Genomic DNA, 56,402 nt, shown 5'->3' with positions numbered 1-56,402 from the left:
GGTCGATCCGCTCGGCATGGGCTGGTATCGCGCTCCGGGCATTTGGTCGGATGAGATGACGACAGGCTGGAAAGCCGTCACGCAGCGTGTCCATGCGGCGGGCGGGCGCATCTATTGCCAGCTGTGGCACATGGGCCGGTTGGTGCTGCCGGATTATATCGGCGGGCAGCAGCCGATTGCTCCGTCGCCCATTGCCGGGGAAGGCGAAACAATGGCGCCGCCTCCTGAAGACTATCAGGGCGGTTTCCTGCCGATGAAAGCTTATGTCGTCCCGCGCGAAATGACGGAGGCCGATATCGGCCAGCTTGTCGCCGCCTATGGCCGGGGAGCAAGAAACGCAAAGCGCGCGGGCTTCGATGGCGTCGAAATCCACGGCGCCAATGGCTATATCATCGACCAGTTCCTGCAATCGAAAAGCAACCATCGGCAGGATGGCTATGGCGGCAGTGTGGAAAACCGCGTCAGGCTGTTGCGTGAGGTCATCGATGCGGTGACGGCCGAGGTCGATCCCGCCCGAGTGGGCATTCGCGTCAGCCCTACCAGCGAGCGCAAGGGAATGGGCGATGCGGACCCGGGCGCTTTGACCGAGGCGATCGGCCGCCTCGCGCAGCAGAGCGGGCTTGCCTATATTCACCTGATCGAGCCCATCGCCTCGGGCTTCATGGAAAAGCCCGATTACCCGGTCATCGAACGGTTGCGCGCCGTCTTTTCAGGAACGATCATTCAGAATGGCAGCTTCGACGGCCCCGCTGCGGGCGACGCCATTGCCAAGGGCAAGGCGGACGCCATTTCCTTTGGCCGTCCCTACATCGCCAATCCTGACCTTGTGGCCCGGATAAGGCGCGGCCTTCCGCTCGCGGAGGCGAATTTCGACTATGCTTATGTCGGAGAGGAAAGGGGTTACACGGATTATCCTGCTTTCAGCGCATCGGGCTGTTCCGTCTGAGAAACGAATATCACAGCGATGGACGCGAACGTCGTTCATTCGCCACCATGCTAAATCGATCATCTTCGGCGTCACGGTAGCGCCGCCCAAGGAGAAAATATCATGTCGACTGAAATCCTGCTGCCCAAGCTGGGCTTTTCGATGAATGAAGGGCTGCTGTCCGAATGGCTCGTGGCCGATGGTGGGGTAGTAACGGCCGGAGAGCCGCTATTTGCCCTGGAAAGCGACAAGTCCACGCAGGAAGTGGAAGCACCTGCATCGGGCACGCTGAAGATTTTCAAGGAAGTCGGGGAAACCTATCCCGTGGGAACTGTGCTGGGCGAGATTATCTGACGAATTATTGATAGGAACTGTTTTCTCTGGAGAGGCGGCACAAAGCCGAAAATCATATGAAACGCACCGATAAGGTCATCATCACCTGCGCCGTCACGGGGTCGATCCATACGCCGAGCATGAGCCCCCATCTGCCGATCACTGCTGACCAGATCGCCGCTGAGGCGATCGCGGCGGCAGAGGCAGGAGCCGCGATGGTTCATCTGCACGCCCGCAATCCCGAAACCGGGCAGCCATCACAAGATCCCGAACTCTTCCGGCAGTTCCTCCCCCGGATCAAGCAGTCCACAGATGCCATCGTCAACATCACCACCGGCGGAGGTCTGGGCATGAGTTCTGGCTGACCGGCTGGCGCCCGCAAAGATATTCCGGCCCGAGGTCTGTTCGATGAACATGGGATCGGTGAACTTCAACATTTCCGGGGCAGGAGCCAAGATTTCGGATTGGCAATATGATTGGGAACTGCCCTATCTGGAAATGACCAAAGACTTTATCCTGTCGAACACCTTCGCCCAGATCGAACAGGCGATGACGCAATTGTCGGACCAGGGCACCCGGTTCGAGTTCGAATGCTATGACGTCGCGCATCTTTATAATCTTGCCCATTTCGTCGACCGTAAGATGGTGGAGCCGCCCTTCTTCATTCAGGGCGTGTTCGGCATATTGGGCGGCATTGGCCCCGATCCTGAAAATGTCATGCACATGAAGACGACGGCGGACAGGCTGTTCGGCGAGGACTTCATCTTTTCCGCGCTTGCCGCAGGAAAGCACCAGATGCGGCTCGTCACCTTGTCCGCGCTGCTGGGTGGATCGGTGCGCGTGGGTCTGGAAGACAGCCTTTATGCGGGCAGGGGCAAGCTGGCGACGTCCAACGCCGAACAGGTGGCGAAGATCCGCCGCGTGCTGGAAGAACTCAGCCTGACCGTGGCCACGCCGGACGAAGCCCGCGCCCTGATGCAGACAAAGGGTGGAGACGATGTCGCATTCTGACGGTGAAGCGATTGGCGGGCTGCTGGAGGAGGGTCTGGCGCTCGCGGAAGGGCCGCCGCTCGATGACAGCGGCCTCATCCTGCCGTCCGATTATCCTAACGTCGCCGCTGCCGTTTCGCCGGACAAATTGGCCATCCTATTCGGCGATCATAGCTGGACTTATGCCCAGCTGGATCGGGGCTGCGATGCGGTGGTCACGTTGCTTGGCGAGTATGGCGTCAAGCAGGGCGGCCGACTGGCCTATCTTGGCAAGAATAACGACCTCTTCTTCCTGATATTGATTGGCGCCATTCGCGCTGGCGCGGTCCTCGTCCCGATCAACTGGCGCAATACGGCTCCGGAAACGGCCTATGTGCTGGAGGATAGCGAGGTCAGCCTCGTCATTGCGGATAGCGAGTTCCTTCCGCTGCTCAAGGAAGCAGACACGCGAGGCCTTCCGACGCTAGTCGTGGATGAGGAGGGGCCGCGAGGTCTGCGAAGCCAGATCGCGGCGGCACAGCCAGCGCCTCGCTCGCCGTTGGACCCGCACGCTCCGTGTTTGCAACTCTATACCAGCGGCACCACGGGGCGGCCGAAAGGCGTGGTCACATCCCAATATGCGTTCGGCATCCACCGCCATGTCGAGAACGTGTCCGGCTATTTCGCCGACTGGGGCGATGACGAGGTTTTGCTGTCCCCCCTCCCCACCTTTCATATCGGCGGGATGTCCTGGGTATGCACAGCCTTGGTGCGCGGTGCGACTGTCCACATCATCGCCGACACAGCGCCTGCGACCATCCTGGACGCTTGCCTGGAATTTGGCGTTACCCGCACTTTCATCGTGCCGACGCTGGTGCGCGGGCTGATAGCAGAGATGGACGCGCGCAATGTGCGCGTGCCGACGCTGCGCGGCATCCACTATGGCGCCGCGTCGATGGACCCCGGTCTGCTCGAACGATCGGTCGATCGCTTCTCCTGCCACTTCCTGCAATATTACGGCATGACCGAAAACACCGGGACGATGTCGATCCTTGGGCCGCAAGAGCATGACATCCGTCGCCCTCATCTGCTCCGGTCGGTGGGGCGGCCTTTGCCCGGTTTCAGCGTTGCGATCCGCGATCCGCAGGGCCAACTTCTGCCCGTGGACCAGCCAGGCGAAATCTGGGTCAAATCGCCCAGCCTGCTGATCGAATATTGGAACAATCCGAAAGCAACGTCAGAAGCCTTGATCGACGGCTGGTATCGATCGGGTGACGGAGGAAGGCTGGACAAGGACGGTTATCTGTTCCTGACCGACCGGATCAAGGACATGATCGTTTCGGGCGGGGAGAATGTGTATCCGGCCGAGGTCGAGGCCGTGTTGCGCGATCATCCGGCCGTGATGGACTGCGCCGTGTTCGGATTGCCCCATCCCAAATGGGGCGAAGGCGTGACCGCGGCGGTAGAAGTTCGTCCGGGTCATGAACTCGATACGGAAGAGCTCATCGCCTTCGCGCGGCAGTCGCTGGCCGCCTACAAAATTCCGCGCCGGATCGAACTAGGCGTTGCGCTTCCCCGCACAGCGTCGGGGAAGGTCCAGCGCGGGCTGATCCGCAAGCAATTCCTGAGCGGGGAATAAGCCGGGCGTCGGCGCGCACGGAGCTAATCCGTGCGCGCCGCTCCTGCCCCTAAGCCTCGCTCACCTGCGCCGAGCAGCGATCGAGTACCACCACATCCCGTTCCGCCGCCACCGCGCGGAAACGCAGCTGGCCACCGCCCTGCTCGTAAAATTCAAAGCGGATCGTCTCGCCCGGCATGACCGGCTTGCTGAAGCGGACGAACATGCCCTTGAAGCGCGCCACGTCATTGCCGCAATAATGCGCCAGCACCGCGCGATTGGCCAAGCCCTTGGTGCACAGGCCATGCAGGATCGGCCGGTCGAACCCCGCCTTTCGTGCAATCGCTGGCTCTGCATGCAACGGATTCCAGTCCCCGCTCAAACGATAGATCAGGGCCTGTCCCGGACGGGTCGCAATTTCCACCACCGCATCGGGCTTTCCTTCCGGCACCGGGTCCGCCGCCGGGATGGCATTGCCGAAACCGCCCTCCCCACCATTGCCGCGCATGAACAGCGTCGATCGCACGGTCGCCAGATGATCCCCCGTGGCCGTATCATACAGCGCCTTCTCCTGATGGAGCAGCGCCCCGCGCCCCTCGCCTTTATCCTCGATCCCCGCCACGCGATATTCGCCCCTTATGGTGCCCGTCGGGGGCAGTGGCTTGTGCATCGTCAGATGCTGCTCAGCGTGCAGAATTTTCACCCAGTCGATGCCGAATTCCGGCCGTTGCGCCCAGAAGCCGGGATGGCAGAGGATGTTCGCAAAGCAGGGCAAGGAACGCAGGTCTTTTTCATAGACGAAGGGCAACTCTGCCTCATCAAGCGGGTCCAGACCATAGCCCAGCCCCAGCGCATGAAGGATCGTGTCGCGTTTGTCATAGGATTGGACGATGGGCTCAATCGTCAGGTTCCTGATTTTCTCAATGTCCAAGCGTCATCCCTCCAATGGCGTTTCAAGACCACTCAACAGCCCACTGGCGTTATATGGTGCGTTATAGTACCATACGCATTATATCTGATTTGACAACCTTTGGCACGGGGATATAGATTGCAGGGATACGAGTTATTGACGCCTGATATGGAGCTTGCGTGCCGGACTTTATTCCTCCGTTCAGCACCCGCCTGACGAACCGGCAGGTCATCCTTGCACGCCGTCCGGCGGCCAGCCCCGTCGCTGCCGATTTCGCCCGCAAAGACGTCAGCATTGCATCGCCCGAAGAGGGCCAATTTCTGGTGCGCAACCTCTATCTTGCGGCGGACCCGGTCCAGCGCGGTTGGGCGGCCAACGAGGCCCTCACGCCACTGGGTCAGCCGATGCGCGCGCTGGCGGTCGGCGTGGTCGTGGAAAGCCGCGATGATGGCATCCGATCAGGAGATGTGGTCTACGGCTTTTTCGGTTGGCAGGATTACAAGGTCGCGACACGCGGCGACCTGTTGTCGCACATCCCCCATCCGCGCGCGCCGCTTTCCGCCTATGCCGGGGTACTTGGCATGCCAGGCGTGACAGCGTGGCTCGCCTTGCAAGACATCGCGCCACCCTATGAGGGCGCGGCCATGCTTGTCTCAACGGCAGCGGGCACAGTGGGCAGTGTCGTGGGCCAGATCGGACAGCGCGCGGGCGCGTTCGTCGTCGGGCTCACCGGCAGCGATGAGAAGGTGGAAAGTTGCGTTCGCGACTATGGCTATGACGTCGCCTATAATTATAAGTCCGTCGATCTGGCGGCCACCCTTGCCGAGGCTCGCCCCGGCGGCTTCAATATATATTTCGACAATATTGGAGGCCCTATCCTGGACACCTCAATCCGCGCCATGGCCCGGCACGGACGGATCGTCCATTGCGGCACCGCCGCCACGCCCACCTGGAACCCTCCGCCCACCGGCCTTCGCAACGAGCGCGAGATATTGATGCGCGCTCTTGTCTGCGGTGGGTTCGTTATCTTCGATCATGTCGCCCGTTTTCCCGAAGCCGTGGAAAAGCTGAGCGACATGGTGCTGAACGGCGAACTCAAATTTCACGACCATGTCGAACCCGGCATCGACCGGGTCAGCGGCGCCCTTGAAGCGCTTTTTGCTGATAGCAACGCGCCCAAGACACTGGTCTATATTGGCGAGGATTAGCGGCTTCTGGAACTGCGCTCGCGTTCAGTCGGGCCGCCACTCGCCTATGGCAGGCCGCACCGGCTGAACGACGAAATCGCCCGTGAACACGCCTTCCTTGGTAAAGGGGTCGCCCGCGAGCAGCGCGCGGACTGCGGCCTCATCTTCAGCCTCCAAAAGGAAGGAACTGCCTTGAGGGCTTGAGTCCGGCTTGTCTCCATCCAGCATCGCGCCGGCGACTTTCACCGCAGCACCCTGTTCCAGCCAATAATCCAGATGGCGCTGCCGATGCTCCAGCCGAAGGGGTAGAGCGCCCGGCTTGTCGGCGGCCAGAACGATGAAAAACATGATCTTCCCGCCTTCCCGTCGCTGATTTTTAGTCTTCGCCCTCGATCAGGCTCGAACCACCCTGCTCTCGCAGGACATCCTTCAAATTCTGCTTCACCTGCAACAGCACTTCCTCGCACACTCCCCTGTCGGCGTCCGACACGCCTTCCAGGATACGGCGGTTCATCGTCGCGGCCAGTTCGATCATGAGGCCGATCACATCGAACCCCTTTTCCGTGATGAACACGCGCTTGGCCCGGCGATCATTGGCATCTGCCCGGCGTTCGACATGGCCCGACGCTTCAAGCCGATCTATCAACCCGCCGACGGTCACCTTGCCCACTTCCATCAGCCGGGCGAGATCGACCTGCATCATCCCGTCATTGCCTGCCCGCGACAAGGTGCTCAGCACCGACCATTGCGACCGGGTGATCCCGTAAGGCCGCATCAGCAAGTCCATCACGGTGCGCCGGATACGCGATACGTCATGAACCAGATAGCCGAACGTGAACTGTTTCGCTGAAGGCCGTTTCGGCGTCTTCTTTTTCGGTGCGGCAGCTTTCAGCGTGTTCGTCATTCTCACCATCCAGTTAAAGGCAATTCAGTGCATCAGCTTCACCTGATGCTCTATAATTCGCCCCACTATTGCAATAGCGTATGATAGCGAACCCGATGATCAGCAGGCGTATGATGTCTCATAGCCTCTCTATGCTGACCAACCATGATCTGGCAACCGCCTTCATTTGCCGAACAGGTCGCGGCCGATGATCTGCTTCATGACCTCCGCCGCGCCGCCCGCGATGCGGACGATGCGGGCGTCGATATAGGCTCGCGCGATCGGATATTCGGTCATATAGCCATAGCCGCCGAAAAATTGCAGGCATTGGTCCACGACCTTCACATGCAGGTTGGTGACCACCAGCTTCACCTTCGCCGCTTCGACGCCGGTCAACTCTCCTGCGAGGAAACGCTTGATGCACCAATCCGTGAAGGTCCGGGCTGACAAGATTTCGGCCGACAATTCTGCGAGCACGAACTGCGTGTTCTGGAAATCAGCCAGGGTCTGACCGAACATCTTGCGTTCGGCGGTATAGGCGACCGTCCATTCCAGCGCAGCTTCCGCCACGCAGATGCTACGCACCGCCTGCGTCAGCCTTTCCTGCGCCAGCTTGCCCATCATGATCCCGAAGCCGCCGCCCTCGCGGCCCAGAAGCCGCCAGGATTCCGCGCGCGCGTCCTCCAGGAAAATCTCCGACGTATCCTGTGCTTTCAGGCCAATCTTCTCAAGATTGCGGCCGCGTTTAAAGCCCGCTTGATGCGTGTCGATCGCGATCAGGCTGACGCCCTTGGCGCCCGCCGCCGGATCGGTCTTGCACGCGCAGACCATGATGTCGGCCAGCTGCCCGTTGGAAATATAGACCTTCTGCCCGTTCAGCACATAATCATCGCCCTCGCGAATGGCGCGGGTCCGGACTTCCTTTACGTCTGAACCAGCGCCCGGCTCGGTCAATCCAAGCGCGCCGATATACTCGCCCGCGACCATGCGGGGCAGGACCTCGCGCTTCAGCTCCTCGGTGCCTGCCGTCAGGATATAGGGCGCGACCATTTCCGAATGCACCATGAAACCGGGGCCGGTGATCCCCTTCTTCGCCAGTTCCTCGATAACGACGACATTGTAGAGCCAATCCGCGCCGAACCCGCCATATTCCTCAGGAATGTTGGGGCAAAGGATGCCTACCTCGCCCGCCCGCTTCCAAACCTCGCGGGGAACGACTTCGTCCTTTTCCCATTGATGATGGTTGGGAACCAGTTCCTCATCCACGAACCGGGCGACCGTTTCGCGAAATTGTTCATGCTCGGCGGAAAAGATGCCGCGTCCGCCTTCGCTGCTGTGCTGCACGTCAACCACGGCGCGCCTCATGCATTGCCAATGTTCTTTCCGCCTGTTTCAGGTGAGGGATGTCCAACATCTTGCCGTCGAGCCCCAATGTTCCGGCGTCAGGGTTGGCGGCGAAAAGGTCGACCACCCGCCGGGCGAAATCCACCTCATCAGACGATGGCGAGAAGCTTTCGTTGATGATGTCCACCTGCGCGGGATGTATCGCCACGCGGCCGGAAAAACCCTCGGCCCGCGACGCCTTGCATGAGGCGCGCAGACCGTCCGGATCACGAAAATCGACATAGAGCGTGTCCACCGCTTCGCCGCCCGCAGCGTGCGCGCCGAGCAGACAGAGCGAACGCACCATCTTGTAGGTGTGCGTCCATTCGCCATTCGCGTCGGTGTTGCCGCTCGCGCCGATAGCAGAACTCAGATCCTCCGCGCCCCATGTCAGCCCATATAACCGGTCCAGACCCGCCGCCGCATAATCGCCCAGCCGGAAGGGGGAGACTGCGGTTTCGGTCGCCACCGGCAGGATGCGGATCGAACCCTGTTTGACACCGGATGCGGCTTCCAGCGCGCTCAGATAATGGCTGACCTGCGCCACATCCTCCGGCCCGTTGACCTTGGGCAGCATGATGCCATCGGGCGCGACAGGCACGATCGCGGCCAAGTCTTCCAGAGTCCAGGGCGTGTCCAGCGGATTGACGCGCACCCACAGTTGAGACTTTCGTTCAGCGCGTGGACGTTCCTTGATGAAAGCGGGCACCATCTCCCGCGCCACTGGCTTGCGCGCGACGGCGACGGCGTCTTCCAGGTCGAGGATGAAGGCATCGGCAGCGACGCCATCGACCTTGCCCAGCTTCTTCTCGCTGTCGCCGGGGATGAACAGAAAAGATCGGATCGGCAGAGTCATGATGCAGGCCTTTTGAGCTGGAGGCCGGATCGCTTGCACGACGCCACCAGTTCATCCTTCTGATTATAGGCCTTGTGAAGGAATGTGACGATCCCGGCTTCGGGTCGCGACTTTGACTCGCGCAGATCGATGACCTCGCTCGTGACGTGAATGGTGTCCCCATGAAACAGAGGGTTCGGAAAGCGCACCTCGTCCCAGCCAAGGTTCGCGACCGCAGTACCCAGCGTCGTGTCCCCGACCGAAATGCCGACCATCAGGCCCAGCGTGAAGGCCGAATTGACCAGCCGCTGCCCGAAGGGCGTGCCCTTCATATATTCCTCATCCAGGTGCAGCAGCGCCGGATTATGGGTCATGCAGGAAAACAGAACATTGTCTGTTTCGGTGATGGTGCGCCGAATGGGATGGTTAAAGACCATGCCGACTTCAAGCTCGTCAAACCAGACTCCAGGCATCACGCAAGTCCCAGGATAGAGATGGCGGCGATGCCCTGATAGGGAACACCGCCCAGATTGTGCGTCAGTCCGATGGACGGGTTCGACAGCTGCCGCTCCCCTGCCCGGCCCAGCAACTGGCTGTAGACCTCATAGGCCATGCGCAGGCCCGAAGCGCCGATCGGGTGCCCGAAACATTTAAGGCCGCCGTCGATCTGGCATGGTATCGCGCCGTCCCTGTCATATCGGCCGTCCAATATGTCGAACACGGCGCGGCCATCCTCGGAAAAGCCAAGATCCTCCATCGTCACAAGTTCGGTGATGGAGAAACAGTCATGCACTTCGCTGAGGTTCACTTGGCGCTTGGGATCGGTGATCCCTGCTTCCTTATACGCCCGCGCCGCCGCGTTGCGGGTGGTGGCGACATAGCTGCCGTCCCACTCATTGGTCTGGGTCTCGCGGCCGGAACTGGTCGACAATTGCAATGCCTTGATCGTCACCAGGTCCGTCTTGCCCAGAGCCCGCGCGATTTCCGGCGTGGTGACGATCGCACAGGCCGCGCCATCCGACACGCCCGAACAGTCGAACAGGCCCAGCGGATCGGAGATCATCGGCGCGTTCATGATGGTTTCCATCGGCACCGCCTTCTGGAAATGCGCCTTGGGACTGTGCACGCCATTCTGGTGGCTTTTCCATGACACATGGCTGATGGCGCGCTTCAAGTCCTCCTTAGTCGTGCCATATTTCGCCCGGTAATAGGGCGCGAGCTGAGCAAAGCCGGCTGGTGCGGAACCCATCGGCATCCAAAGGTCGTTGAAGGTCCCTTTGAAGGCAGGAGGCAGGCCGCCAAAGCCCGTGTCCTTCAGCTTTTCCGACCCGATCGCCAGCGCGATATCCACCGCGCCCGACGCCACAGCATAAGCGGCTCCGCGCAGCGCTTCGGTTCCGGTCGCGCACATATTTTCGACGCGGCTCACGGGAATGCCTTCCAGACGCAGCGCCATCGCGGCGGGAATGGAGCTGTTGCCGACATTTACGCTATCGCCCCAGCAACCGAACCATGCCGCCTCGATCTGGTTGCGCGCGATCCCCGCATCGGCGAGCGCTTCCTCGAACGCTTCCTTCATCAGGTCAGCCGACCCCATGTCCCATCGTTCGCCGAATTTGGAGCAGCCCATCCCCAGAAGGGCCACCTTGTCCTTGATACCCGTCGCCATGTCGCGAACTCCTCAGGCCGCGCTCAGCGGCGTCGATTTCCAGAAGTAGCGGTTATATCCCCGCTGGCGGTCCTTCTCCTTGATGCGGAAGACCATGCGAACCTGATCGCCCGTGTCGATCCCGTCAGGGCCGATATCCACCATCTCCATCAGGACGCGCGCGCCATTGTCGAACTTGACGAAGCCGACCCACAACGGTGGTGAAGGATGATAGGACAGCCAGTCGGCGGTCGATGTCAGGACTTCCGCAGTCTTGTTCCTCAAGGGAACATCAGTGAACTGTTCCCCTGGGGCGTGACATTGCACGCAATATTGCATCTGGGGGAATTGAACCGCGCCACAACTTCCACACTTGCCAGCGTTGAAACCTTCGAGCTGAGCGGCGGAGCGATACTGCTCGGTCAGAGCCGTCTTAGCGCTCTTCTCCGAACGCATGCCCCATTCATTTTCGATCCCGCCGTAGAATGACAGCATCCGCAGATAGCTGTCCGTCCGCAAGCCATCCGCGATGGAGCCCGCGACGCCTCGCGCGGGGCGGACTGATGCGATTGCCTCTGTCGCCTGGAATATCAACACATCGGCACCCTGGCCGAAGCCGATCAGTAAGATCCGATCGCCCGGCTGCGCCTTTTCCAGCGTCGCTGAGAACATCAGCAGCGCATGGGCCGCGCCAGCATAACCTACACCGTCGTCCAAGGCTCCGGCTACAGCGCCTCCAAACTTCAGCGTTTTCGCCACCATGTCCGCCGCACCCTTCAGATAGGAGGGCATAACGAAATGCTGAATGTCGCCGATGGAGAGTTGCGCCTGATCCAGCGCCGCCCTGACAGCTTGGGGCACAATCTTCGCGTAACCTTCGTCGCGGACCCACCGTTCTTCCCAGCCATAATCGCTCTGGGCGTTCGCCGACCGGAAATGATCGACGAAAACTTCGGTGAGAGACGCTGATCCGATTAACCGCGCCACCACGTCACGGTCTGAAATCACAAAGGCAGCCGCCCCTGCGCCAAAGCTCATTTCCTGCGCACTGGCAGGCTTTGCAAAGGGATTGTCGGATGCGACCACAAGCGTCGCTTCCGCGCCCTTGAGCGCCTGTAGCAAGGCAGATGTTCCTGCCCGCTGTGAGCCAGCCGCATCCGACGTAGCGACACTCGCCGGGGCGCCGATCGCCCGCGCCATGATTGCCGCATTCTGAAGGTCGGCATAAGGCAGGCTGGTCGATGCCAGCCGTACGGCCTTTACGTTATCAAGGCTGGTATCAGCCAGGGCATCGCGGGCAGCTTCTACGCCCATGGTGATGGCGTCCTCATCCCAACTGGTGAACGCCCTGCTGCCTTTCGCCTGCCCACGCAGGCCAGGCGCCATCCAACCATGCGCTTCCGCTATCAAGGAACGATCCAGCCGAAGCCGGGGAACATAGGCGCCGTAGCGCGAAATGCCGAGTTGAGTCATTCACCTCACCTGCTCAAGGACGCGGCACCCTGCCGCCTGCCGTCGCTCACCGTGACGGCCATATTCAGCCGAAGACTCATTTAGTTCGCTAGATTACGTTACGCAAGGGTCTTATTCGATACAGTCGGCTTTACGACCGGATATTCGTGATATATATGACCGTATGCTTGCATACTTATGGAGGGATGCATGAAGATCCTTGTGCCCGTAAAGCGGGTCATTGACTATAATGTGAAGCCGCGCGTGAAGGCGGATGGGTCGGGCGTTGATCTGGCGAACGTCAAGATGAGCATGAACCCGTTCGACGAGATCGCGGTCGAGGAAGCCATTCGCCTAAAGGAAAAGGGCGTGGCGACTGAGGTCGTCGCCGTGTCGATCGGCGTTGCCAAGGCGCAGGAAACGCTGCGCACTGCCTTGGCGATGGGCGCGGATCGCGCGATCCTGATCCAGACCGATGACGAAGTCGAACCGCTGGGCGTCGCCAAGCTGCTCGCCAAGGTTCAGGAAGAGGAAGGCGCTGGCCTGATCATCCTGGGCAAGCAGGCGATCGACGATGACAGCAACCAGACCGGCCAGATGCTGGCCGCGCTGCTCAATCTGCCGCAGGGCACCTTTGCGTCGAAGGTCGAGGTTGAGGGCGACAAGGTCAGCGTGACCCGCGAAGTCGATGGCGGCCTGGAGACGGTGAAGCTCAACGTCCCCGCGATCGTCACCACCGACCTGCGTCTCAATGAGCCGCGCTATGCTTCGTTGCCCAACATCATGAAGGCGAAGAGCAAGCCGCTCGCGGCCAAGACGCCTGCTGACTATGGCGTGGACATCAGCGCCCGTCTGGAGACGCTGAAGGTCACCGAGCCCGCCAAGCGTTCGGCTGGCGTCAAGGTGGCCGATGTCGATGAACTGGTCGCGAAGCTGAAAGCTTTGGGCGTCGCCGCCTGACCATCATTCCAAGCCCGTTCGGGCTGAGCCTGTCGAAGCCTGCTTCCTTCTTTGAAGAGAAGAAAGACCCTTCGACAGGCTCAGGGCGAACGGGGATAGAGGATCGAGATTATGAAGACTCTGGTATGGGTTGAACATGAGGGCGGCGCCGTGAAGGACGCGACCCTTTCCGCCGTCACCGCTGCTGCGAAGCTGGGTGAAGTGCATCTGCTGGTCGCTGGCGCTGGCGTTGGCGGCGTGGGTGAAGCTGCCGCGAAGATCGCGGGCGTGGGCAAGGTCCATGTCGCCGATGACGCGGCTTTCGGTCACGCGCTGGCAGAGAATGTCGCGCCGCTGGTCGTTGAACTGATGGGCAGCCATGACGCCTTCGTCGCGCCTGCCACCAGCAACGGCAAGAATATCGCACCGCGCGTCGCGGCTCTGCTGGACGTGATGCAGATCAGCGACATTCTTTCGGTGGAGAGCGAAGATACCTTCACGCGCCCGATCTATGCGGGCAACGCGATCGCGACCGTCAAGTCGAAGGATGCGAAGAAGGTCATCACCGTGCGTGGCACCGCTTTCGAAAAGGCGGCTCGTGAGGGCGGTTCGGGCGCGGTGGAAGCCGTGGCTTCGACTGGCGACAAGGGCCTCAGCAGCTTCGTTGGTGCCGAGATCGCCAAGCAGGAGCGCCCGGAACTGACCAGTGCGAAAGTGATCGTTTCGGGTGGCCGTGCGCTGAAGGATGGCGAGACGTTCGAGCAGGTGATCTTCCCGCTGGCGGACAAGCTGGGCGCGGCGGTTGGCGCTTCGCGTGCGGCTGTCGATGCGGGTTATGTGCCGAACGATTATCAGGTTGGGCAGACTGGCAAGATCGTGGCGCCGGAAGTCTATATCGCTGTCGGTATTTCTGGCGCGATCCAGCATCTGGCGGGCATGAAGGACAGCAAGACCATCATCGCCATCAACAAGGATGAGGATGCGCCGATCTTCCAGGTCGCGGACATCGGCCTGGTGGGTGATCTGTTCAAGGTTGTGCCGGAGTTAAACCAGAAGCTTTGAAGCTTCCTTTTTTCAACACGCCAATGAGCCCTCGATCCTGTGACGAGGGCTCATTGCAACGCTGCCGCCGATTTCAGCGCAGGACAAGGATCAAAGCGGCTTCGCGCCTTTAGCTTTGCCCCTCAAATTCCTCCACCATCGCCTGACGGATCAGATACTTCTGCACCTTTCCTGTCACCGTTGTCGGAAACGCGTCAACGATCCGTATGAACCGGGGTATTTTATAGTGGGATATCTGGTTCACACAAAATGCCCTGACCTCATCTTCGGCCAGTTTTTCGTCGGCGCGCAATGTTATCCACGCACAGACTTCCTCCCCCATATGATCGTCCGGCACGCCCACGACGGAGACATCCTCGACGGCGGGGTGCATCCGCAGAAAATCCTCGATCTCGCGGGGATATATATTCTCCCCCCCACGAATGATCATGTCCTTTATCCGGCCGACGATGCTCCCATAGCCAGCGTCGTCCAGGACGGCCAGATCGCCGCTGTGCATCCATCCGTCTGAATCAACGGCTGCCGCCGTTTGTACGGGATCGTTCCAATATCCCATCATGACGGAATAGCCTCTCGTACATAATTCTCCCGGCGTCCCGCGCGGGACGATCGCGCCGTCGGCATCGACGATCTTGCATTCGAGGTGCGGTTGGACCGGGCCGATGGTGGTGGTTCGACGCTCAATCGAATCTCCGGGCACGGTCTGGAAACTGACGGGGCTGGTCTCCGTCATCCCATAGGCGATCGTCACATTTCGCATATTGAGGCGATCCACAACGTCCCGCATCAATGGCTCCGGACAAAGCGCCCCGGCCATGCACCCAGTGCGCAATGAGGACGTATCGGTCGCATCCGTCTCGAGCCGCGCCAGGACCGCAATGAACATCGTCGGAACGCCATATAGGGCGGTACAGCGTTCCTCCGCGACCGTACGCAGCACCGCCGCAGGATCGAACGCGCTCGACGGATAGATCATGGCCGATCCATGCGTGATGGCGGCAAGGTTGCCCATGACCATCCCGAAACAATGGTACAGCGGCACAGGTATGCAAATGCGGTCGCCGGGGGTCAGGCCCATGGCGCTGCCGACAAAATAGCCATTGTTAAGGATGCCACGATGGCTGAGCGTAGCGCCCTTCGGCAAACCTGTAGTGCCGCTGGTGAACTGAATGTTCACCGCGTCCTCCGCCCGAATTTGCGGCTCGATTGAACGCAGATGATCCAGAGACGGAGCCGACGATAGTAGGTCGTCAAACCGCAGCCAGCCCGGACGCGGCTGTTCACTGATAAGGATGGCCGCTTTGAGCGTCGGCAGCCGCTTTGCTTCCAATTGCCCCGGTACGCAGCCGGGCAGCTCCGGAGCCAGCGTCTCGATCATATCGGCATAGGCACTGGTCTTGAACCGTTCGGCTGCAATCAGCGCACGCAGGCCGACATTGTTGATTGTATATTCGACTTCCGACAATCGATAGGCGGGATTTATCGTTACCAGGATCAGACCGGCACGGGCTGCTGCGAACTGCGTCAAGGTCCACTCCGCGCAGTTAGGCGACCAGATGCCGATACGATCCCCAGGCTGCAAGCCGAGTTCCAAGAGACCGGCAGCCAGCTTATCGGCAAGGGTAAGTAGATCATCATAGGTCCAGCGGATATTCTGTTCCGCCGAAACCAAAGCATCGCGATCACCCCACCGAGCGGCAGCGTCCGCCAGAGCCTGTCCTATCGTCAAATCCAGAAGCGGGGGATCCGTTCTACCCCGGACGTAGCTGAGAGCGCTCACTTTCCACATCCCCTCAGGGCCACTGGCATACTCCTCTCGAATAGGCTGCGGTTCCGCAGCGACAAATTGCATAAGCACCTGATTGTCGCGGACAGCGTCGCCTCTGCAAGTATGCTACTGTTAGGCACTTGCCTGTGAACCGCCTCACCTTTCCGTTGCTTTGCGACTAAAGTCAGGCAATGTTCCTGAGCCGGGCAAGGATCGATAACCCGACAAATGACGGAGAGGCAACGGTGACGATGAGGCGATCATCCATTGACGCGCGCAGCGTTCCCCCTCTTGGCGCACAGGAGATGCAGGCGCATTTAAACAAAGTGCTGATGAGCCCCGTCTTTGAACGCAGTCCCCGTATGCAGCGATTTTTACGCTATCTCTGCGAGGAGATGTTCGCGGGGCGAGGATCGCTCCTGAAAGAATATAGTATTGCGCTTGGCGTTTTCGACAAGCCTCAGGATTTCGATCCCGGCACCAGCGCGACTGTCCGGGTGGAGGCAGGACGCCTCCGCCGCCTGCTGACAAGCTATCAGATCAACCATGGCCAATCCGACACCATTCAGATTGTCATTCCTAAAGGAGGATATGTCCCGAGCTTCCAACGCAAGACGGAACAATCGGAAATTGTTGAGCGAGACGATGACGCTCCTGGAAAGGCTGCGACCCCGGATTTACCTTCGCATATGGAACTGCGCAGGATAACGGTCTTATCCTGCTCTTTCCGGTTAAGAGGCATTTCCCAACTGACGGCCGAGTTCCTTGAAGAATTCGACCGCTTCCACGCATATTTTTCCTCGACCATGACGCAATTGGGCGGCGTCATGGAGAAGGGCGCAACGGTTCGGCTGACCGTTTATTTCGGCTGGCCCACCTCGCTGGAGGATGCTTCGGGACGGGCCATGACAGCGGCAACGGAAATCATTGCCTATGCGCGGCGTGAACATGGAGATAATTGTGAGGTTCGTGTAGCCATTGATACAGGCAATGTTCTCTCACGACCCTGCCTAGAACAGCCGCTGATATTGGGTGACGTACCCACCATCGCCCTACAGATAATCGATCACACGCCATCTAACGCAATTCTCGTTTCGGAAGAGACCCGCCGACATTCGCGCACCGCATTTGAAACCATTCCGGCTGGGGCAATCGAAGCAGAGGATGGGCACCAAATTCTTCTTTGGCGTCTTCTGAGTCCTAGATCGACAACATGCTTTCTAGCCAAGCAAGATGCTCCGTCGGCCGACATCATCGGCCGGGGTGCTGAATTGGACCTGCTAGGCAACCGTTGGCTCCTGGCTTCCGCCGGAGAGGGACAATCCGTCATCGTGGAAGGTGAAGCGGGTATCGGCAAATCCTGTTTGTCCGAAGCATTGATCAAACGGCTGCGGCCAAGGGGCTATCAAATCCGCCTGCAATGCTCTGCGCACCACAGCAACAGCGCACTTTATCCCGTTATCCAAATCCTCCGCCGGTTGATGGCAGGGAACGATCCATCAAACGCCGTGCTGGGTCGATTTCTTGAGCGAGTCGGTCTGGACGGGCCGATCAACAGGACACTGCTTCAAACATTGCTCGCTCAGGCGGATGTCGAAGAAAATATGGAGGACATCCTTCCGTCGGCGAGCGAAAAGAAAGAGAAGACGCTTCAGCTTCTGATCGCCATCCTTTCTGCCTTATGTAACCGCAGACCAGTTATCCTTCTTGTCGAAGACATACATTGGGCGGACCCCACGACGCTGGAGCTGATTGGATTTGCCGCGTCGGCATGCCAGGATTTACGGCTCTACCTGCTAATGACGGGCAGGTCAGGGTGCGCGGCGCTGTTTGGACCGGGACAACCGGTTACTGTTCTTCGTCTCACCCGATTATCCCGCCAGGATTGCAGCCGGATAATTGACGGCATTGCGGGGGATGCGGCGTTGCCAATCCCGGCGCGGGACACGATTATCGACAAAGCCGACGGGGTGCCGCTCTATCTGGAGGAACTGACGAAGCTCCTGCTCGCCCAGAATGTTGGGAAGGGCGATCTGTCGACAGTGCCCGATAGCCTGAACGACTTGCTGGCATCTCAGCTCGGCTGCATGGGCTTTGCACGCCGGGTTGCGCAGGTGGCTTCCATAATAGGACGGGACTTCCCTGGCGAGATATTGAGGGCTCTGGTCGGCGATGAAGATCAGCGGGTGGCCGCTGCGATCGACCAGCTGCTGGCCGCCGGCATTCTGACGCGCGGTCGCTCCAACGGCAAAGGTCGATATGCCTTTCGGCACGCGTTGCTCCGCGACGCGGCCTATACGTCGATGATGGACGCAGACCGTCAGGACCTGCATTCTCGAACTGCCGACATCCTGGTTGACTATTTCCCGGAAATAGCAGCCGATCACCCCGAAGTAATCGCTGGACATATGCGCCATGCGGCGCGTTTCGACGAGGCGGTATCCTTCTGGCTGGATGCTGGCCGCAAAGCGGCACAAAGATATGCGCTCGCTGAAGCAAGCGCGAACTATCGCGCGGCCATCGAAACCCTTGCATCGATTTCGCCAAGTATCGGACGAAGCGAACGTGAACTCGACGCTCTGTTGGAGCTGGGCGCGACTGTCCGGGAAGCGGAAGGCTATTACGCCCCCGACTTGAAGCAAATTTACCAGCGCGCGCACCTGCTGGCGAAGGAAGTCGGACGGCCTGAAGCACTGGCGGCTAGCCTGCATGGGCTTTGGACCGTAGCGGCGGGCCGTGGACGATGGAAGCATGCTGACCTGTTGGCGATCGAGTTCGACCAGTTCATTCATTCACTACGACCAAATGCCCGCCTGGAAGCGGAAGGAGGGCGCCTGCTGGGCGCTGGCGCAGCATTTCGGGGAGACTTTGCCGCAGCCCGAACGCACTTCGAGCGCGTTGTCGCGATCTATGATCCCGCGCAACACGGCCGCAGCTTCGGCTATGATCCCGGCGCGGCCTCTACGGCCTATCTTTCCTGGGTGCATTGGCACACCGGCAATCCTGAACAGGGGAGGCGAGAGGCTGAGCGCGCCTTGGCCATGGCGGAAACCCTTGGCCACCCGGCAACTTTGTCACTGGTGCTGGTGTGGCTGCTCTTCCACGCGGTTTGCGAAAGGGATTACGGCCGTATCCACACCTATAATGACCGGCTTCAGGAGCTATGCTCGCAGCAGCTTTGCCGGTTCTGGCAACCGTTCGGACGAGCATGTCTGTCATGGGCGTCGTTCCATTCGACGCGTGATCCGTCACATCTGGATCAGCTCCTGGCCCATACCAAGGCCTTCTCTGAGCATTATCTCACATCCTGCCTGCACCTGCTCGCCGCTGATATCTGCGACGAAATGGGCCATTACGAAAAAGGCCTGCACCATACCGGTTTGTCCGCGACGTTCATGGCCCAGCATGACGAGCGGATATGGGAAGCGGAATATTGGCGCTTGACCGGACAGTTGCACGCACGCTGGGGGCCGGACAAGAGCGAGGCGCGCCGTTGCCTGGAACAGGCGCTGACCATCGCGCGTCAGCAAAACGCGGTCACGCTGGAACAGCGGGCCATCGCCGGCCTGCAAGCTCTGTCGGGCGCGGATATCGGCCTCGTTGCCTGAGCTGCCGACGCTGACCACGAGATAATACCCGATGATCTGGGAAGCCCGCCTAGCTGCGGGATGATCCCCGGTCAGCCATAGGGCAGCAGGGACAATGGCATCTCTATAGGCGGCGCCTCCTCAACCGGAATGGGCCGGGTGTAAAATCGGCCGGTCTCGCCCGAGGGGAAAGGCGTGTCTATCCATTGCCTCGGCCGATCGGCAGGCACCACAGGCAACTCGATCGCCGATGGCCGTGCGGCATCGTGATGGATCGTCTGGCGCGCGATCCGATAATCTTTTGGAGCAGCGGTGGAAAGGTCGATGAAATCCTGGGGGTTCACCTCGCTGTTCGGATAATCGCTGCTCGAAATGACGATGCGAACGCGGTGCCCCTTTTTGAACAGGTTGCTGGTTGGCGCCAGCTCGATCTCATATCTTTCTACCGCATCCGGCATCAGCCCTTCCGGAGCCTTGCGCGATTTACGATAGCGCGCCCGCACCATGCCGCTCGCCAGATTGTAGGAACGGCCGTCCGGAAACAGGTCGATCAGCTTCACAAACCAGTCGCAGTCCGTTGCCGACGATTGCGCATGGAGGATGACCCGGATCGCGCCCGTCACCTCCATATCCTCTTCCAGCGTCGCCGTCGTATAGACAAGAATATCCGGCCGATGGTCATTCGGCCGTTGATCCGCAGGCCCACCGTGCAACGAATGCCCGCCCAGCGAAGGCACAGGATTAGCAGGATCGCTGATATAATGGTCAGCGGGTTCATCCGCGCCCGGAGCAGCCTGAGACAGCAGCCCGCCGCCCTCTGCGCCGTTCGCGTTACCATCGCTGTGCAAGTAGAACAGCGTCGGCCGAGCATCGGGGAGCGGCCAATCCTGCTCGGCCCGCCAACGATTTTCACCCATCACGTACAGCATAACCCGATGGTCGTCCCCTTCCCCCGAGCCCCCCAGAAGGTGGCGGTCCATCCACGCCCCCATCATGGCGACATCATCGACCAGCGCATTGGGGAAATGACACAGCATCCCGTTCGCGACGTGACCCCATGGCCCTATGATCAGCCGCTGACCCTGACGCGCTGCTTCAGTAGCGCCATGGCGAGAGATATTGACGAACGCGTCCAGCGAATTGCAGTTGAACAGATCATACCACCCGGTGAAATGCAGAACTGGCGCCTTCACCCGGTCAAACCGCGCGGCTGCATCGTTCGGGGCGAAGAATTCCGGATTATCCCTGTTGTCGAGCCAAGCGTTCCAGAATGGCATATGCCGGTTAATCGGGACGTCCTTCAGCGCGTGCCCGCGCGCGATCTCGAAAGCCAGGTCTGGGGATGCCATTAACATTTGCGGAGCCGCAAAGCCGCTGGGCAAGCCGACCGCCCGAGCGTCGGCCTTGATCGCTGCGGTCACCTCTTCGCCCATCCGTGCCGCGGCGGTGAAGGCCATGCCCATGGTCCAGCACAAGGCCGTGCTATCCATCACGCCCCCTTTATAGACCCAGCCATTGTTGAACTGGTTGACGGCCGGAACCTGAACGAACGCGGCCTCGATCTCATTATCTTCGGCCTGAAGGTGCAGCAGCTGCGTCCCGCCCATATAGGACTGGCCAGTAGTGCCGACCTTCCCGTTGCACCAACCTTGCTGCTTGATCCAGCGGACGGTATCGATGCCGTCCTGCCGTTCACCCCACCCCTCATTCATCATCGGGTCGAACACGCCACCCGATCCGTTCGTACCGCGCACATCCTGAACCAGAACAGCGTAGCCTCGCCGGGTCAGATAAGCGGGTGTGCCGAACGAACCCTGCACAAACAGCTTGTTATAAGGCGTGCGGATAACAACCACGGGATAACCGACATCCGGATCCACCTGTCCCGACGCCATCGGCAGGTAGAGGTCGGCGGCCAGATCAACGCCATCGCGCATTGGCACGTCAAGGTTCCGGAAAACAGCTGTTTGCGCGGTTGTCAGATCCGATGGCACAATGGTCACTCCACTGATTGAAGGGCGCAGCGGGCCGTTTTCCAACCGATCGCTGTGTTTCCCCCGATATACTCTTCCCAGACGCCGTTGGAACATATCAGTTCGCTATCTAACCGTATGCTACTATCATCAAATGGCGCATTGGGAGAGCATTTCCGAAAGGCTCGAATGAGGCCTGAAGAATATGTCGGAAAATGCATTGGAGGGGAATTGAATATGTCTGTCAGGAAGTGGGCGCTATTGGCCTCTGCGCCGCTGTTTCCGGCCATGGCCCACGCGCAAACCCCGCAGTCGGAGGACCAGCCTTCAGGCGCGGGAATGCTGCAAGATATTATCGTCACGGCCCAAAAACGTGCCGAGCCACTGCAATCGGTGCCTGTTGCTGTTTCCGCTTTCAATAGCGAAACATTGGAGCATGCGCGTCTGGATAACCTGACCGGACTGCGCGGACTGGTGCCGGGGTTGACGATCAACCGATCCGGCGCGTCCGTGGACGTTCCCCAGCTTAGCTTGCGCGGCATGTCCATTCAGGACGTGCTGCCCAGCCTTGAATCCAGCATCGGCTTTACCGTTGACGGCGTCGCGATCGCCTTCCAGCGCGGATCGCTCATGGACGCCTATGATATTGAGCGGATCGAAGTGCTTCGCGGCCCGCAGGGTGTCTTGAATGGCAAGAATACGACGGGCGGCACCATCAACGTCATACGTTCGCGGCCCGACCCGGCAGCCGACGCAACCGGCAAGGTTCGCTTCACCATCGGCAGCTTTGGCGAAAATGATTATGAAGGGGTCATAATGGCCCCGATCGTCAATGACCTGTTGGCGGTCAAGGGATCGATCACGGTACGGAAAAACAACGGCCAGTTCAGAAATATCGTGACGGGCGGGCGCAATGGAGATCGGGACGTCCGCACGTTCGGATTGGCCTTCGTCGCTACGCCAACGGACAAGCTCAACCTGTATCTCGCGCTGGACCGGGTGGAAAATGACAGCGACTTGCCGCCCTACTCCCAGTTGCTGACGCCAAATCTAATCACCTACAAAGTGCCGGGTTATTTCGGCGGCGCCAACTCGCCTTGCCTCAATCCCTATACGGCTTCCATCTGCACGCCTCTCACCAAAGACAAGAATGTTGTTGAATCGCGGCCATTCCCCGGTTCCCTGCGGCTTAATGCCTTGACCGGCGAAATTTCATATCAGGCAACAGATGATGTTCGGCTCGTCAGCCTGACCGGCCTTCGCGAGTTCAAGGAATATACGCTAGGAGACTATGACTCCACGCGCTTCGCCCTGGCGCGCAATGAGAGCAATTTGAAGGCGCATCAGTTTTCCGAGGAACTAAGGTTCGAAACGTCGTTCAATGGCCCCTTCAATCTCGTCGGCGGCTTCTTCTACATGAACTATGAATATACCCAGAAAACCAACTTGTCGGTGGACCTCGCCGCCTTGCCTCCCATCGCCACGGGATTGCCCGACTGGCTGCCGCCAGGCTTTGCCTACCTCAATTCGGTGGATGCCTATGTCACCAACCAACATAACCGGTCGACAGCGCTATTCTTTCAGGCTGATTACGACCTGACGGACCAGCTTCGCCTGACTGTTGGTGGGCGACAGACCTGGGACCGCAAGAAAACGCATTATATCCTCTATTCGGCCGTGCCAGGAACGGTGCGGGACATGAGCGTTCTGGGACCGCTGGTGGGCGACGTCTCTGCTGGGGTGAGCTTTCAGAAGTTCACGCCAAAGGTCAACGTCCAGTATAAGTTCAATCCCGACATACTGGCCTATGCGAGCTACAGCCGAGGTTACAATACGGGAGGCTTCAGCGGCCGCACGGGTAACATCGTAACAGCTGTTCAACCCTATGACCCCGAAGTAATGGATGCATTTGAAATCGGGTTCAAAAGTGAACTCTTCGATCATCATGTCCGCTTCAACATCGCGGCATTCCACAATATTCTGGACAACAAGCAAGAGAATGTTCTCCAGGTTGATGGATCGCGTCTCTTGTCCAGCACCTTAAATGTCGCGAAGGCGAAATATACGGGGGTAGAGGCAGAGTTGACCCTCGTGCCCACTCGGAACTGGACGATCCTGGCGACAGGCGGCTATCTGCACGCCAAATATTCAGAGTTCAGCGGCAACCTTGGGCAGGGGGACGCTGACCTGTCGGTACTCCGCCTACGCCGCACGCCCAAATGGACCGCTGGCCTCGTTTCCGACTATACAATTAACGCCGGAACCGGGAAATTCGGCCTGAACGCTGCTCTATATTATACTTCACGATATGAAACGGACGCGTTGAACGATCCGCGAGGGTCGATCCCGCCTGTTGCCCGAATGGATGTAGGCATCCGTTACGAACTGCCGGTCAGTGATGCCACCAAGTTGGAAATTTCCGGCTTCGTGAAGAACGTCACCGACAACACCACTTACGATGGCATTACGTCGGGCGAGAGTCCCGGCTCATTGGTCGAGTTCGCGAACCCGATCACGGGCCGGACATGGGGCGTTTCCCTGTCCGCGCGCTTCTAAAGCGCTTCGATCCGAAAGCTCGTGCCGGTCGCACCAAGTTGCGGCTGGCACGAGCCAGGGAGTTCTCCAACAAGCAAGCCAGCGACTGATCGCCTGATCAGCGCCCGCGCCACGCCCCTGCGCGCTTCTCCACAAATGCGCTCATGCCTTCTGCCCTGTCCTCGGTAGCGGTGAGGATCTGGAAAAGACGCCGCTCGGTCAGGATGCCTTGAGCCAGCCCCGTTTCAAAGGCGATGTTCACCATCTCCTTGTTCACCATTGCTGCCATTGGCGGCATTGAGGCGATTGCAGCGGCGGTTTTGAGCGCCTCTTCCAACAATTGCGCGGCAGGCACGATGCGGCTTACCAATCCGGAACGTTCCGCTTCGGCGGCATCCATCATGCGGCCGGTCAAGCACATCTCCATCGCCTTCGCCTTGCCCACGGCGCGGGTCAGGCGCTGGGAACCGCCCATGCCAGGCGCGACGCCCAACTTGATTTCGGGCTGGCCGAATTTTGCCGTGTCGCCTGCGATGATGAAGTCCGCCATCATCGCCAATTCGCAACCGCCGCCTAGCGCAAAGCCCTGCACCGCTGCGATCCACGGCTTGCGTGTCGCCACCACGCCAGTTTGCCAGCCAGAAAAGAAATCCTCCAGGAAGAAGTCTGCCGCCTGCTTCTCGACCATCTCCTTGATGTCGGCGCCTGCGGCAAAAGCCTTCTCACCGCTTCCGGTCAGCACCGCGCACCGTTGTGCCGGATCGGCGTCATAGGCGGCGAATGCAGAGGTCAGATCCTTAAGCACCTGGCTGTTGAGTGCATTGAGCGCTTGCGGCCGGTTGAGCGTGATTAGTGTGACGGCGTCATGCTGTTCGACGATAATGGTTTCAAAGGTCATGAGAGATTTCCGTTTGAGGCAGAGGGGTCCATTCCTTGTCCTGCGGCAGAGGCGCGAAGAGACTATCTATCAAGGTGCCATCGACCTCCTCGGCCGTCGCCGGGGACCATTTCGGAGCATTGTCCTTGTCAAAGATCACCGCGCGCACCCCCTCGACGAAATCGGGACGGCGAATGACGTGGCAGGCCAGGCGATATTCGTTCCGCATATTGTCCGCAAAATCGGTGAAGGCAGCGCCTTCCACCAGTTGACGCAGGGCGACCTTGACCGCTTGCGGCGATTTGGTTGCGAGCACCGCCAACTGCTTGTCCGCCCATTCCGACCCGTCCGCCTGGAGGGCAGCAAGGATATCCTCCAGGGCATCGCTCGCGAACAGGCGATCGATCCTGTCCCGCTGCGCCATCAACCGGGACTCCGGAGCCAGTTCATTTGCCTGATCGAGGATGGTCGCAACATCGGAGGGATGCGCAAGGATTTCCGCCTTGAGCGCATCCAGCCTGTCAGATCCGACATAATGGGTCGCAATCCCGATCGCGACGCAATCCGCGCCATCCAGACGTGCTCCAGTCGCGGCAAGCCATGTACCGATCCGTCCCGGCAGGCGAGGCAGAAACCAGCCTCCACCCACATCGGGGAAAAGGCCAATTCCTGTTTCAGGCATGGCAAAGGTCGTACGCTCCGTCGCGACCCGATATCGGCAAGGCAGTGAGAGACCGACGCCGCCGCCCATCACAATCCCATCGATGAAGGCCACAATAGGTTTGTCGTAGACGAACAACAGATGGTTCATTCGATATTCGACGCGGAAGAAATGCTCGGCCGCCGCGCAGTCCGTTTTTGCGCTATTGGCAATAAGCGCGATGTCACCTCCGGCACAGAATCCGCGCCCTTCGGCATGGTCGATCATGACCATAAGTACCGCCGGGTCGCCGCGCCAGTCCAGCAGCACCTGATTGATTGCCTCGCACATCTCCGGGGTCAGCGCGTGGATAGCCTTGGGACGGTTCAGCCGGATGCGGCCCACGCCATTTTCGACCGAGAGGATCAGCTGATCAGTCATATCTTTTCCCTGCACTCGCGGAGCGTCTCCGATGATGATCCCGCGCGTGATCTGGCCGTGTTTCCCAGGACCGATATTCCAAAAAGCACAGCAGTACCGCCCAATCGCCATGGATCTGTGCTGTCCATGCGCGGGCGCGATTGTGCAATCAACATCTCATATTCGCAAATTGGGTCTGCATTTTTGCAGTAATTAGCACGATCAACATCGACGACGCATCGCTCGACTGATCAGCCGTTAGCGCAATACTTCTCCGCCCAAGTTGCGGGCGAACCCCCATGAAAAAAGCCCGCTGCTTGGCAGCGGGCTTTTGTATCTTGGCGCTATGCGGGCCGATCAGTGGAGGCCCGAGCCGCCGCCCGCCAGTTCCTTGGCGATGGAGCCGACCATGTCCTTGGCGTCGCCGAACAGCATCTGGGTGTTGCTGTTATAGTAGATCGGATTGTCGATCCCGGCGAAGCCCGCGTTCATCGAGCGTTTGATCACGAACACCGACTTGGCGCGGTCCGCTTCGATGATCGGCATGCCCGCGATCGCGCTCTGCGGATCGTCGCGCGCCGACGGGTTCACGGTGTCGTTCGCGCCGATGATCACCGCCACGTCCGCCTGCGGCAGTTCGGGGTTGATGTCGTCGAGATCGACCAGCTGTTCGTAAGGAACGTTGGCTTCGGCAAGCAGCACGTTCATGTGGCCGGGCATGCGGCCTGCCACCGGATGGATCGCGAACTTGACGTCTACGCCCTTCTTGGTGAGCGCCTGATACAGCTCGCTAACCTTGTGCTGCGCCTGCGCGACCGCCATGCCATAGCCGGGGATGATGACAACGCTGCTGGCATTTTCCAGCTGCATCGCCGCTTCTTCAGCCGAAGCCGAGCGCACCACCCGGTCATCCTTGCCGCCAGCGACGCCCGCGACCACCTTGCCAAAGCCGCCGAACATGACGTTGGCAAAGCTGCGGTTCATCGCCTTGCACATCACCAGCGCCAGGATGAAGCCCGATGCGCCATCGAGCGCACCCGCGACGATCAGCAGCTTGTTGCCCAGCGCAAAGCCCATGGCGGATGCTGCAAGACCCGCATAGCTGTTCAAGAGCGCGATCACGGTCGGCATGTCCGCGCCGCCGATCGGGATCACCAGCAATATGCCGAACAGCAGCGCTAGGCCCGCGAACAGCGGGAACAGCCAGGTCTGCGTCGGGTCAAGCGCCAGCGTCACGCCGATCGCCACCGTCGCCAGCGCCACCGCGCCATTGACGATGCGCTGGCCGGGGAAGGACACCGGGCGGCTGCCCATCAGTTCCTGCAGCTTGGCAAAGGCGATGATCGAGGCCGTGCAGGTCAGGAAACCCAGCAGCATCTCGAACATCAGCGCCCACAGGATGAAGCCGCCCGCATATTCCGCATGGGCGTGCTTGTAATATTCAGCGGCACCGATCAGGCCGACGGCCAGCGCGCCAAAGGCGTGGGAGATGGCGGTTCGCTGCGGGATCGCCGTCATCGGCATCAGCAGCGCCATCGGGATGCCCGCCGCCGCGCCCGCGATCATCGCGATGATGATCAGGTTGTAATCAACGACCTCATGCTGGACGAGCGCGCCGATGATGGCGATGATCATGCCGATCTCGCCCGCGCGCACGCCACGACGGGCGGTCGAAGGATGGCTCATCCACATCAGCGACAGGATGAACAGGGCAGACGCGACAATCGCCGCGAAGGGTACAAAGGCGTCCATCTGTTACTTCCCCCGCGGCTTGAACATCTTGAGCATGCGATCGGTGATCATGAACCCGCTGACCAGATTCACCGTCGCGCAGAACACCGCGATGAAGCCCAGCGTCTTCGCCAGAGGCGTCGCCCCCGCCTCACCCGTGATCGTGATCGCCCCCACAATCACCACCGCCGCAATCGCATTGGTCAGCGACATCAGCGGCGAGTGCAAAAGCGGCGATACCTTCTTGATCAGCTGAAAACCCAAAAAGGCCGCCAATATGAAGACGAACAGATAATCTGCATTGAAAGCGTTCACTGACTTATCCCCTGTCCAGAAACCGCGATCTGATCAAGAAACCCTGGCGGTCTTCCAATTTCGCCTGGGTTCGGAGCATATCGCCCCTGCCATGATCGCTGGCTCCTATAAAATCCCTCCACGCATTATTGAGCGTGCCATATTGACCGAGCAGATCGCAGGCAAGCCGGTCAGAGCAATTTATCACATAGTCGATTCGCGCAACGAATTTATTCAACCTCTACGACAAGTAGGGCTGCGGGCATCAGCGATTTTCAAAATCGCTTGCAGCCGCGCTCTTCTTCATCCGCCTTGCTTGAGTGTCAGGGGCAGGCCAGCAGCGACAAATACCACACTGTCGCAAGCGGCCGCCACATGCTGATTAAGCAGGCCCGCTTCGTCTCTGAAACGGCGGGCAAGTGCATTTTCCGGGACGATGGAGAGGCCGACCTCATTGGCGACCAGCACGATGGGAAGGGTGCAGCTGGTAATGGCAGCGATCAGTTCTTCGCTCCACCGGGCGATGTCTTCGCCAGCCAGCAGCAGGTTGGACAGCCACAGGGTAAGGCAATCGACAAGGATCGGGCCAGATGGCGTACGCGCGTGGGCATTCCAGATCGCGGCGGGCAGATCGATTGGGGCTTCGATCGTTCGCCAGCGCGCGTTGCGACGGGCGCGATGCATGCCGATCCTTTCGTGCATCTCAGCGTCGTACGCCTCGGCCGTGGCGATGTAGGTCATGATGCCCGGCAGGGCTTCGCACTGCGCTTCGGCATGGCGGCTCTTGCCCGAACGGGCGCCGCCGAGCACAAGCAGCTTCTGGAAAGCGGTCATCGCCCGATCCGTTCGATCAGCGCCGTCGCGAGCCAAAGGAGCGCGCAGGCGCGAACATAGAGCGCCAGCGCGGCGTGGGCGTCGGCGGGCGTGGCTTCGCCCCCTTCCCCGCCGATCCATGGCTTGGCATGATATTGGCCTTCATAGGCGACCGGCCCGGCAAGCCGGATGTCTAGCGCCCCCGCCATCGCCGCTTCGGGCCAGCCCGCATTGGGCGATGCGTGACGGCCATGGTCGCGCCAGAGGATGCGCCAGCCGCCCAAGCCCGCGACGCAGATCAGGAAGCCGGATAAGCGCGCGGGGATCAGGTTCAGCAAGTCATCGAAGCGAGCGGCGGCCCAGCCAAAGGCCGCGAACGGCTCCTCGCGATGGCCGATGAGGCTGTCGGCGGTGTTGACTGCCTTATAGGCCCAGATTCCGGGCAGGCCGCCGACGAGCAGCCAGAAGAGCGGCGCGACGACGCCATCGCAAAAGCTTTCAGCAAGGCTTTCTATGGCGGCGCGGGCGACACCTGCATCATCGAGGGTGGCGGTATCGCGTCCGACGATCTGGCTGACCGCGCGGCGGGCAGCGAAGAGATTGCCTGCTTCTAGAGCCTGAACGACGTGCAGGACATGGTCGTACAGACTGCGCTGCGCAAGCGCTGGCCAAGCGGCAAGCGCAAGCCCTGCCCAGGCCCAGGAGCCGAGCAAGTGGCGGATGATGAATTCTGCGGCCCAGCCCGCTGCGATGGTGGTCGTGAGGAGGAGTAGCAGCGTGACGATACCGCCGAAACGGCGACGCGCTGTGCCGAAGTGGCGCTGGTTCAAACGGCGCTCGCAAGCGGTGATGATCCCGGCGAAGGCTCCGACCGGGTGGCCGATACGGGCGTGCAACCGGGCTGGCCAGCCTAGCGCCGCGTCAAGGATCAGCGCGGCCAGCTCAACCAAGCGCTTCGTCCAGCCGGGCCATCGCCGCATCATCGGCGGGCAGACCGAAGCGGAGCCAGTTCGGCCGGTCCTCGAACGGACGGGTGAGAATGGCGTGGCGCGCGAGGCGGTCGAACAGGGCGGCGGCGTTCGGCGTGTCGATCAGGCGGAATAGCGGGCAATCGCCGCGCGGGATGAAGCCGTGGCGGATAAGTAGCGCATCGAGGCTGGCGGCGCGGGCGGGGAGGGTCGCGATCGTCTCGTCAATCCAGCGCTGGTCTCGACAGGCGGCGCGGCCAAAGTCGATCGCGGCTGCGGAAAGGGGCCAGTCTCCCAGCAGCCTGCGGCAGGCGGCAATGATGGAGGCCGGGCCGAGGAGGAAGCCGAGGCGGACGCCAGCAAGCCCGAAGAATTTGCCAAAGGAACGGAAGATGAGCAGGCGGCGGTGATCCCCAACTTCGGCCGCCATGCTGGCACCGGGCAGGCAGTCGGCGAAGGCTTCATCGACGATCAGCCAACCGCCTTCCCTTTCCTGTTGAGTTAGAAGCTGCTGCATTTGCGCCTGCGTATAGAGGCGGCCATCGGGATTGTTAGGATTGGCAAGCAGGAGCGCGGTGCCCGGTGGCGCGTCTTCGGGTTGCTGCAACGGGCGCGAGTTTGGGAAAGCCTGCGCATGGGTGCGGTAGCACGGCAGGATATGGCAGGCGGGCGCATCGATCAGATGGCCAAGCAGGCGCAGGCCGGTTTCGCTGCCCGGCAGTGCGCAAACGTGATCGGAGGAGACGCCGAAATATGCGGCGGCCGCCTGTTCAAGATCGGCAAGTGCTGCGGGATCGGGGAGGGATTGCCAATCAGGGGTGATTGTGGCGGTGCCGGGCCAGGCGAGCGGATTTATGCCGGTAGAAAGATCGATCCAGGGCCGATCCTCGGCTGCATAATGCTGACGCGCCGCCGCCAGACGACCGCCATGCCAGTGGAAGACGTCACTCATCGTGCCAGCACCAGTGCAGCTAGCAGGCCACTTTCGATGAGTTCGATCCCGGCACCATGACCATCGCCAGAAATGCCGCCGATCCGGCTGCGCAGCCACCATCCCCAAAGCGGGACGAGGATAGCGGCGGACAGGAGGGCGGGAATGATCAAGCAGTTAGCTACGGCCAGCATCATCCAGCCGAGCAGATGCACCGGGCTGATGCTTTCGCGGAAGCGGCTGGCGAGGCCTGCATGGAGCGGCGGGAGCCAGAGGGTCCATGCCAGGGGGCCGATCCGCGCGACGAAGGGCACGGCGATGAGGGCGATCGGCGCGACATGCTCCGCGCAGAGGCGCAGCAGGACGAGCTTCGCCAGCAGTTGCAGGACGATGGTGACGACGCCGAAGCTCCCGATATGCGGGTCGGCAAGAACGGCGGACAGCTTTGCCGGGTCGCCATGGGCTGCCCCTACCCCGTCAGCGATGTCGCCAAGACCGTCGAGATGAAGCGCCCCGGTGATGGCGACCCAGGCGATCAGGCCGAGCAAGGCGGCCATCCAGGGTTCGACGATCAGGCCGATCGTCATGGCGGCGGCGACGGCGAGGCCGACGATGATGCCGGTCGCGGGAAACCAGCGGATCGCAGCGGCGAAATCCTCCTCATCCGCGCGCACTTGCGGGAGCGGCAGGCGGGTCATGAGTTGCAGGGCGAGGATGAGGCGGGTCATGTCACGAGCCCGGTGATCTGCGCGCTGGGATTGTCTCCCGGCCAGATACGCAGGCTGAGCAAGGCGCCATAAGGCAGGTCGATTGCCCAGGCTTGCTGGTACGTGAAGCCACACAACGTAGTCAGCGCGCCACGTATCGCACCGGCATGGGTGAGAACCAGCGATGGCCGGTCGATTTCGCCAAGTGCCGCCTTTACGCGCAGGCAAAGGCTGGACCAGCCTTCCCCTCCCGGCGGAGGATGGTCATCGGGGGACGACCAGAAGGGACCAATTTCCTCGGCGGGCAGAGTGGCGGGGTCGGTGCCCTCCCATTCGCCGAAGTGCAGTTCGCGCCAGCGCGCGTCGATGTCGTGCGGCACCTGCCGGGCGGTTGCGATCAGGGCGGCGGGAGCGCGGGCGCGCGTCAGGTCGGAGCTGATCAGGCGGTCGAACGCAAGCGCGCGGGATCGTTCGACGCATAGCTGCATGGCGGCCGGGTCGGGCGGCATGTCCATATGACCGAGCAGCAGGCCGGGCGCTTGTGGCGCTGCGTGGCGCATCAGGTGGAGCGTGAGCGGGCTCATAGCGCGTTAGCCACGGCGGCTTCGGCGAAGGTCGCCATCTGGTCGTGCGCGGCGAGGGCCGAGCGGATGAGTTGCGCCGCGACGGCTGCGCCGCTGCCTTCGCCGAGGCGCATGTCGAGGTGAAGCAAGGGGTGCAGGCCGAGCTTTTCGAGCAGCCGGGCATGGCCTGCTTCGGCGGAGCAGTGGGCGGCGAGGCAGTGGGCCGTGATGGCGGGATTGTCGCGCGCCAGAGGGGCGATGGCCGCGCCGCAGATGAAGCCATCGAGCAACACCGGCACGCGCAGCATGCGCGCGGCGAGGATGGCGCCTGCCATCGCCGCGATCTCTCGCCCGCCGAGGCGGCAGAGCGTTTCGAAAGCGTCGGCGCAATGGGGGGCGTGCAGGGCATGCGCCATCTCGACGGCCTGCGTCTTGCGGGCGAGGGCTGCTGGGTCGATGCCGGTGCCACTCCCCGTCCAGTCCTGCGCCTCGCCGCCGAAGGATTGAAGGCAAAGCGCAGCGGCCGGGGTGGTGTTGGCGATACCCATTTCACCGGCGAAGAACAGGTCGCAATCTTGCACGACGGCGGCGCCCGCGTTCAGGGCGTCGAGGCATTCGGCCTCCGTCATCGCGGAGACTTCGCATATGTCGGCGGTGGGTTTGTCGAGGGCGAGCGCGACAATGACCAGCTCGGCTCCGCAGGCGCCCGCAAGCGCGTTGATCGCCGCGCCGCCTGCCTGGAAGTTCGCGACCATCTGCTCCGTGACGGAGGGCGGGAAGGCGCTGACACCGCGTGCGGCGACGCCATGATTGCCCGCGAAGATGGCGGCGCGGATGCGGTCGGTGCGTGGACGTTCGCGACCTTGCCAGCCTGCCATGAAGAGGGCGATCTCCTCCAGCCGCCCGAGCGATCCGGCGGGTTTTGTCAAAGAGGCTTGCCGCGCCGCTGCGGTTTCGATCGCTCCCGCGTCAGGTGCGGGGAGCGTGGCGAGCGCGGATTGGAAGCCAGCGCGATCCTGAAAGCGGATCATGTGCAAATGAAGCCTTCAGGCGGCGTGCGGACGATGAAATGGCCCTTCACCCCTTGCGGCCATTCGGCATAGCGCACGACGCCTTCTTCGCTGGCAGCGTGGCGCAGGGCGTAATCGAGGATCGCGCGGGCGGCGTCCACATCCGGGGTGAAGTCGCCCAGCACATAGCCGACCTTGCCGGGACCACGCACATGGACGGTGCAATGGCGCTGGCAGGCGAAGAGGCAGGGCATGTCCTGCACGGCGACGGCCTCATAAGCAGGCTCGGCCGCCTGAAGATCGCGCATGGCCTCAACCAACAGCGCGCCGCCGCGCCGTCCTGCCCCATCCTCCCGCTGATCGGCGGACAGGCGGCAGGTCGAGCAGACCACCACCGAAGCCCTGTTTTCAACAGCGCACAGCATCAGCGGCGCACTTCCATAACCATGTGAACATGAAAGACCGTCATCTTGGCCCTCCTCGCAAAATCGAACCGCAAACGGCCCTGCCCGGCCGTATGGCGAGCAAGGCGGTGGCTGTCGTCCGCGAGGGGAACCCCGTTCGTCCGGCACACCCTGTCCGGCCGAAGAACGACTGCGGCAGGCAGGTCTCCTGGCTCACGGGTCGCTGCGTACCGGCCGCCTTCTCGGGAGAAAAGCTCCCCCAATGGCTGCGTGGCCGGTCCACTCACCGCTTACAGTTGCAGGGGCAGCGCGGGCATTACACCCGACTTCCCTTTTGATCCCCGAGGGGAACCTGTCGCGGGGCTGCTGATAAAGAGGCGGTGGCGCGTCCGCAAGCGGTAGATGGAGCGGCGCTTCGTCAGTCGGGCAGTTCGCCCACCGCGAGCACGGCATCGGGCCGGGCAAGCACGATGATCGGCAATCCGGCGCTGGCCGCGCGTTCGGCTGCGAGACGTGTCGGGGCGGAGATGGTGACGAGCAGGGGGCAATTGGCGAGCGCCGCCTTTTCCACTAGCTCAAAGGAACAGCGGGAGGACAGCACCGCGAAACCGCCATCCCAGGACATTTGCCCCCGCCGCATGGCCCCGATCAGCTTGTCGAAGGCATTGTGGCGGCCCACATCCTCATAGGCGAGGCGGATCGCGCCATCCGGTCCCGCCAAGGCAGCGGCATGGACCGCGCCGGTTTGCCGGTTGAGCGGCTGATGTGCGGCAAGATCGCGCAAGGCGCCGAAGATAGCTTCCCGGCTCGCTTCCGATCGGGCGGTCACGGCAGGCAGGGGCCGCATCGCCTGCTCCAGATTTTCCACGCCGCACAGACCACAGGAGGAATCGGAGACGCGATGACGGACCCGGCCGAGCAGCCCCTCGACGCGGTCTTCCGGTAGAGTGGCCCGTGCGACCAAGCCCTGCTCCGTAGCATGGACCTCGACGTCGATCGGCGCGTCGGATGGGATGACCAGCCGCTCGGCCAGCGCGAACCCCTGCACCAGTTCCGCAACGTCGGCGGGCGTCGCCATCAACACGGCATAGCCAACGCCGTTGAACTCGATCGCGACGGGCACTTCCTCCGCCAACTCGCGCGTCACGGGCGATGCTTCGCCATCGGGGGTGATGCGGGTGAAGGAGAAGGGCGAAGACATAGGGCCGGTCTAGGCGGGCAATGTGCCTCCGGCAAGCAAATGGACGCGGCCATGCAACTGCCGCTTCCCTTTGGTGGCTAAGCCATCTATGCACGGCCACGATCGCGCCGGTGCCCGAAAGGGCTTTAAAGGGAATGCGGTGCGGGTTGCTGACAAGGCGCCCAAATCCGCGGCTGTCCCTGCAACTGTAAGCGGTGAGCGAGACGCATATCGACCTTCCGTCACTTGTCGGGGGGTCAGCCACTGGGCCGGACGCTAAATCATGCGAGGCCTGGGAAGGCCATGTGTCGAGCGATGACCCGCAAGCCAGGAGACCTGTCGGCGTCTGGTCGCTCTTGCTTTGGCCCAGGGGATGGCCGGGGCACGGTATTCCGTCTGAGCGACGCGTGCGGCGGGACCGCACCGGCTTCATGTGCCGGACGCTTCATCGCGTCCGTCCGGCGCGTGATGTCGGCCGCGTAGCGGAGGCCCCGTCCAGTCTCGCTGACGCTGACGGGAGCCATGTCTCCAATGGTTATGCAATTTCCGGCGCTTCGCAGCCGTGCCACGTTCATGTTCAGCGCGCTGATCGCCGCCAATGTCGCTTTGTGGCTTTGCGCCTTGCTGATCTTTGCGGGCGACACGATGATGCTGGGCACCGCCCTGCTCGCCTGGAGCCTGGGCCTGCGCCACGCAGTCGATGCCGACCATATCGCCGCCATCGACAATGTGACCCGCAAGCTGATGCAGGAAGGTCAGCGGCCGCTGACCGTCGGCCTGTGGTTCGCGATCGGCCATAGCGGGATCGTGCTGATCGCCGCCGTCGGAATCGCTTTCGCCGCCAGCGCGCTTAGCCGTGTCGAGGCGGCGGGCGAGATCGGCGGGACGATCGCGACGATCATCTCCGCTACCTTCCTCTTCACCATTGCCGCGATGAACCTCATCATCCTGCGGTCGGTTCTAAAGACCTTCAACCACGTCCGCAGTGGTGGCGCCTATGTCGATGAAGATATGGACATATTGCTGGGCAATCGGGGCATGTTGGCCCGCCTATTCCGGCCGCTGTTCCGTCTGGTCACGCGCAGCTGGCACATGGCGCCGCTGGGCTTTCTGTTCGGGCTAGGATTTGACACGGCGACCGAAGTCGCGATCCTTGGCCTGTCGGCGGGGCAAGCGGCGAGCGGCCTTTCGATCGCCACCGTGCTCATCTTTCCCCTGCTGTTCGCGGCGGGCATGGCGCTGATCGACACGGCGGACGGCGCGCTGATGATGGGCGCCTATCAATGGGCGTTCGTGAAGCCGATCCGCAAGCTCTACTACAACATCACCATCACATCGGTGTCCGCGCTGGTCGCGATCGTCATCGGCGGGATCGAGGCGGCGGCGCTGCTGGGCGACAAGCTGGGCCTGACGGGCGGCGTCTGGTCGGTGGCCGCCAATCTGGGTGAGCACTTCAACAGCCTCGGCTTCTTCATCATCGGCCTGTTCGCCGCCTGCTGGCTGGTGAGCTGGATCATCTACCGCTGGAAGCGCTTCGACGAGATCGAGGTGCTCCTCTCCAATCAAGGACAGACTTTATGAGCAAAGTTCCCGCCACCGTCATCACCGGATTTTTGGGCGCCGGTAAGACGACGCTGATCCGCCACCTGATCGAAAATGCGGGTGGGCGGCGGCTTGCCCTCATCATCAACGAATTTGGCGATGTCGGCGTCGATGGGTCGCTGGTGAAGGGGTGCGGCGATGAGGCTTGCCCGGATGAGGATATTATCGAGCTGGCCAATGGTTGCATCTGCTGCACCGTGGCGGACGATTTCCTGCCGACGATGCAGCGGCTGCTCGACCGGGATGTGCCGCCCGATCATATCATCATCGAGACATCGGGCCTCGCCCTGCCAAAGCCGCTGGTGAAGGCGTTTCAGTGGCCCGATATCCGGACACGGGCGACGGTGGACGGGGTGATTGCACTCATCGATGCCGATGCACTGGCGGCGGGCCGCTTCGCCCATGACGAGGAAGCGCTGGCTGCCGCTCGGGCGGCTGATCCGACGCTGGACCATGACAGCCCGATCGAGGAGCTCTTCGAGGATCAGCTGGCCTGTGCCGACCTTGTGCTGCTGAACAAGACCGACTTGGTCGAGGGCGGCAGGCTTGCGGAACTGGAGCGGGATCTGGCGGCGGAAATCCGGCCGGGCGTGCGTATCGTCCGCACCGCGCGGGGGGAGATCGACCCGGCGGTCCTGCTCGGCCTTGATGCCGGGGTCGAGGATCAGGTTGACGCCCGCCCCTCCCACCATGACGAGGAGGAGGATCATGACCATGAGGATTTCGACAGCTTCGTCATGGAGTTGGGGGAATTGGGCAATCCTGCGCCGCTGCTGGATGCTCTGAAGCAGGTCATAGCCGATCACGACATATTGCGGGTGAAGGGCTTCGTCGCCATTGCGGGCCGTCCGGCAAGGCTGGTCATTCAGGCGGTCGGGCCACGCATCCAGCATCATTATGACCGGCACTGGCAGGTGCATGAGGAGCGCCGATCGCGACTGGTCGTGATCGGCCAGGCGGGGCTGGACCGGGCGGCGATCGAACGGGCATTCATCAAGCAGATGGCGGTCGCCTGATGCATTTGCTGACCGCCACGCCGGGCACAGTCTCCAACGGAGACGAAGCGATCGATCTTGGCCAATCGCCGGGCGACATCGTGCTGCTGACCGTGGCGGACAGCGATCTTGCCTGTTTTGCCAGCGCCGCCGCCATGCTGGGAGAAGGTGCGCCGTCGACCCGGCTGGCCAATCTCCTTCAGCTCAAGCATCCCTATTCGGTCGATCTCTATGTCGAGAAGGTGATTTCCCACGCAAAATTCGTCTGCGTGGTGCTGTTGGGGGGCAAAAGCTATTGGCCCTATGGCATTGAGGAAATTGCCAATGTCGCGCGCGACAGGGGCATTGCCTTCGCCGCCATCGCGGATGGGCGGGAGGATGACCCCGAACTGCGGATGGCGTCCACCCTGCCCCCGAAAATATGCGACCGGCTGCGCGATTATCTGCGGCAGGGTGGCGTCGCCAATGCCACGGCTTTTCTAAGGACCGCCGCGCGGATTGCAGGGTTGGACGCGGGCGCGCCTGACGCGCCGGTTCCGGTCGCCGACGCGGGCCTGTATCTTCCCGGTGTCGAACGCCCAACGCTGGAACAGGTGAAGGCCGGTTGGACATCCGGCCAGCCGACAGCGCTGTTCCTTTTCTACCGCGCCTTGTTGATCGCCGGAACGCTGGAGGCAGTGGACGCGATGATCGCGGGATTGCGGGCTGCGGGGCTTAATGTCCTACCGGTCCATGTACGGGCGTTGCGGGAACCCTTTGCGCGCGACTTTCTGGAAGGGGTGATCGGGGCGGCTCGGCCGGACGTCATTCTGAACGCCACCGCCTTTGCCGCGTCGGCGCCCGGCGAACCGCGCACGCCATCCATATTGGAGCGGGCCGATTGCCCGGTTCTCCAGACCCTGTTCGCCAGCGCCGAACAAGGGGCGTGGCAGGACAGCGCGCGTGGGCTGGGTCCGCGTGACCTGGCGATGCATATTGCCTTGCCCGAAGTGGATGGGCGCATCTTCACCCGCGCGGTCGCTTTCAAGGCCGCTGCCCGCTTCGACGCGCGGACGGAATGCAGCATCGTGGTGCCGCAGCTTCTGGCTGATCGTGTGATCTTCGTTACCCAACTGGCTGCAAACTGGGCCAGATTGGGACTGACGCGGGCTGAGGACCGCCATGTCGCGCTGGTCCTTGCCAATTATCCGAACCGGGATGGGCGGATCGGCAATGGCGTGGGTCTGGACACGCCGGAAAGCGCGGCGGCGATCCTGCGCGCGCTGGCGGAGGCAGGCTATCGGACGGGCGACGCGCCGACCGATGGCGCGGCGCTGATGGCGCATATGACCGGAGGTGACGCGCCCTGCTCGCTCGCGCTGGCCGACTATAGAGCGGCATTTGATGACTTTCCCGAAAGCGTTCGCACAGCCGTTATCGAGCGATGGGGCGAGCCGGAGAACGATCCCTTCTGTCAGGGTGAGGTCTTCTCCCTTCGGGTCCATCGCTTCGGTCAGGTCGCGGTCGCGGTGCAGCCGTCGCGCGGCTATGATGTCGATCCGAAGAGCAGCTACCATGACCCGGCGTTGCCGCCGCCGCATGCCTATCTCGCCTTCCACATCTGGCTGGCGCACACATTCGTCGCGCATGCGGTCGTGCATGTGGGCAAGCATGGCAATCTGGAGTGGCTGCCGGGCAAGGCGATCGCGCTGTCGGAAAGTTGCTTTCCGGAAATCTGCGCCGGGCCGATCCCGCAAATCTATCCGTTCATCGTCAACGATCCGGGCGAAGGCACACAGGCCAAGCGGCGGATCGGCGCGTGCATCGTCGACCATCTGACGCCGCCCCTGACCCGTGCGGAAACCTATGGGCCGCTCAAGGAACTGGAGGCGCTGGTCGATGAATATTATCTGGCGGCGGGGATGGACCCGCGCAGGCTGGAAACGTTGCGCCGGGACATATTGGCGCTCGCGGCATCGCAGGGGCTGGACAAGGACGCGGGCGCAGAGGGCAGCGGGGACGATGCCTTAGCTGCGATCGATAACTATCTATGCGAATTGAAGGAAATGCAGATTCGTGACGGGCTGCATGTCTTTACCCGATCGCCTGAAGGGACGTTGCGGCGGGACCTGCTGATCTCCCTTGTTCGCTGCCCGAGAGGTTTGGAGGAGGATCAGCAATCGCTGCTGCGGGCTCTGGCGGACGATCTGGATTTGGGTTTCGATCCGCTCGACTGCGGCATGGGCAAGCCTTGGGATGGGCCGCGCCCGGACGTGCTGGCAGGCGTGGCGCAGGATGCATGGCGCAGCACCGGCGATACGGTGGAGCGGCTGGAGCTCTATGCCATGCAGCTGCTCGACACGGGCGAGGCCGCGCCGGGGCCGTCGAGCGGGCGCGTTCTGGAGGTGATACGCAGCGACCTTGGTCCCCGCGTGGATGCTTGCGGAGAGGCAGAGAAGGCTGCGCTGCTTCAGGCGCTCGACGGTAAGTTCGTGCTGCCCGGCCCGTCCGGCGCGCCGACGCGGGGGCGGCCCGATGTGCTGCCGACCGGGCGGAACTTCTATTCGGTCGATACGCGCGCGGTGCCGACCGTGGCCGCCTGGAATTTGGGCCAGCGATCCGCCGACCTCATTGTGCAGGATTATCTTCAGCGGGAGGGCGATTATCCCCGCTCCGTTGCCCTGTCGGCCTGGGGCACGGCGAACATGCGGACGGGCGGCGACGACATCGCGCAGGCGCTGGCTTTGATGGGCGTGCGGCCGCGATGGGAGTGGGCTTCGGGGCGGGTCGTGGGCTTTGAGGTGATGACGATCGCCGAACTGAACCGGCCGCGCGTGGATGTGACGCTACGCGTGTCGGGCTTCTTCCGCGACGCCTTCCCGGAACAGATCGACCTGATCGATAGCGCCGCGCGCGCCGTGATGGCGCTGGATGAGCCCGATGAGGACAATCCGGCTGCGGCTCGTCACCGGGCGGAGGCGGCGGCGCTGATTGCCGAGGGGACGCCTGAGAAGGCGGCGCTGCGGCGCGCGGGGGCGCGCGTTTTTGGATCGAAGCCGGGCGCTTATGGTGCAGGCTTGCAGGCGATGATCGACGAGCGACTGTGGCATGATCGATCGGACCTTGCGAACATCTATCTGGATTGGGGCGGCTATGCTTATGGCAGCGGGGTCGAAGGGGATGCGGAGCGAGGATTGTTCGCGCAGCGGCTAACCGAGGCCGACGCCCTCATCCAGAATCAGGATAATCGCGAGCATGATCTGCTCGACAGCGACGATTATTATCAGTTCGAAGGCGGGATCGCGGCGGCTGTCGAGCATCTGTCGGGGCGGACGCCGCTCAGCTACCATAATGACCATAGTCGGCCCGAACGCCCCGTCGTCCGGACGCTGGAGGATGAGATCGGCCGGGTGGTGCGGGCGCGCGTCACCAACCCCAAATGGATCACGGGCATGATGCGCCACGGCTATAAGGGCGCGTTCGAGATTGCCGCTTCGGTCGATTATCTCTTTGCCTTTGCCGCCACGACCCATGGCGTGAAGGACCATCATTTCGACGCCGTCCACGCCGCCTTTATCGAGGATGAGGCGGTGCGGGCCTTCATGGCCGACGTCAATCCCGCCGCGCTGCGCGAGACCGCCGCGCGCCTCCACGAAGCGCTGGACCGGGGGCTGTGGCGGCCACGGTCGAACAGCGCCGCCATGCTCCTCGCCCAACTGAAGGACCCATCATGATCGAACGCACGCCCGAACAACATGCCGAGAAGATGAAGAAGAAGCAGGCCGCCCATGACAAGATCATGGCGACCAAGACACAGGAAAAGGGCCTGCTGATCGTCCATACCGGCAAGGGCAAGGGCAAGACGACCGCTGCGCTGGGCATGGTCGTGCGCGCCATCGGTCATGGCAAGAAGGTCGGCGTGGTCCAGTTCGTGAAGGGCGCGATGACCACCGGAGAAAAAGTCGTGTTCGATGCGTTTCCGGACAATGTCACATTCAAGCCGATGGGCGAAGGCTTTACCTGGAACACGCAGGACAAGACCCGCGACATTGCGCTCGCCCGTGAAGCGTGGGACGAGGTAAAGCGGATGATCGCCGATCCCGCCTATGATATGGTGCTGGCAGATGAGCTTAATATCGTCCTGCGCTACGACTATCTGCCCGTTGATGAGGTGCTTGAGGCCGTGGCGAGCAGGGGCGAGATGAAGCATGTCCTTATCACCGGCCGCAACGCGCCCGAGGCTCTGATCGAGGCGGCCGATCTCGTGACGGAAATGACACTGGTCAAGCATCCCTTCCGCAGCGGCGTGAAGGCGCAGGCAGGGATCGAATTTTGATGAGCGGACCCGCTATCACCCCGATCGACAGCGCGCAGTTCGAGGCACTGGTCCGGGCGCGGCGGGATATTCGCCATTTCCGGACCGACCCGATCGATGAGAATGATGTCGAATGGCTGCTCAGCATGGCGCATCGCGCGCCGTCCGTCGGCCTGTCGCAGCCGTGGCGCTTTGTGCGGATCGAGACGGCGGAGTTGCGCGAGGGGCTGGCCTGCCATGTCGACCGCCAAGTCAGGGAAGCGGGCAAGGAATATGATGGGGATCAGGACCGGCTCTATCGCAGCCTGAAACTGCATGGGCTGCGTGAGGCGCCGGTGCTGTTCGCCGTCTATTGCGACGATGGGACGGAAACCGGCCATCATCTGGGCGCTGTCACCATGCCCGAGGCGCGGCGCTATAGCTGTGTGATGGCGGTCCATACGCTCTGGCTGGCGGCGCAGACACGGCGGATCGGGATGGGGTGGGTGTCGATCATGCAGCCCGAAGGCGTGGACGCGATGCTGGACATTCCGACGGGCTGGGAGTGTCTGGGGCTGCTGTGCCTTGGCCGACCGGTGAGCGAGGAGGATGTGCCGGAATTGGAGCGTCGGGGCTGGGAAGAGCGCACGGATTGGCATTCGGTGGTGGTGCGGCGGTAACTTGACCAGCTTCCCTCCGTTCGGGCTGAGCCTGTCGAAGCCCTTCACTTCTCTTCAGGAAAGAAAAGCCCTTCGACAGGCTCAGGGCGAACGGATGTTGGGTTGCCCCCTTTTCACCCCCGCAAGAAATCCAGCGCCAGCGCTTCAAACCGGTCCTTGTGTTCGATCATCGTCCAATGGCCGCAGCGCGGAAATACATGCAACTCCGCATTGGGGATGATGCGCATGGGCAACAGCGCGCCGTCGAGCGGGCTGACCTTGTCATCGCGGCCCCACATGATCAGCGTGGGCGCCTGAATCCTGCCCAGATAATCGATACGCTGAGATACGCCCGGCCCGCTCATCGACTGGGCGATGAAACCTAGTGCTGCGCGCGTGTACATTTTGCGGCTGCTTTCCATCGTCACCGGCTCCAGCGCCGCCTTGTAACGCATGTCGATCAGTTCGTCGGTGATGATCGATTTGTCGTAGACCATGGATTCGAGCCACGCGATGATGTTTTCCCGCGTCGGGTCCTCGATAAAATCGACGAGGCGGGTCAGCCCTTCATTGGGGAAGGTCGAGGTGATGTTGAAGCCGATCCCGCCAATCGTGATGTAGCGCAGCACGCGATCGGGATGCGAAGCGGCGAGGTGACCGCCCACGATGCCGCCATAGCTGTTGCCGACCACATGGGCGCGGTCGATGCCAAGGCCGTCCATCAGGGCGACAACCGCGTCGCGCGCCACGCCCACCGGATCGCCATCAACGGGATCGCTTTTCCCATAACCGGGCGCGTCCAGGATGATGGTGCGGAAATGCTGGGAGAAGAAGGGCAGGTTACCCTGAAAATTCGCCCAGCCGGTCACGCCGGGGCCGGACCCGTGGAGCAGCAGCAGCGCGGGACCTGATCCGGCTTCATGATAATGGAGCCGTCCCTTGTCCGTTTCCAGGAAGCGGCTGGTCGCTTCGAAGTTGAAATCGCTCATTTTTTTCCTCTCCATTCTACAATCGTTGATGAAGGCGTAGCGGTGACATTGGGTTGACGCAAGGAAGCGGTCCTTGGCCACTTCCCTTTCGCCCGCATCCCTCCTATGAAGCGCGTCGAGCCGGGTTCGTCCCGGTTCATCGATCGCGCCGGTGCCCCGCAAGGGGCTTAAATGGGAACGCGGTGCGGGAGGGTTTCCTCCCTAATCCGTGGCTGTCCCTGCAACTGTGAGCGGCGAGCGAGGCATGGACCGGCCGACCCTGAGAATGGGGCGGCCAGCCACTGGAGCGATCCGGGAAGGCCCCATGCCAAGCTGTGACCCGCAAGCCAGGAGACCTGCCGGAGCAAAGGTCGCTCTTGCCATGATCCAGGGGATGGTCACGGCTCGGTTCTCCGTTTGAGCGACGAATTTCGTGCGGCTACGGCCGTGCAGGCGTGCGGCCTGTCCGCCTGCCTGTGCGTGCCGTCCGTGTGTTGTGGCGCTGGTGCGGGAGTGCAGGAGCAATGCAGGAGCTGATGCGGCGTGACGCAGCGCGAGCTGGCGTGCGCGGCTGGTGCCCGACAGCATGGCGGCCGATGATGGCGGGCGACGGGCTGTTGGTCCGGGTGCGCCCGGCGCTGGGCCGGATGACCCGCGCACAGACTGTGGGGTTGTGCGAAGCGGCACTTGCTTTCGGCAACGGCCACATAGACGTCACCAATCGCGCGGCCTTGCAGATCAGGGGCGTGACGCAAGCGAAGCATGGTGCGTTGATGGGGAGGCTCGTCGCATTAGGGGTGGCGCATGCTGATTCCGGGCAGGATCGGCAGCTGCCGATGTTGATTAACCCGGATTGGGTCGCCGACGGCGACAGCGCAGTCATCGCCGCCGCCTTGGCCTCGCGCGTTGATGAACTGCCGGACCTGCCAGCCAAGGTCGGATTTGCCATCGATGCAGGGCCTGCGCCGGTGCTGAAAGATATTCCAGCCGACTTCCGGATCGAACGGTCGGCGAGCAGAGCGTTGATCCTGCGAGCGGACGGGCGAGGTCATGGCATTCCGGTCGATGTGGCGGACGCGGCGGACGGGCTGATCCGTTTGGCTCGCTGGTTCGTGGAGAGCGGAGGGTTGCAGGCCGGGCGCATGGCGCGGCATGAGGCGCCCCTTCCCTTCATGGCGGCGGAGCTTCCGGCACCTACCCGTTCACGGCGCGCTGCGCTGGCTGCCGCGCCCGGTCCTTTCCATGCCGCGCCCTTCGGCCGGATCGAGGCAAAAGCGCTGCTTGCCGCCATCGCGCAGTACACGCAGGCTGTGCGGATCACGCCTTGGCGAGGGCTGGTGCTTGAGGGCAGCAGCGCGCCTGCCGATGACCCTGACGACCCCTGCCTTGCCGCCGATGCTTGTCCGGGCGCTCCCGCCTGTCCGCAGGCGAGCGTTTCCACTCGCGACCTAGCCGCTCGCCTCTCTCCCCATGTGCCGGAACTCCATGTTTCCGGATGCGCCAAAGGCTGCGCCCGGCCGTCGCAGGCGGCGGTCGTGCTTACCGGACGGGACGGGCGCTTCGACCTTGCCCGCCATGCGCGCGCGGGCGCGCCACCGCTGCAAACGGGCCTGTCGCCCGATCAGATCATAGCCCTTCTCGGAGCCCAGTGATGCCGCATCTTTATGAAACGAACGCCGCGGAAATTTATCGCCAGTCCTTCCAGATGATCCGGGCAGAGGCGGTACTGGATCGCTTTTGCGCCGAAGAGGAACGGGTTGCCGTGCGCATGATCCACGCCGCGGGCATGGTCGGGCTCGCGCCGCATATCCGCTGTTCGCCGGACTTCGCTACGGCCGCGATCGCGGCGCTGGAGGCGGGTGCGCCGATCCTGTGCGACGCGCGGATGGTGTCGGAAGGGATCACGCGCGCGAGGTTGCCCGCAGGCAACACGATCCTCTGTACCTTAAACGACAGCCAGGTACCCGATCTCGCGCAAAAAATGAGCAATACCCGGTCGGCCGCAGCGCTGGAGCTGTGGCGGCCACATCTTGCGGGCGCTGTCGTCGCCATTGGCAACGCCCCTACCGCGCTTTTCCACCTGCTCAACATGCTGGAAGACCCGGCATGCCCGCGCCCGGCGGCAATTATCGGCTGCCCGGTCGGTTTCGTCGGCGCGGCGGAGTCCAAGGCGGCGCTGTGGGAGGCGCAGCCTGTGCCATGCTGCATCGTCGAAGGGCGGCTGGGCGGCAGCGCGATCACCGTCGCGGCCGTCAACGCGCTAGCGAGCGCAGCCGAATGAGCGGGACCATTCATGGCGTGGGCCTTGGCCCCGGCGCGCAGGACCTGATGAGCGTACGGGCCGACCGGCTGATCCGCAATGCACGCCACATCGCCTATTTCCGCAAGCCCGGCCGCGCGGGTCATGCGCGGAAGATCGTCGATGGGCTGCTGCGTCCCGATGCCATCGAATATGCGATGGAATATCCGGTGACGACCGAAATCCCGGTTAGCGACCCGCGCTATAATCAGCACCTTTCCGCCTTCTACGCCGAATGCACCGCGCATCTGCATGGACTGGCAGCGGCGGGCGAAGATGTGGTCGTGCTGTGCGAGGGCGATCCCTTTTTCTACGGCAGCTTCATGCATCTGCACAGCCGCCTGTCGCCACTAGCGCCCGTGCGGATCGTGCCCGGCATCACCGGCATGTCGGGCGCGTGGACCGCGAGCGGCACCCCGATCAGCTGGGGCGACGATGTGCTGACCGTGTTGATGGCGACCCTGCCCGAAGAGGAACTGGCCCGGCGCATCCATGACAGCAATGCGCTGGTCGTCATGAAGATCGGCCGCAATCTGGCCAAGCTGCGCCGCGCGGTCGAAGCGGCGGGCAAGCAGGACTGCGCCTGGCTGGTCGAATATGCGACGATGGCAGATCAGAAGATCACTCCGCTAAACAAGGCAGAGGCGATCACCAGCTATTTTTCCATCCTGCTGATCCACGGTCAGGGACGGCGGCCATGAGCGGATGGGTGGCGGTAGCAGGGCTCGGCCCCGGCGCTGACGCGCTGGTGACGCCTGAGGTAACGCTGGCGCTGGCCGAGGCGACCGATCTGGTCGGCTATGCGCCCTATGTCGCGCGGGTGGAGGATCGCCCCGGCTTGGTTCGCCATGCGTCGGACAATCGGGTCGAGCTGGATCGCGCCGCCCATGCGTTGGAAATGGCGGCGGCGGGGAGGCGCGTGGTGGTGGCATCCTCCGGCGATCCGGGCGTGTTCGCGATGGCGTCGGCGCTGTTCGAGGCGTTGGAGGCAGGGCCGCGCGAGTGGCGCGCGATCGACATTCGCATCCTGCCCGGCATTACCGCCATGCTGGCCGCAGCCGCGCGGGCGGGCGCGCCACTGGGTCATGACTTTTGCGCGATCAACCTATCGGATAATCTGAAGCCATGGGCGTTGATCGAGCAGCGGCTGCGCCTCGCCGCGCAGGCCGACTTCGCGATGGCCTTCTACAATCCCCGGTCGAAGGCGCGGCCGGAGGGCTTTGCGCGGGCGCTCGACATATTGCGCGAGGAATGTGGGGACGACCGGCTGATCCTCTTCGCGCGCGCTATATCGACGCCGGACGAGCAATTGCGGGTCGTCACGCTGGGTAAGGCTAGCGCCGATATGGCCGACATGCGCACGATGGTGATCGTGGGGTCCAGCCGGACCCGCCTTATCGAGCGCGCGACCAGCCCGATCCTCTACACGCCGCGATGGGCCGAATGATCGATCCACGCCAGCACATCGGCGAGGTCGTGAAAGGATTGCGCCTGTGGCATGGGCGGCCGGTCGATCATGATGACAGGCAAGCCGAGCGCCCGTGCCGCGTCGATCTTCGCGCGCGCGCCTGCGCCTCCGGCATTTTTGGCGACGATCAAGTCGATGCCGTGCGCGCGCATCAGGGCGAGATCACCCTCCAGCGTGAAGGGGCCGCGATCCACTGTCAGCTGATGACGCGGCAACGCGGGCGGCGCATCGGGCGCATCGACGAAGCGGAGCAGATAACGATGCTGCGGCTGGGCGGCGAAGGCTTCGACATGCATGCGGCCGAGCGCCAGCATGACGCGCCGGGGCGGGCCGTCGAGTGCTTCAACGGCGCCCGCAATATCGGCCACATGGGTCCAGCGGTCACCCTCCCCCGCTTGCCATTCCAGGCGGGTGAGGATCAGATGAGCAACGTCCGCCTCATGCGCGGCCGCGACGGCATTGGCGCTGATCGTCGCGGCGAAGGGGTGGGTCGCGTCGATCAGGTGGGTGAACCCCTCCGCCTTCAGGAATACCGCCAGTCCAGCAGCGCCGCCAAAGCCGCCTACGCGCACCGGCAACGGCTGCGCGCGCGGGTTGCCGGTGCGTCCGGCATAGCTCAACATGGCGCGCTCACCGCGCTCGGCAAGGGACTTGGCGAGGGCGCTCGCTTCGGTCGTGCCGCCAAGGATCAGGATGTGGCGCATGGTGGCTGAAGGTCCCTGGCTGAAGATCATCGGCATAGGCGAAGATGGGGCGGCGGGCCTGCCCGACGTTGCGCGCGCCGCACTGGAACAGGCTCGCATGATCACCGGAGCGCCGCGCCATCTGGCGCTGTTGCCACCCCTTAGGGCCGAACGCCTGACCTGGCCAGCGCCCTTTGAGGATGGCGTGAAGGCGCTGCTCGCCCGGCGGGGGGAGCCGATAGTGATGCTGGCGTCGGGCGACCCATTTTGGTTCGGCGCGGGGGCGAGCGTCACGCGGCATTTGCGGCCCGAGGAATGGGTGTCGCATCCTGCGCCGTCGAGCTTTGCGCTGGCGGCTTCGCGGCTCGGCTGGGCTTTGCAGGATGTGGCCTGTCATGGCCTGCACGCCGCGCCGTTGACGCGGTTGAGGCCCATGCTGGCGCGGGGGTGCCGCGCCATTGTGCTGCTGCGCGATGGGGCAGCGGTGCATGCGCTTGGTTCCTACCTGGCGGAGGCGGGCTTTGGCGCGTCCAGCCTGCACGTCATGGAAGCGTTGGGCGGGCCGCGCGAGCGGGTGCGGCAGGCGCGCGCCGATCAGATTAGCCTTGACGATATTGCGCACCCTGTGGCGGTGGGCGTGGAGGTGGCGGGCGATGGCGAGGTGATGCCCTGCGTCAGCGGACTGGTGGATGACTGGTTCGATCATGACGGGCAGATCAGCAAGCGGCCGGTGCGGGCGCTGACACTGTCGGCGCTGGCCCCGCGTCCCGGCGAGACTTTGTGGGACATCGGCGCGGGATCGGGATCGGTCGCGATCGAATGGCTGCTCAGCCATGCTTCCACGCAGGCCGTGGCATTTGAGGCCGACCCGGTACGCGCCGCGCGGGCGAAAGCGAATGCGGAGAGGCTGGGCGTCGATCGGCTTATGCTGATCGAAGGGCGCGCCCCGGCGGTGCTGGCGGGGCGGGTCCGCCCTGACGCCATCTTCATCGGCGGCGGGTTCAGCGAAGCGATGATGGAAGCGATCGTCGCCCTGCCCGGTGAGCGGACGCGGCTAGTCGCCAATGCAGTGACGCTGGAATCGGAAGCGCTGCTGGCGCGCTGTCATAAGCGGCTGGGCGGCGAACTGCTGCGAATAGAGATAGCGAGCGCCGCGCCGATCGGCACGCGGCGGGGCTGGAAAGCCGCCTATCCGTTGGTGCAGTGGAGCGTGACGTTATGATCGTGGCGGGCTTTGGTTGCCGCAGCGGGGCTGGCGAAGACGCCTTACGGGCGGCGCTTGATGCGCACGGCGCTGGCGTTACTGCACTGGCGACCTTGGCGCACAAGGAAGCACTGCTTGCTCCCCTCGCCCGCGCATTGAACTTGCCGCTGATCCTGATCGATCCCTGCGCCATCGAGGGAGCGGACACGCCCACGCGCTCCGCCGCCAGTCTGACGGCTTACGGCACGGGCAGCGTCGCCGAAGCGGTCGCGCTGATGGCAGCGGGGCCAGGCGCGCGACTGATCACCACCCGCATCATCTCATCGGATGGACAAGCCACTTGCGCGCTGGCCCAAGGAGTTTTTGCATGACCGTCCATTTCATCGGCGCCGGGCCGGGTGCGCCCGACCTGCTGACGCTGCGCGGCCGCGACCTGATCGCCGCCTCCCCCGTCTGCCTCTATGCCGGGTCGCTGGTACCGCGCGCGCTGCTCGATCATTGCCCGGCCGGTGCGCGGATCGTGAACAGCGCGCCGCTGACGCTCAACGAGATCATGGCCATCATCGCGGAGGCGGACGCGGCGGGGCAGGATGTCGCGCGGCTGCATTCGGGCGACCTGTCGATCTGGTCGGCGATGGGCGAGCAAATCCGCCGCCTCAAGGCACTGGGCGTCGGCTATACGGTGACGCCGGGCGTACCGTCCTTCGCAGCGGCGGCGGCGGCGCTGGAAGCGGAGTTGACGCTACCGGGGCTAGGCCAGTCGCTTGTCCTCACGCGCACGCCGGGGCGGGCGAGCGCCATGCCGCCTGGCGAGACGCTGGCGGCCTTTGGCGCGACCGGCGCGACGCTGGCGATCCACTTGTCCGTCCACAATCTGGCGAAGGTGGTTGCGGACCTGGTGCCGCTTTATGGCGGGGATTGCCCGGCGGCGATCGTGTGGCGGGCAAGCTGGCCGGACCAACGCATCGTGCGCGGGACGCTAACGACGATAGAGGAGCAGGCGGCAGGCGGGCCGGAACGCACCGCCCTCATTCTCGTGGGACCAGCGCTGGGCGAGGGGGATTTCGCCGAGAGCCAGCTTTATGCGCCCGGCTATGACCGGCGATTTCGTCCCGCCACGACGGAATCGCGTTTCGCCGGATCGGAAGAATGACGCCCGGCGTCCTTATTGCCGCACCGCGATCTGGATCGGGCAAGACGGTCATTACGCTCGGCCTGCTCAGGGCGTTGAAGCGGCAGGGCGTGTGCGTTCAGTCCTATAAATGCGGGCCGGACTATATCGACACGGGCTATCACCGGCTGGCGAGCGGCCGCCCGGCCTTCAACCTCGACAGCTGGGCGATGGATGGGGCTCTGGTCCACAGTCTGGCGGGTGAAGCCGCTGACGCCGATTTGATCGTCGCGGAGGGCGTGATGGGCCTGTTCGACGGCGCTGCGGCGCGGGGCGCGAACGGCAATGGGAGCAGCGCGGACATAGCAGCGGCGCTGGGCTGGCCGGTTGTGTTGATCATCGATGTGTCGGGACAGAGCCAGTCGGCCGCCGCCATCGCGCATGGATTTCGGATGTTTCGGGCGGACGTGCGAGTGGCAGGCGTCATCCTCAACCGGGTCGCGAGCGCGCGCCATGAAGCCATGATCCGGCAGGCGATGGAGGATGTCGCCATGCCCGTGCTGGGCGCGATCCCGCGATCCGATGCCTTGTCCATCCCCGAACGGCACCTTGGCCTTGTGCAATCTGGGGAGCAGGACGAGATTGAGCAAACGATCGACGGGATCGCGGATCTGGTCGAGGCGCATGTCGACCTTGCGGCTCTTCAAGAGGTAGCCGACGCGGTGCCCGGCATATCAGCAGCCCCCTATCGCTGCCCGCCGCCGGGGCAGCGGATTGCACTGGCGCAGGATGCGGCCTTTTCCTTCACCTACGCCCATATTTTGAGCGGCTGGCGCGCGGCGGGGGCAGAGATACTGCCCTTTTCCCCCTTGGCCGACGAGGCACCCGATCACCAAGCCGACGCCGTCTGGCTGCCCGGTGGTTATCCCGAACTGCATGCACCACAACTTGCCAACGCCACGCGGTTTCTGGACGGACTGCGCCAACATGCGCTCGACCGTCCGATCCATGGCGAATGCGGCGGTTATATGGTGTTGGGACAGGCGATCATCGATGCGCAGGGGCAGGCCCATGCGATGGCGGGGCTGCTCGGGCTTGTTTCCAGCTTTGCGGATCGGCGGCTTCAACTGGGCTATCGGCAGGCGCAGTTGCTGGCGCCGATGGGCGGCTATGAGGCGGGTGCGACGCTGCGCGGGCATGAGTTTCACTATTCGACGATCGTCGATCAGCCCGACGAACCGCTTGCCCATGTCGTGGATGCGATGGGCGCTGCGGTCACCGCGACTGGATCGCGCCGGGGGCGCGTGACGGGCAGCTTCTTCCATCTTATCGCGGGTGCCGCATGATCCGCCTGTCGCTCATCGGTATCGGCACGGGCAATCCCGATCATCTGACGCTCGCCGCCATCCGGGCGATGAACGAGGCTGACCTGATCCTGCTGCCGCGCAAGGGAGAGGCCAAGTCCGACCTGATCGACCTGCGCCGGTCCATCTGTGCGCAACTGCTGACCGGCCCCGCACGGGTCGTCGAGTTCGACATGCCCAAGCGCGCGGATCAGGCCGCCTATGTCGAGGCGGTCATCGACTGGCATGATGCAATCGCCGCGATCTGGATGGAGCAAATCGCCCGTCATCTGCCCGATGGTAGCACCGTTGCGCTGCTCGTCTGGGGCGACCCATCCCTCTACGACAGCAGCCTGCGGATCGCGGAACGGCTTGGCCCATCGGTCGCGATCGACGTCGTTCCCGGCATCACCAGCGTTCAGGCACTGACGGCCGCGCATGGCATCTGCCTCAATCGCCTGGCTGACCCGGTGCTGATCACCACCGGCCGCCAGTTGCGCGAACGGGGTTGGCCCAACGGCATGCGCGATGTCGTCGTGATGCTGGACGGGCGTTGCGCATTCCAGACGCTGGAGCCGGAGGGGCTAACGATCTGGTGGGGCGCCTATCTGGGCATGGAGCATCAGTCGTTAGCCCACGGTCCTTTGACCGTGACAGGACCGGAAATCATCGACCGCCGGGCACAGCTGCGCCAGCGGCATGGATGGATCATGGACGTGTATCTGCTGCGCCGGGACGCCTGAGGAAAACGCGCTTCAGGCGGCGTGGACAGTCAGCTCGATTACCGGTTTGCTGATCACCGGGCTAACCCCGTCGATCGTCCCCATCGCGGCGCGACGACGAAATTCGGCGGCCATTGCCTGATGCATGGTCCGCGCGGACGCATCGGCGGTTGTCGCCGCAAGCTGTTCATGCATCCGGGCTCGTTCAAGACATTCTTGTGCATTGAGGGCATGAGTCATGAAAATGCTCTCCTGCTTCTTTTTGAGCGCTCCATGCATCGCAGGATGCGACCGATCGCTGGAGCCACTCGCGAAACGCGGCAGAATTTACGCTTTTCAGCCCTGCTTTGGAAATGGAATCTTAGCATCGCCGGGGGCTTGCCGCCACGGCGCACCGTTTCAGCCGATCCAGCCCTGCTGCGGCTGGCAACGATGGCTTTTCAACTCCTTACGACTTTCGGCATGAACTTCGCTCAACGCCACTTCATAACCCCATAGATTGGCGAGGCTTTGCAACACCATCGTCGCGTCGGACGCGTCCAGCACCACGCCATCGATGACCGCATGTTCCAGCATCAGCGTCCGGTCGCCCGCCAGATCGACATCCACCACCTGGATATCGGGCTCCTGCCGGGCAATGTCATGCTCGCGCGCAAGGGCGCGGCGGATACGGCGATAGCCGCGCTCGTCATGAATGGCGTCGACGCGCAGTTCCGACTCGCTTTCCTTGTCGATCAGCTTGAACAGGCGCCACTGGCGGATAAGGTGCGGGCTGAGGTACTGTGACACGAAGCTTTCGTCGCGATAATTGGCCCAGATATCCTTCAGCACCTCGACCGGGTCGCGCGAACCGGCAAAATCGCTGAACCATTCGCGATCCTCCGCCGTCGGGTCCATGCAGATCCGCTCGATGTCGGACATGATGCCAAAGCCCAGCGCATAGGGATTGAAGCCACCGAAATGGCCGGAATCGAACGTCGGCTGATAGACGACGCCTGTGTGCGACTGGATGAACTCCATGAACGCGCCATCGGTGATCCAGCCGCGATCGTGCAGGATCGTCATGATGCGATAATGGGTGTAGGTCGCGCAGCCCTCGTTCATCGCCTTGGTCTGGCGCTGGGGGTAGAAATATTGGGCGATCAGGCGGACGATGCGCAATATCTCGCGCTGCCAGCTTTGAAGGAGCGGGCCGGTTTTCTCCAGGAAATAGAGGATATTTTCCTGCGGCAGGCCAAGCGCGGCGCGACGCTCGTCCGACGGGACGGCGGCCGCCTTCGCGCCCACCGGCACCGTGCGCCAGAGGTCGTCATAAATGCGATCACGATAGGCCTGGCGCTCCGCCTCCCGTTCGGCCTCCGCCTTCAAATCGCGGGGACGAATGCGGGGATAGCGATGCACGCCCTGATTCATCAGCGCGTGAGCAGCGTCCAGCACCCGCTCGACGGCGAGTTGGCCAAAACGCTCCTCGCAACTGGCGATGTAGCCTTTGGCGAACTCCAGATAGTCGAGGATGCCTTCCGCATCGGTCCATTGGCGAAAGACATAATTATTCTTGAAGAAGTGATTATGCCCGAAGGCGGCATGGGCGATGACCAGCGTCTGCATGGTCGCGCTGTTTTCCTGCATCAGATAGTTGATGCAGGGATCGCTGTTGATCACCAGCTCATAGGCAAGGCCGCGAAGCCCCTTGCGGTAGAGCATTTCATTGGTCACGAACTGTTTGCCGAACGACCAATGTTTGTAAAATAGCGGCATGCCGATGGATGAATAGGCATCCAGCATCTGTTCGGCGCTGATAATCTCTATCTGATTGGGATAGATGTTGAGCTTCATCTCCTGAAGCGCGATCGGCTCGATCACTTCATAAATGCGGTTGATCAGCGAAAAGTCCCAGTCGCTGCCGGTGAACAGCGGGGCGGATGCGCGCTCCCCCGTCAAGCGGGCGTCCCTTCGCCCACACCGCGCCGTTGGAACAGTTCACGGAACACGGGATATATTTCCCGCCGGTGCGACACCTTGCGCATCGTGAATTGCCGGTTCGCCTGACTGACGGGAGCATAGGCTTCCCAAAGCCCCGTGGCAGAGGTTGCCGCTTCGATCGAGGCGAACTCTTCCCGGCCGACTTCCAAATAGGCGAAATATTGGCAGAAAGGCAGGATTTCATTCTGCATCAGGCTGGCCACGCGCGCATTGTCCGACGCCAGCGTGTCGCCATCGGAAGCCTGCGCGACATATATATTCCAGTCGCTGGGGCTGTAGCGGTCCTTCACCACCTCGATCAGCTTGTCGAGCGCGCTTGATACCAGTGTCCCGCCCGTCACCGTGCTGTAGAAGAAGGTTTCCTCGTCCACTTCGGCGGCGCGGTCGGTATGGTGGATGAACACCACATCGACATGCTCGTAACAGCGCGACAGGAACAGGTGCAGCAACGCAAAGAATCGCTTGGCGAGATCCTTCATATGCGCCGTCATGGAGCCCGAAACGTCCATGAGGCAGAACATCACCGCCTGGGCCACGGGCCGTGGGACCGGTTCGAAACGGCGGAAGCGTAGGTCAACAGGGTCGATATAGGCGATCAGGTTGCGGCGGCGAATGATGTGCGCCCGTTCCTCCTTCAGCCTTTCCAGCGCCGCGGCATCGTCGGGCAAAGGCACCGATCGCCCCTCGATCTCGGCGATGGCCTCGTCAACCCGGCTGAGGTCGCGGCCACTTGGACGGCGCAGCGCGATGCGGCGGGACATGGCCTTTTGCATCGTGCGGGGGACGGACAGGTTGGACGGGTTACCGATCGTCGAATAACCCGCGCGGCGTATCCCCTCTATCTTGCCCGCGACCAGCTTCTTCTTGGCCATGTCGGGCAGTTCAAGATCGTCCAGGAACAGGTCGAGAAACTCCTCTCGGCTAAGCGCGAAGCGGAAATCATCCTCATCCTCGCCCTCCCCCGCCTGCGACCCGCCACCACCGCCGCCGTCGGGGCGCTTGATCCGGTCGCCTTCCAGAAACTCCTTATTGCCTGGAAACACTCGCTCCCGGTCGCCACCCTTTGCCGCGCGGTGCAGCGTGGGTTCGTGAATGACGTCGCGGCGGATGGTGATTTCGCCTTCTCCGGCAAGGTCCTTGATGCTGCGGTCCTTCAGGCTGTCGCGCACCGCCTGGCTGACATAGGCTTTCGCCCTCCTCAGGAACCGCTGCCGGTTGACAAGGCTCTTGCCCCCTGGGTTCAGCCGTCTGTCGACTATGTGCATGGTGGGCCAAGCGCCTCCATCTGTTTATCCGGCCTGCTTGACCCTTATATACCATTCCACCAGCCGCCGGACCTGCCGTTCGGTGTAGCCCCGCTCGATCATCCGCGCGACGAACTCGTCATGCTTGCCCGCCGTGTCGCCGTCCTTCTTGGACCCGAAGCTGATGACCGGCAGAAGGTCCTCGACCTGGCTGAACATCCGCTTTTCGATGACTTCGCGGATTTTCTCATAGCTCGTCCAGCTGGGATTGCGTCCGTCGTTGCTGGCCCGCATGCGCAGCGCGAACTTCACCACCTCGTTCCGGAAATCCTTGGGATTGGCGATCCCGGCGGGCTTTTCGGTCTTGGACAATTCCTGGTTGATGATTTCCCGGTCCAGAAGCTGCCCCGTGTCCGGGTCCTTGAAATCCAGGTCCTCGATCCACGCGTCGGCATAGGCGACATAGCGGTCGAACAGGTTCTGGCCGTAGTCGTTATAGCTTTCGAGATAAGCCTTCTGGATTTCGTTGCCGATGAACTCGGCATAGCGCGGCGCAAGCTCGCCCTTGATGAATTCCAGATATTTGGCTTCCACATCGGCAGGGAATTGTTCCTGCCGGACCATCCCTTCCAGCACATACATGAGGTGGACGGGGTCGGCGGCTATTTCGCTGCTGTCATGGTTGAAGGTCGCCGACAGCGCCTTGAAGGCGAAGCGGGTCGATGTGCCCGACATACCCTCATCCACCCCGGCGGCATCGCGATATTCCTGCATGCTCTTGGCGCGCGGATCGATCTCCCGCAGCATTTCGCCATCATAGACGCGCATCTTGGAATAGAGATTGCTGTTCTCATGCTCCCGCAACCGCGTTAGGACAGAAAAACGCGCCAGCATGTCCAATGTCCCCGGAGCACAGGGCGCCTTGCTGAGGTCAGACTCCCTCAGCAGCTTTTCATACACATGCCGTTCTTCGGTCGCCTGCAAGCTATAGGGCACCTTGATGACATAGATACGGTCGATGAAAGCTTCGTTATTCTTGTTATTCTTGAAATTCGACCATTCCGATTCATTGGAATGGGCCATGATGATGCCGTTGAAGGGGATGGCCCCGATATTCTCGGTGCCGATATAATTGCCCTCCTGCGTCGCGGTCAGCAGCGGGTGGAGCATCTTGATCGGCGCCTTGAACATCTCGACGAACTCAAGCATCCCCTGGTTTGCGCGATTAAGGCCGCCCGAATAGCTGTAGGCATCGGGATCATTCTGCGACAGCATCTCCAGCTTGCGTATGTCGACCTTGCCG

General features: G+C 62.4%; 50 protein-coding genes, 1 pseudogene and 3 riboswitches (2 of these 54 cut by a window edge). Of the genes and pseudogenes, 23 read left to right on the top strand and 28 right to left on the bottom strand.

Annotated elements, in window-relative coordinates; genetic code table 11:
• From ACWNC0_RS00720 to ACWNC0_RS00705, 4 genes and pseudogenes are all read left to right on the top strand, one after another.
• Positions 1-946, top strand: partial view of an alkene reductase gene (locus ACWNC0_RS00720; RefSeq protein ID WP_449468888.1) — the 3' portion only. Its footprint begins 179 nt before the window's first position; the window shows 946 of its 1,125 coding nt (coding positions 180-1,125); the start codon falls outside the window, past its left edge; its stop codon occupies positions 944-946.
• 102 nt (positions 947-1,048) lie between these two features.
• Positions 1,049-1,279, top strand: coding sequence for a biotin/lipoyl-containing protein (locus ACWNC0_RS00715; RefSeq protein ID WP_449468887.1), 231 nt, complete (start codon positions 1,049-1,051; stop codon positions 1,277-1,279).
• Between the two features lie 56 nt (positions 1,280-1,335).
• Positions 1,336-2,269, top strand: a pseudogene (locus ACWNC0_RS00710) (3-keto-5-aminohexanoate cleavage protein).
• The gene (locus ACWNC0_RS00705; RefSeq protein WP_449468885.1) at positions 2,256-3,866 is read left to right on the top strand and encodes a class I adenylate-forming enzyme family protein; all 1,611 of its coding nucleotides are present in this window, start codon (positions 2,256-2,258) and stop codon (positions 3,864-3,866) included. The pseudogene ACWNC0_RS00710 and the gene ACWNC0_RS00705 overlap by 14 nt, the downstream one beginning before the upstream one ends.
• 49 nt (positions 3,867-3,915) lie before the next feature.
• On the opposite strand, the gene ACWNC0_RS00700 is transcribed toward ACWNC0_RS00705, so the two are convergent.
• Positions 3,916-4,776 carry a MaoC/PaaZ C-terminal domain-containing protein gene (locus ACWNC0_RS00700; protein ID WP_449468883.1) on the bottom strand — a complete coding sequence of 287 codons (861 nt, stop codon included), beginning with the start codon at positions 4,774-4,776 and terminating at the stop codon, positions 3,916-3,918.
• Positions 4,777-4,934: 158 nt separating this feature from the next.
• Here ACWNC0_RS00700 and ACWNC0_RS00695 point away from each other — a divergent pair, with 158 nt between their 5' ends.
• On the top strand, positions 4,935-5,963 hold the full coding sequence (locus ACWNC0_RS00695; RefSeq protein ID WP_449468882.1) for a zinc-binding dehydrogenase: 1,029 nt from the start codon (positions 4,935-4,937) through the stop codon (positions 5,961-5,963).
• A gap of 24 nt (positions 5,964-5,987) precedes the next feature.
• Here the strand turns inward: ACWNC0_RS00695 and ACWNC0_RS00690 are convergent, their stop codons facing one another.
• The 7 genes from ACWNC0_RS00690 to ACWNC0_RS00660 all read right to left on the bottom strand — a co-directional run bounded on the left by ACWNC0_RS00690 (position 5,988) and on the right by ACWNC0_RS00660 (position 12,164).
• The gene (locus tag ACWNC0_RS00690; RefSeq protein ID WP_449468880.1) at positions 5,988-6,290 is read right to left on the bottom strand and encodes a YciI family protein; all 303 of its coding nucleotides are present in this window, start codon (positions 6,288-6,290) and stop codon (positions 5,988-5,990) included.
• A gap of 28 nt (positions 6,291-6,318) precedes the next feature.
• On the bottom strand, positions 6,319-6,846 hold the full coding sequence (locus tag ACWNC0_RS00685; protein WP_449468879.1) for a MarR family winged helix-turn-helix transcriptional regulator: 528 nt from the start codon (positions 6,844-6,846) through the stop codon (positions 6,319-6,321).
• A 162-nt stretch (positions 6,847-7,008) separates the two neighbouring features.
• Positions 7,009-8,190: an acyl-CoA dehydrogenase family protein gene (locus tag ACWNC0_RS00680; protein ID WP_449468877.1), complete on the bottom strand. Its 1,182-nt coding sequence runs from the start codon at positions 8,188-8,190 to the stop codon at positions 7,009-7,011.
• A complete protein-coding gene (locus tag ACWNC0_RS00675; protein WP_449468875.1) occupies positions 8,171-9,064 on the bottom strand; it encodes an HpcH/HpaI aldolase/citrate lyase family protein in 894 nt (297 codons plus the stop codon). Before ACWNC0_RS00675 ends, ACWNC0_RS00680 begins: the two co-directional genes overlap by 20 nt.
• On the bottom strand, positions 9,061-9,516 hold the full coding sequence (locus tag ACWNC0_RS00670; protein ID WP_449468874.1) for a MaoC family dehydratase: 456 nt from the start codon (positions 9,514-9,516) through the stop codon (positions 9,061-9,063). Before ACWNC0_RS00670 ends, ACWNC0_RS00675 begins: the two co-directional genes overlap by 4 nt.
• Positions 9,516-10,712, bottom strand: a complete 1,197-nt coding sequence (locus tag ACWNC0_RS00665; RefSeq protein WP_449468872.1) for an acetyl-CoA acetyltransferase — start codon at positions 10,710-10,712, stop codon at positions 9,516-9,518. Before ACWNC0_RS00665 ends, ACWNC0_RS00670 begins: the two co-directional genes overlap by 1 nt.
• 12 nt (positions 10,713-10,724) lie before the next feature.
• A complete protein-coding gene (locus ACWNC0_RS00660) occupies positions 10,725-12,164 on the bottom strand; it encodes a 3-oxoacyl-[acyl-carrier-protein] synthase III C-terminal domain-containing protein (RefSeq protein WP_449468870.1) in 1,440 nt (479 codons plus the stop codon).
• Positions 12,165-12,353: 189 nt separating this feature from the next.
• On the opposite strand from ACWNC0_RS00660, the gene ACWNC0_RS00655 reads away from it, so the two are divergent.
• Positions 12,354-13,103 (top strand): electron transfer flavoprotein subunit beta/FixA family protein, encoded by a 750-nt coding sequence (locus ACWNC0_RS00655; protein WP_449468868.1) that lies wholly within the window; start codon positions 12,354-12,356, stop codon positions 13,101-13,103.
• A gap of 111 nt (positions 13,104-13,214) precedes the next feature.
• Complete coding sequence (locus tag ACWNC0_RS00650) at positions 13,215-14,144, top strand: electron transfer flavoprotein subunit alpha/FixB family protein (RefSeq protein ID WP_449468866.1); 930 nt, start codon at positions 13,215-13,217, stop codon at positions 14,142-14,144.
• 109 nt (positions 14,145-14,253) lie between these two features.
• Here ACWNC0_RS00650 and ACWNC0_RS00645 read toward each other — a convergent pair whose 3' ends face one another.
• On the bottom strand, positions 14,254-15,933 hold the full coding sequence (locus ACWNC0_RS00645; RefSeq protein WP_449468864.1) for an AMP-binding protein: 1,680 nt from the start codon (positions 15,931-15,933) through the stop codon (positions 14,254-14,256).
• Positions 15,934-16,274: 341 nt separating this feature from the next.
• On the opposite strand from ACWNC0_RS00645, the gene ACWNC0_RS00640 reads away from it, so the two are divergent.
• Positions 16,275-19,520: an ATP-binding protein gene (locus ACWNC0_RS00640; protein WP_449468863.1), complete on the top strand. Its 3,246-nt coding sequence runs from the start codon at positions 16,275-16,277 to the stop codon at positions 19,518-19,520.
• Between the two features lie 71 nt (positions 19,521-19,591).
• On the opposite strand, the gene ACWNC0_RS00635 is transcribed toward ACWNC0_RS00640, so the two are convergent.
• Positions 19,592-21,436, bottom strand: coding sequence for a CocE/NonD family hydrolase (locus tag ACWNC0_RS00635; RefSeq protein WP_449469831.1), 1,845 nt, complete (start codon positions 21,434-21,436; stop codon positions 19,592-19,594).
• 375 nt (positions 21,437-21,811) lie between these two features.
• Here ACWNC0_RS00635 and ACWNC0_RS00630 point away from each other — a divergent pair, with 375 nt between their 5' ends.
• Complete coding sequence (locus tag ACWNC0_RS00630; protein ID WP_449468861.1) at positions 21,812-24,028, top strand: TonB-dependent receptor; 2,217 nt, start codon at positions 21,812-21,814, stop codon at positions 24,026-24,028.
• Positions 24,029-24,125: 97 nt separating this feature from the next.
• Here the strand turns inward: ACWNC0_RS00630 and ACWNC0_RS00625 are convergent, their stop codons facing one another.
• The 12 genes from ACWNC0_RS00625 to fdhD form a co-directional block, all read right to left on the bottom strand.
• On the bottom strand, positions 24,126-24,905 hold the full coding sequence (locus tag ACWNC0_RS00625; RefSeq protein ID WP_449468859.1) for an enoyl-CoA hydratase-related protein: 780 nt from the start codon (positions 24,903-24,905) through the stop codon (positions 24,126-24,128).
• The gene (locus ACWNC0_RS00620; RefSeq protein WP_449468857.1) at positions 24,895-25,965 is read right to left on the bottom strand and encodes an enoyl-CoA hydratase/isomerase family protein; all 1,071 of its coding nucleotides are present in this window, start codon (positions 25,963-25,965) and stop codon (positions 24,895-24,897) included. The genes ACWNC0_RS00625 and ACWNC0_RS00620 overlap by 11 nt, the downstream gene beginning before the upstream one ends.
• Before the next feature lie 336 nt (positions 25,966-26,301).
• Positions 26,302-27,696 (bottom strand): NAD(P)(+) transhydrogenase (Re/Si-specific) subunit beta, encoded by a 1,395-nt coding sequence (locus tag ACWNC0_RS00615; RefSeq protein ID WP_449468856.1) that lies wholly within the window; start codon positions 27,694-27,696, stop codon positions 26,302-26,304.
• A 3-nt stretch (positions 27,697-27,699) separates the two neighbouring features.
• A complete protein-coding gene (locus ACWNC0_RS00610) occupies positions 27,700-27,990 on the bottom strand; it encodes an NAD(P) transhydrogenase subunit alpha (RefSeq protein WP_196227069.1) in 291 nt (96 codons plus the stop codon).
• Positions 27,991-28,272: 282 nt separating this feature from the next.
• Entirely contained in the window at positions 28,273-28,803 is a 531-nt protein-coding gene (cobU, locus tag ACWNC0_RS00605; protein WP_449468855.1) for a bifunctional adenosylcobinamide kinase/adenosylcobinamide-phosphate guanylyltransferase, read from the bottom strand.
• On the bottom strand, positions 28,800-29,762 hold the full coding sequence (cbiB, locus tag ACWNC0_RS00600) for an adenosylcobinamide-phosphate synthase CbiB (protein ID WP_449469829.1): 963 nt from the start codon (positions 29,760-29,762) through the stop codon (positions 28,800-28,802). The genes cobU and cbiB overlap by 4 nt, the downstream gene beginning before the upstream one ends.
• Entirely contained in the window at positions 29,725-30,702 is a 978-nt protein-coding gene (locus tag ACWNC0_RS00595) for a threonine-phosphate decarboxylase (protein WP_449468853.1), read from the bottom strand. The genes cbiB and ACWNC0_RS00595 overlap by 38 nt, the downstream gene beginning before the upstream one ends.
• Positions 30,699-31,409 (bottom strand): adenosylcobinamide-GDP ribazoletransferase, encoded by a 711-nt coding sequence (locus ACWNC0_RS00590; RefSeq protein ID WP_449468852.1) that lies wholly within the window; start codon positions 31,407-31,409, stop codon positions 30,699-30,701. Before ACWNC0_RS00590 ends, ACWNC0_RS00595 begins: the two co-directional genes overlap by 4 nt.
• Positions 31,406-31,972, bottom strand: a complete 567-nt coding sequence (locus ACWNC0_RS00585; protein WP_449468850.1) for a histidine phosphatase family protein — start codon at positions 31,970-31,972, stop codon at positions 31,406-31,408. The genes ACWNC0_RS00590 and ACWNC0_RS00585 overlap by 4 nt, the downstream gene beginning before the upstream one ends.
• Entirely contained in the window at positions 31,969-32,982 is a 1,014-nt protein-coding gene (gene cobT / locus ACWNC0_RS00580) for a nicotinate-nucleotide--dimethylbenzimidazole phosphoribosyltransferase (protein WP_449468848.1), read from the bottom strand. Before cobT ends, ACWNC0_RS00585 begins: the two co-directional genes overlap by 4 nt.
• On the bottom strand, positions 32,979-33,386 hold the full coding sequence (locus tag ACWNC0_RS00575; RefSeq protein WP_449468847.1) for a DUF1636 domain-containing protein: 408 nt from the start codon (positions 33,384-33,386) through the stop codon (positions 32,979-32,981). Before ACWNC0_RS00575 ends, cobT begins: the two co-directional genes overlap by 4 nt.
• Positions 33,387-33,546: 160 nt before the next feature.
• Positions 33,547-33,736: riboswitch (cobalamin riboswitch) on the bottom strand.
• A 47-nt stretch (positions 33,737-33,783) separates the two neighbouring features.
• Entirely contained in the window at positions 33,784-34,566 is a 783-nt protein-coding gene (fdhD, locus tag ACWNC0_RS00570; RefSeq protein WP_449468846.1) for a formate dehydrogenase accessory sulfurtransferase FdhD, read from the bottom strand.
• A gap of 91 nt (positions 34,567-34,657) precedes the next feature.
• A riboswitch (cobalamin riboswitch) is annotated at positions 34,658-34,903 on the top strand.
• 173 nt (positions 34,904-35,076) lie between these two features.
• Between fdhD and ACWNC0_RS00565 the strand changes: the two genes are divergently transcribed.
• From ACWNC0_RS00565 to bluB, 5 genes are read left to right on the top strand one after another with little or no spacing between them, the layout of a single operon-like run.
• Positions 35,077-36,126, top strand: coding sequence for a HoxN/HupN/NixA family nickel/cobalt transporter (locus ACWNC0_RS00565; protein ID WP_449468845.1), 1,050 nt, complete (start codon positions 35,077-35,079; stop codon positions 36,124-36,126).
• On the top strand, positions 36,123-37,163 hold the full coding sequence (gene cobW, locus ACWNC0_RS00560) for a cobalamin biosynthesis protein CobW (RefSeq protein WP_449468844.1): 1,041 nt from the start codon (positions 36,123-36,125) through the stop codon (positions 37,161-37,163). The genes ACWNC0_RS00565 and cobW overlap by 4 nt, the downstream gene beginning before the upstream one ends.
• The gene (gene cobN, locus ACWNC0_RS00555) at positions 37,163-40,855 is read left to right on the top strand and encodes a cobaltochelatase subunit CobN (RefSeq protein ID WP_449468842.1); all 3,693 of its coding nucleotides are present in this window, start codon (positions 37,163-37,165) and stop codon (positions 40,853-40,855) included. The genes cobW and cobN overlap by 1 nt, the downstream gene beginning before the upstream one ends.
• On the top strand, positions 40,852-41,457 hold the full coding sequence (gene cobO / locus ACWNC0_RS00550) for a cob(I)yrinic acid a,c-diamide adenosyltransferase (protein ID WP_449468841.1): 606 nt from the start codon (positions 40,852-40,854) through the stop codon (positions 41,455-41,457). Before cobN ends, cobO begins: the two co-directional genes overlap by 4 nt.
• Positions 41,457-42,095 carry a 5,6-dimethylbenzimidazole synthase gene (gene bluB, locus ACWNC0_RS00545; RefSeq protein ID WP_449468840.1) on the top strand — a complete coding sequence of 213 codons (639 nt, stop codon included), beginning with the start codon at positions 41,457-41,459 and terminating at the stop codon, positions 42,093-42,095. Before cobO ends, bluB begins: the two co-directional genes overlap by 1 nt.
• Positions 42,096-42,208: 113 nt before the next feature.
• Here the strand turns inward: bluB and ACWNC0_RS00540 are convergent, their stop codons facing one another.
• Positions 42,209-43,063 carry an alpha/beta fold hydrolase gene (locus ACWNC0_RS00540; RefSeq protein WP_449468839.1) on the bottom strand — a complete coding sequence of 285 codons (855 nt, stop codon included), beginning with the start codon at positions 43,061-43,063 and terminating at the stop codon, positions 42,209-42,211.
• A gap of 132 nt (positions 43,064-43,195) precedes the next feature.
• A riboswitch (cobalamin riboswitch) is annotated at positions 43,196-43,420 on the top strand.
• A 158-nt stretch (positions 43,421-43,578) separates the two neighbouring features.
• Here ACWNC0_RS00540 and ACWNC0_RS00535 point away from each other — a divergent pair.
• Genes ACWNC0_RS00535 through cobJ form a run of 4 tightly spaced genes read left to right on the top strand, consistent with a single transcriptional unit; the run spans position 43,579 to position 46,788 of the window.
• Positions 43,579-44,694, top strand: coding sequence for a cobalamin biosynthesis protein CobG (locus ACWNC0_RS00535; protein WP_449468838.1), 1,116 nt, complete (start codon positions 43,579-43,581; stop codon positions 44,692-44,694).
• Entirely contained in the window at positions 44,694-45,323 is a 630-nt protein-coding gene (locus tag ACWNC0_RS00530) for a precorrin-8X methylmutase (RefSeq protein WP_449468837.1), read from the top strand. Before ACWNC0_RS00535 ends, ACWNC0_RS00530 begins: the two co-directional genes overlap by 1 nt.
• Positions 45,320-46,042: a precorrin-2 C(20)-methyltransferase gene (gene cobI, locus ACWNC0_RS00525; RefSeq protein ID WP_449468835.1), complete on the top strand. Its 723-nt coding sequence runs from the start codon at positions 45,320-45,322 to the stop codon at positions 46,040-46,042. Before ACWNC0_RS00530 ends, cobI begins: the two co-directional genes overlap by 4 nt.
• Positions 46,039-46,788: a precorrin-3B C(17)-methyltransferase gene (cobJ, locus tag ACWNC0_RS00520; protein ID WP_449468834.1), complete on the top strand. Its 750-nt coding sequence runs from the start codon at positions 46,039-46,041 to the stop codon at positions 46,786-46,788. The genes cobI and cobJ overlap by 4 nt, the downstream gene beginning before the upstream one ends.
• On the opposite strand, the gene ACWNC0_RS00515 is transcribed toward cobJ, so the two are convergent.
• Entirely contained in the window at positions 46,764-47,513 is a 750-nt protein-coding gene (locus tag ACWNC0_RS00515) for a cobalt-precorrin-6A reductase (RefSeq protein WP_449468833.1), read from the bottom strand. The two genes, cobJ and ACWNC0_RS00515, sit on opposite strands and share 25 nt — an antisense overlap.
• Between ACWNC0_RS00515 and cbiE the strand changes: the two genes are divergently transcribed.
• Genes cbiE through cobF form a run of 5 tightly spaced genes read left to right on the top strand, consistent with a single transcriptional unit; the run spans position 47,512 to position 51,893 of the window.
• Complete coding sequence (gene cbiE / locus ACWNC0_RS00510; protein WP_449468832.1) at positions 47,512-48,714, top strand: precorrin-6y C5,15-methyltransferase (decarboxylating) subunit CbiE; 1,203 nt, start codon at positions 47,512-47,514, stop codon at positions 48,712-48,714. The genes ACWNC0_RS00515 and cbiE overlap by 2 nt on opposite strands.
• A complete protein-coding gene (locus ACWNC0_RS00505; protein WP_449468830.1) occupies positions 48,711-49,067 on the top strand; it encodes a cobalamin biosynthesis protein in 357 nt (118 codons plus the stop codon). Before cbiE ends, ACWNC0_RS00505 begins: the two co-directional genes overlap by 4 nt.
• Positions 49,064-49,849, top strand: a complete 786-nt coding sequence (cobM, locus tag ACWNC0_RS00500) for a precorrin-4 C(11)-methyltransferase (protein WP_449468829.1) — start codon at positions 49,064-49,066, stop codon at positions 49,847-49,849. The genes ACWNC0_RS00505 and cobM overlap by 4 nt, the downstream gene beginning before the upstream one ends.
• Positions 49,846-51,153 carry a cobyrinate a,c-diamide synthase gene (locus ACWNC0_RS00495; RefSeq protein WP_449468827.1) on the top strand — a complete coding sequence of 436 codons (1,308 nt, stop codon included), beginning with the start codon at positions 49,846-49,848 and terminating at the stop codon, positions 51,151-51,153. Before cobM ends, ACWNC0_RS00495 begins: the two co-directional genes overlap by 4 nt.
• The gene (gene cobF, locus ACWNC0_RS00490) at positions 51,150-51,893 is read left to right on the top strand and encodes a precorrin-6A synthase (deacetylating) (RefSeq protein WP_449468825.1); all 744 of its coding nucleotides are present in this window, start codon (positions 51,150-51,152) and stop codon (positions 51,891-51,893) included. Before ACWNC0_RS00495 ends, cobF begins: the two co-directional genes overlap by 4 nt.
• Before the next feature lie 12 nt (positions 51,894-51,905).
• On the opposite strand, the gene ACWNC0_RS00485 is transcribed toward cobF, so the two are convergent.
• The 4 genes from ACWNC0_RS00485 to ACWNC0_RS00470 form a co-directional block, all read right to left on the bottom strand.
• A complete protein-coding gene (locus ACWNC0_RS00485) occupies positions 51,906-52,067 on the bottom strand; it encodes a hypothetical protein (RefSeq protein ID WP_449468824.1) in 162 nt (53 codons plus the stop codon).
• 204 nt (positions 52,068-52,271) lie between these two features.
• Complete coding sequence (locus ACWNC0_RS00480; RefSeq protein WP_449468822.1) at positions 52,272-53,813, bottom strand: SpoVR family protein; 1,542 nt, start codon at positions 53,811-53,813, stop codon at positions 52,272-52,274.
• A complete protein-coding gene (locus ACWNC0_RS00475) occupies positions 53,810-55,120 on the bottom strand; it encodes a YeaH/YhbH family protein (protein WP_449468821.1) in 1,311 nt (436 codons plus the stop codon). The genes ACWNC0_RS00480 and ACWNC0_RS00475 overlap by 4 nt, the downstream gene beginning before the upstream one ends.
• A gap of 24 nt (positions 55,121-55,144) precedes the next feature.
• Positions 55,145-56,402 carry the 3' portion of a PrkA family serine protein kinase gene (locus tag ACWNC0_RS00470; protein ID WP_449468819.1) on the bottom strand. It continues 686 nt past the right edge of the window, so the window shows 1,258 of its 1,944 coding nt (coding positions 687-1,944); its start codon lies off the right edge, out of view — the gene reads right to left on this strand; the stop codon is at positions 55,145-55,147.

The organism is Sphingobium chungangianum (assembly GCF_977014255.1).
Note: the sequence above shows the minus strand (reverse complement) of the source record. Positions and strands in the feature narration are given on the sequence as shown.

What these genes read in the sequence shown, in the direction of transcription:
- ACWNC0_RS00715 (WP_449468887.1), top strand. Translation starts at nt 1,049, where the DNA reads ATGTCGACTGAAATCCTGCTGCCCAAGCTGGGCTTTTCGATGAATGAA.
- ACWNC0_RS00705 (WP_449468885.1), top strand. Translation starts at nt 2,256, where the DNA reads ATGTCGCATTCTGACGGTGAAGCGATTGGCGGGCTGCTGGAGGAGGGT.
- ACWNC0_RS00690 (WP_449468880.1), bottom strand. Translation starts at nt 6,290, where the DNA reads ATGTTTTTCATCGTTCTGGCCGCCGACAAGCCGGGCGCTCTACCCCTT.
- ACWNC0_RS00685 (WP_449468879.1), bottom strand. Translation starts at nt 6,846, where the DNA reads ATGACGAACACGCTGAAAGCTGCCGCACCGAAAAAGAAGACGCCGAAA.
- ACWNC0_RS00680 (WP_449468877.1), bottom strand. Translation starts at nt 8,190, where the DNA reads ATGAGGCGCGCCGTGGTTGACGTGCAGCACAGCAGCGAAGGCGGACGC.
- ACWNC0_RS00675 (WP_449468875.1), bottom strand. Translation starts at nt 9,064, where the DNA reads ATGACTCTGCCGATCCGATCTTTTCTGTTCATCCCCGGCGACAGCGAG.
- ACWNC0_RS00670 (WP_449468874.1), bottom strand. Translation starts at nt 9,516, where the DNA reads ATGCCTGGAGTCTGGTTTGACGAGCTTGAAGTCGGCATGGTCTTTAAC.
- ACWNC0_RS00665 (WP_449468872.1), bottom strand. Translation starts at nt 10,712, where the DNA reads ATGGCGACGGGTATCAAGGACAAGGTGGCCCTTCTGGGGATGGGCTGC.
- ACWNC0_RS00660 (WP_449468870.1), bottom strand. Translation starts at nt 12,164, where the DNA reads ATGACTCAACTCGGCATTTCGCGCTACGGCGCCTATGTTCCCCGGCTT.
- ACWNC0_RS00655 (WP_449468868.1), top strand. Translation starts at nt 12,354, where the DNA reads ATGAAGATCCTTGTGCCCGTAAAGCGGGTCATTGACTATAATGTGAAG.
- ACWNC0_RS00650 (WP_449468866.1), top strand. Translation starts at nt 13,215, where the DNA reads ATGAAGACTCTGGTATGGGTTGAACATGAGGGCGGCGCCGTGAAGGAC.
- ACWNC0_RS00645 (WP_449468864.1), bottom strand. Translation starts at nt 15,933, where the DNA reads ATGTGGAAAGTGAGCGCTCTCAGCTACGTCCGGGGTAGAACGGATCCC.
- ACWNC0_RS00640 (WP_449468863.1), top strand. Translation starts at nt 16,275, where the DNA reads ATGCAGCGATTTTTACGCTATCTCTGCGAGGAGATGTTCGCGGGGCGA.
- ACWNC0_RS00635 (WP_449469831.1), bottom strand. Translation starts at nt 21,436, where the DNA reads ATGCGCGATGGCGTTGATCTGGCCGCCGACCTCTACCTGCCGATGGCG.
- ACWNC0_RS00630 (WP_449468861.1), top strand. Translation starts at nt 21,812, where the DNA reads ATGCTGCAAGATATTATCGTCACGGCCCAAAAACGTGCCGAGCCACTG.
- ACWNC0_RS00625 (WP_449468859.1), bottom strand. Translation starts at nt 24,905, where the DNA reads ATGACCTTTGAAACCATTATCGTCGAACAGCATGACGCCGTCACACTA.
- ACWNC0_RS00620 (WP_449468857.1), bottom strand. Translation starts at nt 25,965, where the DNA reads ATGACTGATCAGCTGATCCTCTCGGTCGAAAATGGCGTGGGCCGCATC.
- ACWNC0_RS00615 (WP_449468856.1), bottom strand. Translation starts at nt 27,696, where the DNA reads ATGGACGCCTTTGTACCCTTCGCGGCGATTGTCGCGTCTGCCCTGTTC.
- cobU (WP_449468855.1), bottom strand. Translation starts at nt 28,803, where the DNA reads ATGACCGCTTTCCAGAAGCTGCTTGTGCTCGGCGGCGCCCGTTCGGGC.
- cbiB (WP_449469829.1), bottom strand. Translation starts at nt 29,762, where the DNA reads ATGCGGCGATGGCCCGGCTGGACGAAGCGCTTGGTTGAGCTGGCCGCG.
- ACWNC0_RS00595 (WP_449468853.1), bottom strand. Translation starts at nt 30,702, where the DNA reads ATGAGTGACGTCTTCCACTGGCATGGCGGTCGTCTGGCGGCGGCGCGT.
- ACWNC0_RS00590 (WP_449468852.1), bottom strand. Translation starts at nt 31,409, where the DNA reads ATGACCCGCCTCATCCTCGCCCTGCAACTCATGACCCGCCTGCCGCTC.
- ACWNC0_RS00585 (WP_449468850.1), bottom strand. Translation starts at nt 31,972, where the DNA reads ATGAGCCCGCTCACGCTCCACCTGATGCGCCACGCAGCGCCACAAGCG.
- cobT (WP_449468848.1), bottom strand. Translation starts at nt 32,982, where the DNA reads ATGATCCGCTTTCAGGATCGCGCTGGCTTCCAATCCGCGCTCGCCACG.
- ACWNC0_RS00575 (WP_449468847.1), bottom strand. Translation starts at nt 33,386, where the DNA reads ATGCTGTGCGCTGTTGAAAACAGGGCTTCGGTGGTGGTCTGCTCGACC.
- fdhD (WP_449468846.1), bottom strand. Translation starts at nt 34,566, where the DNA reads ATGTCTTCGCCCTTCTCCTTCACCCGCATCACCCCCGATGGCGAAGCA.
- ACWNC0_RS00565 (WP_449468845.1), top strand. Translation starts at nt 35,077, where the DNA reads ATGGTTATGCAATTTCCGGCGCTTCGCAGCCGTGCCACGTTCATGTTC.
- cobW (WP_449468844.1), top strand. Translation starts at nt 36,123, where the DNA reads ATGAGCAAAGTTCCCGCCACCGTCATCACCGGATTTTTGGGCGCCGGT.
- cobN (WP_449468842.1), top strand. Translation starts at nt 37,163, where the DNA reads ATGCATTTGCTGACCGCCACGCCGGGCACAGTCTCCAACGGAGACGAA.
- cobO (WP_449468841.1), top strand. Translation starts at nt 40,852, where the DNA reads ATGATCGAACGCACGCCCGAACAACATGCCGAGAAGATGAAGAAGAAG.
- bluB (WP_449468840.1), top strand. Translation starts at nt 41,457, where the DNA reads ATGAGCGGACCCGCTATCACCCCGATCGACAGCGCGCAGTTCGAGGCA.
- ACWNC0_RS00540 (WP_449468839.1), bottom strand. Translation starts at nt 43,063, where the DNA reads ATGAGCGATTTCAACTTCGAAGCGACCAGCCGCTTCCTGGAAACGGAC.
- ACWNC0_RS00535 (WP_449468838.1), top strand. Translation starts at nt 43,579, where the DNA reads ATGCGGCGTGACGCAGCGCGAGCTGGCGTGCGCGGCTGGTGCCCGACA.
- ACWNC0_RS00530 (WP_449468837.1), top strand. Translation starts at nt 44,694, where the DNA reads ATGCCGCATCTTTATGAAACGAACGCCGCGGAAATTTATCGCCAGTCC.
- cobI (WP_449468835.1), top strand. Translation starts at nt 45,320, where the DNA reads ATGAGCGGGACCATTCATGGCGTGGGCCTTGGCCCCGGCGCGCAGGAC.
- cobJ (WP_449468834.1), top strand. Translation starts at nt 46,039, where the DNA reads ATGAGCGGATGGGTGGCGGTAGCAGGGCTCGGCCCCGGCGCTGACGCG.
- cbiE (WP_449468832.1), top strand. Translation starts at nt 47,512, where the DNA reads ATGGTGGCTGAAGGTCCCTGGCTGAAGATCATCGGCATAGGCGAAGAT.
- ACWNC0_RS00515 (WP_449468833.1), bottom strand. Translation starts at nt 47,513, where the DNA reads ATGCGCCACATCCTGATCCTTGGCGGCACGACCGAAGCGAGCGCCCTC.
- ACWNC0_RS00505 (WP_449468830.1), top strand. Translation starts at nt 48,711, where the DNA reads ATGATCGTGGCGGGCTTTGGTTGCCGCAGCGGGGCTGGCGAAGACGCC.
- cobM (WP_449468829.1), top strand. Translation starts at nt 49,064, where the DNA reads ATGACCGTCCATTTCATCGGCGCCGGGCCGGGTGCGCCCGACCTGCTG.
- ACWNC0_RS00495 (WP_449468827.1), top strand. Translation starts at nt 49,846, where the DNA reads ATGACGCCCGGCGTCCTTATTGCCGCACCGCGATCTGGATCGGGCAAG.
- cobF (WP_449468825.1), top strand. Translation starts at nt 51,150, where the DNA reads ATGATCCGCCTGTCGCTCATCGGTATCGGCACGGGCAATCCCGATCAT.
- ACWNC0_RS00485 (WP_449468824.1), bottom strand. Translation starts at nt 52,067, where the DNA reads ATGCATGAACAGCTTGCGGCGACAACCGCCGATGCGTCCGCGCGGACC.
- ACWNC0_RS00475 (WP_449468821.1), bottom strand. Translation starts at nt 55,120, where the DNA reads ATGCACATAGTCGACAGACGGCTGAACCCAGGGGGCAAGAGCCTTGTC.